This is a genomic window from Patescibacteria group bacterium (assembly GCA_040387855.1).
Lineage (GTDB): Bacteria > Patescibacteriota > Minisyncoccia > Phycocordibacterales > JAKAEA01 > JAZKCY01.
In genome coordinates this window covers 286,066-343,736 of record JAZKCY010000001.1, presented here as the reverse complement: position 1 = coordinate 343,736, position 57,671 = coordinate 286,066, and the positions used below count along the sequence as shown (strand labels likewise).

46 protein-coding genes and 1 pseudogene (2 of these 47 only partly in view) are annotated in these 57,671 nt (G+C 39.9%); 17 read left to right on the top strand and 30 right to left on the bottom strand.

Features of this window, described 5'->3' with window-relative positions; genetic code table 11:
• The 3 genes from V4519_01900 to V4519_01890 form a co-directional block, all read right to left on the bottom strand.
• Nucleotides 1–741 carry the 5' portion of a hypothetical protein gene (locus tag V4519_01900; protein MES2436738.1) on the bottom strand. The gene continues 420 nt to the left of window position 1, outside the view, so the window shows 741 of its 1,161 coding nt (coding positions 1–741); it begins with the start codon at nt 739–741; its stop codon lies beyond the left edge, outside the window.
• A gap of 3 nt (nt 742–744) precedes the next feature.
• On the bottom strand, nt 745–2,229 hold the full coding sequence (locus tag V4519_01895) for a glycogen/starch synthase (GenBank protein ID MES2436737.1): 1,485 nt from the start codon (nt 2,227–2,229) through the stop codon (nt 745–747).
• 121 nt (nt 2,230–2,350) lie between these two features.
• Nucleotides 2,351–3,034, bottom strand: coding sequence for a hypothetical protein (locus tag V4519_01890; protein MES2436736.1), 684 nt, complete (start codon nt 3,032–3,034; stop codon nt 2,351–2,353).
• 373 nt (nt 3,035–3,407) lie between these two features.
• On the opposite strand from V4519_01890, the gene V4519_01885 reads away from it, so the two are divergent.
• The 4 genes from V4519_01885 to V4519_01870 all read left to right on the top strand — a co-directional run bounded on the left by V4519_01885 (nt 3,408) and on the right by V4519_01870 (nt 7,154).
• The gene (locus V4519_01885; GenBank protein MES2436735.1) at nt 3,408–5,267 is read left to right on the top strand and encodes a hypothetical protein; all 1,860 of its coding nucleotides are present in this window, start codon (nt 3,408–3,410) and stop codon (nt 5,265–5,267) included.
• Between the two features lie 32 nt (nt 5,268–5,299).
• On the top strand, nt 5,300–6,067 hold the full coding sequence (locus tag V4519_01880) for a hypothetical protein (GenBank protein MES2436734.1): 768 nt from the start codon (nt 5,300–5,302) through the stop codon (nt 6,065–6,067).
• A 206-nt stretch (nt 6,068–6,273) separates the two neighbouring features.
• Nucleotides 6,274–6,441, top strand: coding sequence for a hypothetical protein (locus V4519_01875; GenBank protein MES2436733.1), 168 nt, complete (start codon nt 6,274–6,276; stop codon nt 6,439–6,441).
• Nucleotides 6,442–6,572: 131 nt separating this feature from the next.
• Nucleotides 6,573–7,154: an ATP-dependent Clp protease proteolytic subunit gene (locus tag V4519_01870; GenBank protein ID MES2436732.1), complete on the top strand. Its 582-nt coding sequence runs from the start codon at nt 6,573–6,575 to the stop codon at nt 7,152–7,154.
• A 31-nt stretch (nt 7,155–7,185) separates the two neighbouring features.
• On the opposite strand, the gene V4519_01865 is transcribed toward V4519_01870, so the two are convergent.
• From V4519_01865 to V4519_01845, 5 genes are all read right to left on the bottom strand, one after another.
• Nucleotides 7,186–8,814, bottom strand: coding sequence for a SulP family inorganic anion transporter (locus tag V4519_01865; protein ID MES2436731.1), 1,629 nt, complete (start codon nt 8,812–8,814; stop codon nt 7,186–7,188).
• 141 nt (nt 8,815–8,955) lie between these two features.
• Nucleotides 8,956–9,573 (bottom strand): hypothetical protein, encoded by a 618-nt coding sequence (locus V4519_01860; protein ID MES2436730.1) that lies wholly within the window; start codon nt 9,571–9,573, stop codon nt 8,956–8,958.
• Between the two features lie 142 nt (nt 9,574–9,715).
• Nucleotides 9,716–11,398, bottom strand: a complete 1,683-nt coding sequence (locus V4519_01855; protein ID MES2436729.1) for a cation:proton antiporter — start codon at nt 11,396–11,398, stop codon at nt 9,716–9,718.
• Nucleotides 11,399–11,469: 71 nt separating this feature from the next.
• On the bottom strand, nt 11,470–11,799 hold the full coding sequence (locus tag V4519_01850; protein ID MES2436728.1) for a hypothetical protein: 330 nt from the start codon (nt 11,797–11,799) through the stop codon (nt 11,470–11,472).
• Nucleotides 11,800–11,845: 46 nt separating this feature from the next.
• A complete protein-coding gene (locus tag V4519_01845) occupies nt 11,846–13,264 on the bottom strand; it encodes an exonuclease domain-containing protein (protein ID MES2436727.1) in 1,419 nt (472 codons plus the stop codon).
• Nucleotides 13,265–13,416: 152 nt separating this feature from the next.
• Between V4519_01845 and V4519_01840 the strand changes: the two genes are divergently transcribed.
• A complete protein-coding gene (locus V4519_01840; GenBank protein ID MES2436726.1) occupies nt 13,417–13,566 on the top strand; it encodes a lmo0937 family membrane protein in 150 nt (49 codons plus the stop codon).
• Nucleotides 13,567–13,645: 79 nt separating this feature from the next.
• Here V4519_01840 and V4519_01835 read toward each other — a convergent pair whose 3' ends face one another.
• Nucleotides 13,646–14,398, bottom strand: a complete 753-nt coding sequence (locus tag V4519_01835) for a hypothetical protein (GenBank protein MES2436725.1) — start codon at nt 14,396–14,398, stop codon at nt 13,646–13,648.
• A gap of 302 nt (nt 14,399–14,700) precedes the next feature.
• On the opposite strand from V4519_01835, the gene typA reads away from it, so the two are divergent.
• Together typA and V4519_01825 are read left to right on the top strand one after the other, a co-directional pair.
• Entirely contained in the window at nt 14,701–16,488 is a 1,788-nt protein-coding gene (gene typA / locus V4519_01830) for a translational GTPase TypA (protein ID MES2436724.1), read from the top strand.
• A gap of 71 nt (nt 16,489–16,559) precedes the next feature.
• Nucleotides 16,560–16,766: a hypothetical protein gene (locus V4519_01825; GenBank protein ID MES2436723.1), complete on the top strand. Its 207-nt coding sequence runs from the start codon at nt 16,560–16,562 to the stop codon at nt 16,764–16,766.
• A 60-nt stretch (nt 16,767–16,826) separates the two neighbouring features.
• On the opposite strand, the gene V4519_01820 is transcribed toward V4519_01825, so the two are convergent.
• Nucleotides 16,827–17,123: an RNA-binding protein gene (locus V4519_01820; GenBank protein ID MES2436722.1), complete on the bottom strand. Its 297-nt coding sequence runs from the start codon at nt 17,121–17,123 to the stop codon at nt 16,827–16,829.
• 120 nt (nt 17,124–17,243) lie between these two features.
• Complete coding sequence (locus V4519_01815; protein MES2436721.1) at nt 17,244–17,966, bottom strand: hypothetical protein; 723 nt, start codon at nt 17,964–17,966, stop codon at nt 17,244–17,246.
• A 17-nt stretch (nt 17,967–17,983) separates the two neighbouring features.
• Here V4519_01815 and hisS point away from each other — a divergent pair, with 17 nt between their 5' ends.
• The 4 genes from hisS (at nt 17,984) to V4519_01795 (ending at nt 21,276) form a co-directional block, all read left to right on the top strand.
• The gene (gene hisS / locus V4519_01810; GenBank protein MES2436720.1) at nt 17,984–19,306 is read left to right on the top strand and encodes a histidine--tRNA ligase; all 1,323 of its coding nucleotides are present in this window, start codon (nt 17,984–17,986) and stop codon (nt 19,304–19,306) included.
• A 3-nt stretch (nt 19,307–19,309) separates the two neighbouring features.
• The gene (locus tag V4519_01805; protein MES2436719.1) at nt 19,310–19,885 is read left to right on the top strand and encodes a ribonuclease H-like domain-containing protein; all 576 of its coding nucleotides are present in this window, start codon (nt 19,310–19,312) and stop codon (nt 19,883–19,885) included.
• A 111-nt stretch (nt 19,886–19,996) separates the two neighbouring features.
• Nucleotides 19,997–20,350: a hypothetical protein gene (locus V4519_01800; protein MES2436718.1), complete on the top strand. Its 354-nt coding sequence runs from the start codon at nt 19,997–19,999 to the stop codon at nt 20,348–20,350.
• Nucleotides 20,351–20,433: 83 nt separating this feature from the next.
• Nucleotides 20,434–21,276, top strand: a complete 843-nt coding sequence (locus V4519_01795; protein MES2436717.1) for a thioredoxin domain-containing protein — start codon at nt 20,434–20,436, stop codon at nt 21,274–21,276.
• Here the strand turns inward: V4519_01795 and V4519_01790 are convergent, their stop codons facing one another.
• On the bottom strand, nt 21,277–24,300 hold the full coding sequence (locus V4519_01790; GenBank protein MES2436716.1) for an ATP-dependent DNA helicase: 3,024 nt from the start codon (nt 24,298–24,300) through the stop codon (nt 21,277–21,279). It abuts the gene before it with no gap.
• 121 nt (nt 24,301–24,421) lie between these two features.
• On the opposite strand from V4519_01790, the gene V4519_01785 reads away from it, so the two are divergent.
• A complete protein-coding gene (locus tag V4519_01785) occupies nt 24,422–24,823 on the top strand; it encodes a hypothetical protein (protein ID MES2436715.1) in 402 nt (133 codons plus the stop codon).
• Nucleotides 24,824–24,978: 155 nt separating this feature from the next.
• On the opposite strand, the gene V4519_01780 is transcribed toward V4519_01785, so the two are convergent.
• The 8 genes from V4519_01780 to rpsP form a co-directional block, all read right to left on the bottom strand.
• The gene (locus V4519_01780; protein MES2436714.1) at nt 24,979–26,241 is read right to left on the bottom strand and encodes a sigma-70 family RNA polymerase sigma factor; all 1,263 of its coding nucleotides are present in this window, start codon (nt 26,239–26,241) and stop codon (nt 24,979–24,981) included.
• Nucleotides 26,242–26,251: 10 nt separating this feature from the next.
• Complete coding sequence (dnaG, locus tag V4519_01775; GenBank protein ID MES2436713.1) at nt 26,252–27,973, bottom strand: DNA primase; 1,722 nt, start codon at nt 27,971–27,973, stop codon at nt 26,252–26,254.
• A gap of 27 nt (nt 27,974–28,000) precedes the next feature.
• Nucleotides 28,001–31,705 carry a DNA-directed RNA polymerase subunit beta' gene (rpoC, locus tag V4519_01770; GenBank protein MES2436712.1) on the bottom strand — a complete coding sequence of 1,235 codons (3,705 nt, stop codon included), beginning with the start codon at nt 31,703–31,705 and terminating at the stop codon, nt 28,001–28,003.
• Nucleotides 31,706–31,728: 23 nt separating this feature from the next.
• A complete protein-coding gene (locus V4519_01765) occupies nt 31,729–34,938 on the bottom strand; it encodes a DNA-directed RNA polymerase subunit beta (protein MES2436711.1) in 3,210 nt (1,069 codons plus the stop codon).
• Nucleotides 34,939–35,409: 471 nt separating this feature from the next.
• Nucleotides 35,410–36,093: a tRNA (guanosine(37)-N1)-methyltransferase TrmD gene (locus tag V4519_01760; protein ID MES2436710.1), complete on the bottom strand. Its 684-nt coding sequence runs from the start codon at nt 36,091–36,093 to the stop codon at nt 35,410–35,412.
• Between the two features lie 44 nt (nt 36,094–36,137).
• Nucleotides 36,138–37,355, bottom strand: coding sequence for a hypothetical protein (locus V4519_01755; GenBank protein MES2436709.1), 1,218 nt, complete (start codon nt 37,353–37,355; stop codon nt 36,138–36,140).
• 75 nt (nt 37,356–37,430) lie between these two features.
• Entirely contained in the window at nt 37,431–37,742 is a 312-nt protein-coding gene (locus V4519_01750) for a KH domain-containing protein (GenBank protein MES2436708.1), read from the bottom strand.
• A gap of 149 nt (nt 37,743–37,891) precedes the next feature.
• Entirely contained in the window at nt 37,892–38,215 is a 324-nt protein-coding gene (rpsP, locus tag V4519_01745; protein ID MES2436707.1) for a 30S ribosomal protein S16, read from the bottom strand.
• 379 nt (nt 38,216–38,594) lie between these two features.
• On the opposite strand from rpsP, the gene rnr reads away from it, so the two are divergent.
• A complete protein-coding gene (gene rnr, locus V4519_01740; protein MES2436706.1) occupies nt 38,595–40,556 on the top strand; it encodes a ribonuclease R in 1,962 nt (653 codons plus the stop codon).
• A gap of 18 nt (nt 40,557–40,574) precedes the next feature.
• Nucleotides 40,575–40,964 carry a low affinity iron permease family protein gene (locus tag V4519_01735; GenBank protein MES2436705.1) on the top strand — a complete coding sequence of 130 codons (390 nt, stop codon included), beginning with the start codon at nt 40,575–40,577 and terminating at the stop codon, nt 40,962–40,964.
• Nucleotides 40,965–40,991: 27 nt separating this feature from the next.
• Here the strand turns inward: V4519_01735 and V4519_01730 are convergent, their stop codons facing one another.
• From V4519_01730 to V4519_01700, 7 genes and pseudogenes are all read right to left on the bottom strand, one after another.
• On the bottom strand, nt 40,992–43,244 hold the full coding sequence (locus V4519_01730) for an AAA family ATPase (GenBank protein ID MES2436704.1): 2,253 nt from the start codon (nt 43,242–43,244) through the stop codon (nt 40,992–40,994).
• 31 nt (nt 43,245–43,275) lie between these two features.
• Nucleotides 43,276–43,968 (bottom strand): ribonuclease III, encoded by a 693-nt coding sequence (rnc, locus tag V4519_01725; GenBank protein ID MES2436703.1) that lies wholly within the window; start codon nt 43,966–43,968, stop codon nt 43,276–43,278.
• Nucleotides 43,968–44,864: a transcription antitermination factor NusB gene (gene nusB / locus V4519_01720; protein MES2436702.1), complete on the bottom strand. Its 897-nt coding sequence runs from the start codon at nt 44,862–44,864 to the stop codon at nt 43,968–43,970. The genes rnc and nusB overlap by 1 nt, the downstream gene beginning before the upstream one ends.
• Nucleotides 44,865–44,962: 98 nt before the next feature.
• A pseudogene (gene rpmF / locus V4519_01715) lies at nt 44,963–45,136 on the bottom strand (50S ribosomal protein L32).
• Nucleotides 45,137–45,183: 47 nt separating this feature from the next.
• Nucleotides 45,184–45,801 (bottom strand): ribonuclease HII, encoded by a 618-nt coding sequence (locus tag V4519_01710; protein ID MES2436701.1) that lies wholly within the window; start codon nt 45,799–45,801, stop codon nt 45,184–45,186.
• 4 nt (nt 45,802–45,805) lie between these two features.
• On the bottom strand, nt 45,806–46,324 hold the full coding sequence (locus V4519_01705) for a type II secretion system protein (GenBank protein ID MES2436700.1): 519 nt from the start codon (nt 46,322–46,324) through the stop codon (nt 45,806–45,808).
• Complete coding sequence (locus V4519_01700) at nt 46,325–46,642, bottom strand: hypothetical protein (protein ID MES2436699.1); 318 nt, start codon at nt 46,640–46,642, stop codon at nt 46,325–46,327.
• A 75-nt stretch (nt 46,643–46,717) separates the two neighbouring features.
• Here V4519_01700 and dnaE point away from each other — a divergent pair, with 75 nt between their 5' ends.
• Entirely contained in the window at nt 46,718–49,972 is a 3,255-nt protein-coding gene (gene dnaE / locus V4519_01695; protein ID MES2436698.1) for a DNA polymerase III subunit alpha, read from the top strand.
• Between the two features lie 56 nt (nt 49,973–50,028).
• Here dnaE and V4519_01690 read toward each other — a convergent pair whose 3' ends face one another.
• Entirely contained in the window at nt 50,029–51,585 is a 1,557-nt protein-coding gene (locus V4519_01690) for a hypothetical protein (GenBank protein MES2436697.1), read from the bottom strand.
• Nucleotides 51,586–51,880: 295 nt separating this feature from the next.
• Between V4519_01690 and thrS the strand changes: the two genes are divergently transcribed.
• Complete coding sequence (thrS, locus tag V4519_01685; GenBank protein MES2436696.1) at nt 51,881–53,629, top strand: threonine--tRNA ligase; 1,749 nt, start codon at nt 51,881–51,883, stop codon at nt 53,627–53,629.
• Between the two features lie 82 nt (nt 53,630–53,711).
• Complete coding sequence (locus tag V4519_01680; GenBank protein MES2436695.1) at nt 53,712–54,014, top strand: hypothetical protein; 303 nt, start codon at nt 53,712–53,714, stop codon at nt 54,012–54,014.
• A gap of 71 nt (nt 54,015–54,085) precedes the next feature.
• Here the strand turns inward: V4519_01680 and V4519_01675 are convergent, their stop codons facing one another.
• Together V4519_01675 and V4519_01670 are read right to left on the bottom strand one after the other, a co-directional pair.
• Complete coding sequence (locus V4519_01675; GenBank protein MES2436694.1) at nt 54,086–57,079, bottom strand: SpaA isopeptide-forming pilin-related protein; 2,994 nt, start codon at nt 57,077–57,079, stop codon at nt 54,086–54,088.
• Nucleotides 57,080–57,243: 164 nt separating this feature from the next.
• Nucleotides 57,244–57,671, bottom strand: the 3' portion of a protein-coding gene (locus V4519_01670) for a sortase (protein MES2436693.1). 352 nt of this gene lie beyond the right edge of the window; the window shows 428 of its 780 coding nt (coding positions 353–780); the start codon falls outside the window, past its right edge; the stop codon is at nt 57,244–57,246.

The following is a 57,671-nucleotide window of genomic DNA, read 5'->3' as shown; positions in this document are numbered from 1 at the left end:
TTTAATAGTATCTGAGATTTGTAATCCTGAAATGTAGTCTGATATTGTCTTAAACTGAATATCAGATTCCTGAAATGCTTTTTGATAGTATCCACGATCATCTTTGTGCCAATGCCCATACAATTCACCATCATGAGCAATAACGATAGCAGAATGCTGTATCTTATCTTTGTTCTCCACAATAAACTCAGGTGGAAATGTTTTTGAAAATTCTCGATCACGAAAAACCACAGAGAGATTGGTTCCTTCAATTGTGTAATGCACTTCAGGGTTTGGAGTTACGCTTGCAGCATGCATCCCATCCAAGATGAGCCATGTAAATCCCATTTTTTCTACAATATCTGCGACTTTTTTACTGTAAGCCATTTCTGGAATGAAAAATCCTTTCGGATTATAGGCATCACCAAAGTATCTCTTTGATATTTCATTATGCAATTCAATCTGGCGCACAATTTCAGACTCTGGCAATAGAGCTAAAAGCGGATGGTACATCGCACTGCCTACAAGTTCTATTCTTTTTTCTTCTGCTAGTTTTTTAAAATCAGCAAGCAAGTTTTGATGGCCATTTTTTTCAAGCAACTCAATAAGAGATCCTGAGATATTAAGTGTAATCTTTAATTTGGGATATGAATTAAGAACCCTCACAATAGTTTCATAACTTTCTCGCACTACTAAATCCACAATCTCTTTTGACTGTGTTGGAGGCTGGTAAATATGAAGAAAATTAATCCAGGTTAGCATATATTATTTTTGTTTATCCTCTCTATCTGAACGACGTTTGAGCTTGATTGTAGTTTCATACAAATCAATATACTTAAATGCAGGAAGCAGCCATGAATTAGCTTCTCGTAGACTAGATATTGTTAATTCTTTCCATGCTCGCTTGTGCTTGAAAGTCTCAAGAGCTCGTACAATGGCGACAAGCAAATTGACTGCGCTATAGCGTTTGAAAGTAAATCCGTTTCCACTCTTTTTAAGTGGATCATAATCGACAATAGTATCTGCAAGTCCCCCAATATGGTGAACCACAGGAATACATCCATAGCGAAGTGCAATCATTTGATTGATTCCACATGGTTCAAATCGAGAAGGTAGTAGAAAGATATCTGAAGCAGCATAATACAGTGTTTCTTTTTCGTGATCGAATGGAACTATAACTAATTGCTTTGGGAATTCTTTTTGAACCTTCTCAAAATAACTCACCATCTCCTTATCTCCATCTCCCATAATAATAATCTGGACTTCAAATCTGAGTATTAGCTTTATGATGTTCATCAAAAGCTTAAAACCTTTTTGTTCTGTAATTCGAGATGTCATGCAGATAAGTGGAATATCTGGATTGACGGTAAGCTTATAGAATTTTTGAAGCCATTTTTTATTTGTACGTTTTCTTTGTACAGACTTATCACTATAGTGCTGAATGAGTCCTGGATCGGTAAGTGGATTAAACTCGTTGTAATCAATCCCGTTTACAATTCCAAACACGCGCTTTTCTCGATTTTTGAGTACGCGATTTAATTCCTGACCAAAGTCCTTGGTCATGATTTCTTCTCTATATGTTTCAGAAACAGCGTTAATTGCATCTGCATATATAATTGCGCGTTTTGCAAAGTTTACTTTTTCAAGTGCTGGATCATCAAATTTTGGTAATGATGATCGGCCGTCATCTCTTTCTTCTGAAGGGATATCCCACCAGTTGTGTCCCAGCTGATAGGTTAGATTGTGAATCGTAAAAAGTGTTGATGTATCTTTCCAAAATTCATCTTTTTTATATCTACCCTTGAGAAAATATGGAACGAGACCCGAATGCCAATCATGACATTGAATAATGTCTGCTTTAAATTCCAGTTTTTTTATGAGATGCAATGCGGCAACGTTAAACAACATAAATCGCGCATTATCATTTTCTGCTCCATACAATATTTTAAGATCACTAAGGTATTTTTGATTTTGAATGAAATATACAGGAACAAGATTATCTATATAGCCTCGGTAGAAACTTACCTTCTCGTATATACCTTCACTCAATTCAATTGTTTCTGCAGCACCAATAAGTTCCAAAGTTTTTGGATCAATGATGTGTTCAAAAAGCGGAGTGATTACAATTACGTCATACCCCAATTCTTTATGAGCTTTTGGAAGCGAACTGAGCACATTGGCCAGGCCACCACTCTTTGAAAATGGCTCCACTTCTGAAGCTATATGAGCTATGTTTAATTTTTTAGACATATGAACAGGAATAATACAGTACCATTTTTTGGAAGATTAGTCTATGGACAGACTCAGCATTATATACAAAGATTAAACCCCACATTTCTGCGAGGTTCATCTTTATACTGAGTGAGATGTCTTAACGTTCTTGTCGGAAACTAGCCAAAAATCGTGCAGCCTCTTCTCTACCTCCAAGACCAAAGGCAAGAGCAAGTGCTAACACAAATCCACCAAAAAGAATCTGAATGAGTTCAGGCACAATGTTGAGTTGAACAAGAGCAGCCATGATTGAAAATACAATGATAGCGTACTTTGCAACTGAACCGAGGGTTTGCTTGTGACGCACTGGAAGTTTTGATGCTTCAAGTCCTCCACGAACAAGGTTGGCAACAAATTCACCAAGGAGTAATCCAACGACAAGTATGATCACTGCAACAATTGCTCGAGGAATATAGAGTGCAATTGCGTTAAAGAACTCAGTTACTTGTGGGAGGTTTAAGGTATTTGCTGCAGCAATAAGTACAACAATTATGATAAACCACTTCACAAATTCACCGATCATTCCAGACAACAATTTATACTTACCACTCACTCGAAGCTTTTGATTAAGTTGTGATCTTTCAACAACTTCATCCAAGCCAGTTGCGCGAACAACTCTTTTTACAAGTCCACCAATAACGCTTGCTACAATCCATCCAATAATGAGGATGAGTAGTGCTCCAATAATCTTTGGGAGATGCTGCAATAGATTAAACCATGCAGTCTGAAGAGACGCAGCAGTTACATCACCCAAATTTGTAAAATAACCAGTTGTTTGATCCATAACGTATAAAGGTTTTTTATGAGTAAATTCTAACTATCATATACCTTACCTATCTAGAGACGATAAAGTCTACTCAAGCTTACGAGTAAGCATCTTAAATACTATTAATATTAGCCATATAACAGACTCTGCTGTATATAAGTATTTGGCGTGTTATACGTCCTTATAGTAGAGCTCAACGAAAGTCGCTTGACAAATTCATAAAAAAGTGCATAATTATGCACAGGCTATTGAAGCCTCTTTTTTATTTCCCGGCCATTGTGGCAGGGAGAAAAGAGGTTTGACAACAGAATAGAAAGTTACGGCTGTGCCTTGTTGGCATAGCTGTGGAACACGAACACGCAACCGCACCCCCTCTTAGAAGGAGCATGCAATGCCCACGAATCTCGTTACCCCGGAGCTCGTCGAAGCCACGCAGCACGGGAACGTTGTGAAGGTCAGCTGGGAACCCGTTCCCGATGCCGACTACTACATCGTCACCCGTACCGGCCAGGCCAGCGACCGCCCCACCCCGCCACTGCCGAACAGGCAGATCACCGGCACCAAGTTCACCGACAAGGTCAACAAGCTCCTGAGCAAGGAGGACCCCGAGGTGACCTACAAGGTGCAGGCCTGGCAGTACGCCGACCCCGCCGCTACCCCGCCGCGACCCGACGACACGATCGTCGGCGGCCCGGCCTCGTCGGACCCGGTCGAACTCCAGACCTGGTGGCAGCGCAACCTGAGGTGGTTCATCATCATCGGTGCGGTGCTCCTGGCCGTCATCCTCTACATGCTGATCACTGCGGGCATCGACTGGTGGAACGCCAAGAAGGCGCCCTCCAACGATACGCCGCCGGTGAACGTGGTCCCCGCCGCACCCGTGCCGACTCAGCCCTCCGAGTGGAAGGAGTACCTCAAGCTCCGCTCGGAGATCGAGATGGAGGGTACGAAGCCAGGCAATCCAATGACTCATAAGGAGTACGTGGATGCTGGAGACAAGAAGGTCGACGACAAGGTCGGCGCGCTTGGCTCCCGAGTCGACAAGGTCGCGGATGATGTGAAGCTCGTGAAGGACAAGATCGGTGGCACGCCCTCCGATCCCGACCCCACGGCGCCTCGCATCAAGAGCGGCCGGCCCACAAGCCGGCCGGCTACCGGACCAGGTTCGGTCCCGCCAGGCTCACCCACCCCGACCGGTACGCCCGATCGTGGTGAGGACAAGCCGAAGCCCAAGGCCAAGACGCCCCCGCTCCTCGCGGTGGCGCCGCCGCCCAAGCCGAGCGAGATGCCGGTCGTGTACCACGAAGGCCTGCCCTACGATCAGTGGCAGATCCTGTTCCGCGAGACCGAGGCAGGAAGGCCGACGCTCATCGACAAGAACCAGTTGAAGGAAGTTCGCATGTCGAACCTTCACCCGGATCATGTCCCGGCCGTCGCGAGTATCTCAGGCTTGCCTGACGGTGCTCACATCGTCCTGCGTGCCGAGCCGCATGTTCGGGGTCTTACGATCCCTTACGGCGGTTCGGCCATGGTTGTCACGCTCACCGACAAGGTGGTCGACGACTTCCAGCGCCGGTCCAGCAAGAAGTGGGTTGCGCTGACCTTCAAGAACGGTTCGCAGCTCACGCCCTTCGAGGCGTCGGTCATGACCTTCGGCAACGCGCCAAAGGAGATGTTCGAAGTAGCACCTCCGACTTCGGGTCCCACGGGTCCCGGAGCTTCTGTTTCCCCCGTTCCCACAACCCCGGCTCCGGCCGACGGCACCACGGTGCCGTCGGCCGAGCCGAGCGTCGCAGCGACCACCAACCCAACCAGGACGGTGACCCCGCCGCCCGCCATGGCCTCCACCCGATCCACGGGATCGGGGGCCGTTTTTATTGGGGAACCCCGCAGGATTGCTCCGGTGACCACAGCTCCCGATGGAAAGAGCATCGACGTAGACGAGAGCAAGTTCGTCAGCGATGTGGTCCACATCGAGCCACGTGGGCAACGAGTGTTCTACAGGAACCGGCTTCACGAATCCGGTGACCATCCTGTGAACTTGCTGGGAGTGGCGATGTTTGATTCGCGATACAATCTCCGTGAACTAGTTCCCATCGTAGACGCACATGGCCAATACCTTGGCCGTAGCACCCGCGGTGAGATCTTCGAGTTTCCGGAGCACACAATGTACCGGGATCCCAATCAGCCACCAGGCAGTGGATGGATCAACGTCCCAGGCAAAGTTCGCGTCATCGAAAACGTGAAGTAACAGACCCTTAACCCAAGACCCAAGGAGGTCACATGAACAGCAAAATCGTGCTGTATGCGCTGCTCGCGAGCATTGCGCTCGCGAGCGGCTGCGCGAAGCTGAAGGTGTACAAGTCGGACCCCATGATCATGGCCGACGGCTCCGTCAAGGAGGTTACCGTCGCCGAGTTCACCAACCCATGGGGCCAAAACGGGATCATCATGGAGTCGCACCAAAGCGTCGTGCGATCCACGGTCCATCAGCCAGCTGTCGCGACAACACAGCCGGCAGATCGCCTCCTGGCTCCTCCGATGGTGATCACGGCAACCGCCGTGTCCACAGATCGAGGAGTCGGGGCAAATGTCCTGCCAGGAGCTGTAACGGGTACAGCCTATGTCCTCGGCAAAGCCGTCGAGGATCCCGCCCGATACAACAACGTCACCAAGGTCAACGGTGGCAATGCAACTGGTGGCACTGGCAACGGTGGTTCCGGTGGATCGGGTACCGGCGGTGCTGGTGGAAACGGTGGAGATGGTGGCACGGGAGGTCAAGGTGGTGCTGGCGGTAGCTCTCGAGCAACCGGTGGCAACGCCAACTCAGCCCCCCAAGTACGTGTGGGAGGGCCTGTGGTGAACAACAACAACCACGCTGTGGCCACCAACCGCAATCATCAAGGCGTCGGCGTGAACAACAACGTCGGTGTCAATGTCAACAACCAGCAGGGTCAAGGCCAAGGTCAGGGACAAGGCCAGAACAATCGTCCCAACCGGTGGTCCGATCCCAGCGACTTCAATCCCGTGCACCACCACCCGGACAGGTGATCGTCGTCGAGTAACTTTCGTTTCGTCCTTTTTGTACAAACCCAGCGCTCAGGCTTCCAAGCTTTGAGCGCTTTTTTTATTTTATTGACAATACTTTTTATACATAGTCTGAAACAATCAGTGGTAAGTATATACGATAGATATGCGTCTTTTATTACATCACAGTCGGTGATACAAAATATTATTGGTTATTTAGTTCATAGAAGATGGCACAACAAAATAATGCTCGTGAAAATAATCTCCAGAACCGACAAAAAATTTCAGAACAAAACAATTCAAATAAAGCATCACACGGAAATACAAAAACAAGGAATGAAGATGAAGAATTAGACAAAAGACTGTTGGAAGACGAATTTGGTATAGAAGAGCGATAAATCGATAATATCTTTACACAGGGCCCTCAAATAGAGGGCCCTGTGTATTATTAATTTGTATAGCAAAGATGGCAAAGGTAAAATATAACTACTAAGATCTTTAGTACGTTAGCAGTTAGAATATTTTACACATGGCCACAAGTCAAAAGATTAGTTATCAAGTTAGTTCTGAAGAAAAATTAGTTTTACCATATCTTCCTGCACGAACTATACAGTGGATTGGTGGTGTAAGTGGTGGAATACTTGCTGACATGATCGAACGAATTCAAAATCTCGTTATCGACAATCCTACTGAGCCAATTAATCTTGTGGTTACATCCCATGGCGGTCCAACTGGTATCGGCATGAGTTTTTATGACAGTATGAGAAGTGTGTACAAGCCAGTTCTCAACACCATTGGATCAGGAGATGTTGATTCAAGTGGAATTATTATTTTTCTCACAGGTAAAAACAGATTCATAACTCCAAACACAACTCTCCTTCTCCATCTTGCCGGACGAACTTTTGATATGCCAAAACGAATGACTACTCCAGAAATGGAATCTATTGTTAAAGAAGATAAACTTAAAGATTTTCAATACGCTTCAGTAATAGCTGATCAATCAAATGGAAAGCTTACCGTGCAAAAAGTTTTAGAACTTATGGCAAACAATACAGTACTCACACCTTCCGATGCTGTAGAACTAGGTATAGCTCACGCAATTCTCGAATAGCAAAAAGCCCTGACTATTCAGGGCTTTTTTGTTATAGATTCTTTAGAGAAATAGTTTTTGATTGAGCAATTGCAGCATCCGTTGTTGTAAGCACTCTATTTTCATGTACAAGCTTTTTAAACCATTCATGATCTTTTACAAACTTCATGATATTTTCGTTTACTCCCGTCACAAATACCGACTGATTTCTTCGGTCTAAATCTTCAATAATTTCATCTAGGGCTTCGATTCCATCTACGTCTATATAAAATAAATTTCTAAAGTTGAGAACTATAGCACTATCTGAACTAATTCTCTGTAATCGTTCTATGTGGCTCTTAGCATTGATATATGTGAGTTCTCCAGCAAATCTATACACGACTTCCTTTCCTTTCACATTTTCATTAAGAACTTCAGTAGCATCTGTCTGACCATCTTCTTCATTAATAGTTACATTACATTGAGCACTCGATAGCTTTCGAGCAAATACAAGCAATGCTAGGAGGGTTCCGACAAGAATACCTGCTGTAGCATCATAAACAACAGTAATTATAGCTACTGCCATAGAAATCCAAAATGCTGATCGATCAAATTTATAGAGCTTCTTAAAATGATGTGTTGCAACCATTCTTATAGATGCATATACAAGAATTGCAGCAATTACAGATAAAGGAATAAACTTAAATCCTGGGAGCAATACCATAGCTAGAATAGCAACAAAAACAGCATTAATAATTTGAGACCAGTTTGATGTTGCTCCACTTTTTACATTGATGGCTGTTCGAGCAAATACTCCACTTGCTGGAATACCTCCGAAGATACCTGCAGCAATGTTTGCAAGTCCCACTCCAAGTACTTCCTTTCGCTGCTTGAATTTTGTCTTAGTCATTCCATCTGCAATCTTTGCTGATATCAATGTTTCAAGAACTACCACGAATGCAACAACTGCAGAATACTGGAAAATCACTTGGTTAAACATATCTCGAGACAATGTCGGAATATTGAACGGTCGAAGGATAAGGTCGCCAAATTTTGTAAACAGAGTATCAATAGTAAGTGGAATTGTTCCAATACTTGTAAGGTATCCAAATAAAATACCTAGAGCAGCAACAATAACAGTATTAGGCCAACGAGGTTTGTATTTAAGAATAGTAAACATTAGTCCAAGACCTACTATAAAAGGAATCACAGACCATGTTTGAGAGAATGCGATATGTTTTAATGATTCTAATATATTTGAAATGAGATGTTCATGTTTTGGAAGATCTTTCAATCCCAATGCAAAATTGAGCTGACCAAAACCAATAGTAAGTGCAACACCGAGCGTAAAACCATGCACCACAGCAGATGGAACGAAAATAAGATATCGGTCCCATTTAAAAAACCAAACAACCAAAATCATAAATCCAGAAACAATAGCAATCAAAGGTAGTACAGCAGCACCATACACAAAAGCAATAGAAGCTAAAATCCCAGCGAGTGCTCCTGCAGGGCCTACAATGTTGAATTTACTTCCTCCGAAAATTCCGGCAAATAACCCGGCCCAAATTGCAGTAATGACTCCGGCGACAGGACCCGCTCCTGAAGCAATACTTAGTGAAAGAGAAAGCGGTACTGATACCAGTGCCACTGAGAGAGCTGAAATCCAGTTCTTCTTTAATTGATCAACTATTCCGTTCATAAAATTATTAAGAAATCATTAAACTCGAAGTAAAGACACAAGAAAAAATTATATACCTCTTAATGCTAAATTACAATACAATCATATTATTTCTGCTTTTCCCAAATAAAAAAGGAATGCGATATCGCACCCCCATTGGAACTACATCTGTTCGAACTCCTTGAGCTGAACGTCTCCTTCACCGTCCATATACAGGAAACACAAACAGATAACCTTTACCTCGGGAAACTTCTTCCGCAGCCACTTACCCGCGGCCCGGAGACGATCCTGGTGGAACGCCCTGTCATCCTCCATCGTGTCGAAATGATGCCCGTGAAGGCAACACAGGCCACACTGCTCATGACCGCAGAGCACGATGCGCTCGACGCCATGCTTGTAGATGGCGACCCGAAGGCTGATGCACATCACGAAGCGCACCATCATCTTCACGCACCAGATCCACACGTGCTTGTGCACCTGCCACCACGGCGCACCTGATGTCGCGGCGAAGCTGTAGGCTCCACCAGCGAAGGTCACGAGGTCGACGAGCTTTTCGACCCCGTACATCGTGCGCAACGCATGACGTGACTTGATGCAGAACCGGAAGTCCATGCACGTCACGTTGACCGTCGAAACGGTAGAGGGCGCAAGTGCCGCCAACCTCCGATCCGTGCACTCATCGCACACAGCCTTCACTTCATCCCCAGAAAGCGTCGCGGGCAACTCTTCACGCATGAGCGCAAGCGCCGCTCCAACATCCATGTTGTCTACAACCGTCATGCAATACCTCCGAGAAAAACAAGAAATCTGAGAACCCGATTGGTACGAAGCCAGATACTAGCTTACTCCTATTAAAAAATTCGTCAATAGCAGACTGAAAATCTGTGGATAAGTCAAGGATGAGCAACTAATGAAGCTACGATTAAGATTGACGCTGCGCGAGGTGCTGAAGATGCTTATTTCGCTCTTCTTCAAACTCAAAAGAATTAAATCCAAAACGAGAAATCATAGATGATGCATAATGAGCACCCAAGTAGTGAGGCATAACCACATAGGTTGCTCCAGCTTTATACAAAGCTTCTGCATGTTCTACATCATGCGAAAGCACCATGATAATTCCCTTCTGGTTATCTTTTCGATACATCTGAACTAAAAGCATATTGGCGTTAAAATCGGGCAATGTTGAGATAATCATCTCAGCATTATTAAGTCCTAAATCTTGAAGAAAATCTACATCTTCTGCATCACCATATTCATACGGAATGTTATTTTCTTTAAGTTTCTGAATAGATCGCGGATTGAAATCTACAACGATATACTGCTTTTTTAATTGCTCAGCGGCATACACAAAATCACTACCTACTCGGTCATACCCAAAGATAATTATTTCGGGATGTTGTTCTTTTGTCATTTGCTGTACACTTCTTTTCTTTCTCAATTCGAAGATTCCCAACAATCTATGTATTTGTGGGTAAATAGTATCGGCAAACAACATAAGATATGTTGATCCACAAATTGTGATAATACATACCAGTGTCACAAGCGAAACTATATATGCAGAAACATGGCCACTCGCAAAGCCAATAGAAATAAGAATTAACGATAGCTCACTTACTTGTGCAACAGTAAAACCAGCCATAATGCTTGTTTTCCGTTTATATCCGAGCACATTCATAATCACGAAAATAATAAGTGGGTTTCCAAGTAATACTATCGTTGAAAGAACAAGTGCTGGTCCTATGAGTGACGGAAGCTCAGTAAGCATAATTTGAGTTCCAAACATTATGAAAAAGAGCAACACAAAAAAGTCACGCAATGGTTTTATTCGTGAACTAATTTCATATGAAAATGGTGATACTGAAAGTAGCACTCCTGCAATAAGCGCTCCCACTTCTATCGAAAACCCGAGCGAATAAAAGAGTGATGCCAATCCCAATCCCCACGCTAACGAAAACAAGAACAACAACTCTTGTGATGAAGCAAAAAACTTACTTATTCGAGGAAGTACTCTTTTACCAATAATGTAAATGAGTGCAGTTATTGCAAAACCTTTTAGAAATAGCAGTGCCACGGCAGCAGAAAGTGATTCTCCTGTCACTCGCGGAATTGTAGAGACGATAAGTAGTACAATAATTGCCGCAACATCTTGAACCAACAAAAATCCAACAGACACTCTACCGTACAGCTTATTTAAATCACCCTTATCAGTAAGTATTTTTAAAACAATAATAGTACTACTAAATGAAATAGCTAATGCAACATAAAGAGATGTGATTGCATCAAATCCCATGAGCTGCATAATTGCATATCCAATTCCCGAGGTAAAAAAGACTTGGCCCAACCCTGTGAGCAATGTTGTTTTTCCTACTTCTCTAAATATGAGAGGGTTAAGGCTAAGCCCCACAATAAACAGAAGAATCGCAATCTTTAATTCTGAAAATATATGAATACTTTCTGTAGAGTGAAAAAAGTTTAACGCAAAAGGCCCCACGAGAATTCCTGTGAGTATATAGCCCACAATAAGTGGCTGTCGTAACACCTTCATTACTGAAGCAATAATAAGAGCAATTACTATGAGAAGACTAAGTTCGATAAAGAGATGCATATAATAAAGCTATGCTCGTCGCATAGCTTTACTATATCACACGTATGATCACTCATTTGTGTGGATTTCTTTTAGAGTTCGAACGGTTTGAAAAGATAATTAACTACTTTATGAATATTCTTTCCAACCTTTTCAGTATGTTTTAAAACATGTTCTGTCTGTTTCAAAACTTTACTTGGCCGTTGATGCCGAGTAGCAATTTCATGAATACGATGATCAATTAATTCTGTCATAAGTGGTTTATCACTAATGTCATGAATATCAATTACTTCTCGTTCTCGGAATTCAGAATATTCACCTTTATTTTTGACAGTGGTCAAAATTGAATCAACTTCAAGCTGAAGCTTTGCGGCAAGCTCTTTATGATCCTTGTGTTTTGCGTGATATACGTGTGTAGTCATAGTATTTATATACTTAACTTAATATGTATATTATATCACTTTTATATCATAAAGTCAATAGATTCTTCATCTCAAATGGAGTGATGATTTTAACCCTTTGTTTATAGGTTTTTAGGTGCTGAACGAGGATTTTATAGGCATCATAATCGAATATATGATTCTGAGGTAAAAACTGTCGCTGGCCGCCTTCATCGTACTGAATACTGCCTACGAGCCGCCATTCATTGATAATATGAGTAATTCCCGTATCTTTATCTTTTGTTTCCGTAATAGTGATAGGACCATTGTATGGCCATGCCTTTAATCTTCTGCTTGAAAAAGCTTCATCAAATCTAAGATTATAGGCAAGTGTATCTTCTTTACTTGCACATGCGCCCTTACATTTTCCTAGCTGGGTATAAAAGCATGCCCCTGTTCCCTTCTCAAGTCCTGACAACCTCGGACACAATGAATGTTCTTTTGCATACGCATCAAGCATTTTCTTTGCTTGCATCATGCTTCTGAAAATGCCAATTATTTTATGAGAGTGCTCAAGCTCTTCTTGATCATACTGTTCTATACGAATAGATTTGTATCCATTATGTGAATCTTCTATCACACAGCACAGCTTTTTCATTTTTCGAGAAAGTTTATTGTAAAGTGGTTGTTCTGTTTTTATTAAATGTGATTCAAGTAAAAGCGCACTAAGCTCTCCGGCTGTCTCCCGAGCTTCTATATCTCTCACCTCTTCCAAAAATCTTAGTGTATTTTTTGTCATACCTCCAAAATGAGATACTACCCGCTGTCGAATATTTACACTTTTACCTATATATAATTTTTCACCATCTTCCCCATAAAAGATATATACCCCAGGTCCTTCAGGAAGAGATTTAATAACAGACTCGTTTAAAAATGTAGGCAATCTTGATCTACCAATTATCTTTTCTGCTGCTTCTGTAAATTTTTCTTTATGCTCTGTATCTGCTAAATACAAGAGATCTACTAATACCTGAGCATCACCTAAAGCTCTATGGCGATCTTCACAAACAAAATTAAAGCGAGAAATAATAGTAGAAAGATCGTGTCTCTGAAATTCAGGATACAAATATTTTGAAAGTCTCACTGTACACAATTGTCGAGCTGAAAAAGAAATATTGAGGCGTGACAACTCTTGTTTTACAAAAGAATAATCAAACCGCACATTGTGAGCAATAAATATAGCTCCTTTTAATAACCTTTCTACATCTTTAGATATGTCATAGAAAGTGGGAGCATCTTTTACATGATCGGTTGTAATACCTGTCAAAGAAAATATTCCGGAAGGAATAGAACACTCCGGATCAACAAGTGTAGAAAAGCGCTCTATTTCTTTGCCCTCTTCAAATCTGATAATCGCAATTTCAATTATCCTGTCATGAGAAGGACTCGCCCCGGTTGTTTCTATATCTACTATTGCCAATGGCTGCAGTAATGATAATGACTTCATATTCATATATATAAGTGTAATTTTATCATTTGTGAAAAAAGCTCAAAGCGCGGCTATTGCTTAGAGCAGGCTCAGCAAATGTAAGAGCTGCAGCAGAGCTTCGTCTACAGTTGAGTAAAGGTCGGTAGTTATTGAAATAATCACATTCGCTTATGCTATCTACAATTGCAATTATCCTTTTGGTACTTTGGCTTGTAGGCTTTATCGGATTTCCAACAGTTGGCGGATTAGTCCACCTTCTTCTTGTAGCTGCCGTTATTGTCTTCGCAGTTCGACTTATCCAGGGCCGACGAGTTATCTAATTTACTTGATACACAAACTAAAAAATGATCACGCTTAAAAATAGTGTGATCATTTTTAGCAATAAAAAAACCCAAGCAGCTACGAGAGCGACTCAGGGATAATGCACAAGACTATGCCCATTGTGTTGATTCCCATCGCGACGACATCTTTGTTAGTCGTCGAGATGTTGACCCCGTCGTCGAAGACCTGGACCGTTGGAATAGTATCTCCTTCGGTAAGGTCTACATGCATGCCATCAGTAAGGCATGTTTCTCGCTGGCTGTGAGTCAGCGTAACGATGGTTTCAACGACTGTAGGAAAGTGAGCCCAGGCGTACACTCTTTTGCGGTTCATCAAATACCGCATCATTTGCTCCCTCCCCGCATCCCTAAGCCGAAGCTTCATGTTGATGAGCATGTAGCACGGAGCATCGTGCTCCGACATCCATTGCGGTCGTTCGTGTTGCTGCCAAATGCTCGAGTGATAAAAATCTTCAGGCCGCTTGGTGTGCATGTCGAGAACTGAAATTCCCAAACAACACACGAGCCGCCATTTATCACCTTTGGCATTTGCTTTTGCACAACGCATAAGTCGCTTCTTGGTAAATGGAATCGGTAGGTCATGAGGCACCTCCATATTCCACACCGATGCCGCTGTAGCAGCATCGATGACATATGGATCACCAAGAATTGATTTTGCTTCTTCGAGTGTAACGAGCGGACGCAACAAGCGTCGAGCAACTTCGCCAAGCCGAGACGTAAACAGACGAATTATCGGCTTCAATGGTGGTAGACGCATGCGGCCTCCTTTCTTGTAATTTGGGTGAGCATGGTTCCATTTCAATCGTACCATGGTTTCAGGTATACTTATCCCGAACCTATGTACAAACGTGAGGTAATATGACTCAAATAGTAACTAAGGGGGTTCAAAAACTAGCTCGTAGTTTGTTGAAGCTTCTGAGCGCTGTGTGCGGCCTTATCGCTATTGCGGCCTTCTTTCTGTGCTCACTGGGCATCTTCGAAAGAAATGCACCTGAACCAAAGAAACCCGATCAGCCAAATGTTTGACACATGAGGCTTTTTTTATTATGATAATAGCCTAATTAGAGCTCGAGCTCTCTTTTTATTTATAGGCATTTTAAGGTTAGAAGACACATGGAAATTCGAAATATTGCAATTATTGCGCACGTGGACCACGGTAAGACAACTCTTACTGATGCTTTGATGCGCCAGACAGGTATGGTGGAAGAAGGTATATCAATGGACTCAAACGCCCTTGAACAGGAACGAGGTATTACTATTTACGCTAAGAACACGTCAGTATTCTATAAGAATACAAAGATCAACATTGTGGACACACCGGGCCACGCCGACTTCGGTTCTGAAGTGGAACGTGTGCTGCGATCTATCGACACCGTGCTTCTTGTAGTGGATGCTCAGGAAGGTCCTATGCCCCAGACACGATTCGTACTTAAGAAATCTCTCGAGCTTGGTCTTAAGCCTATCGTTGTTTTAAATAAAATTGATAAACCTGCTGCAGATGTAAAGCGTGCACATGATCAAGTTCTTGAATTATTCTTCGAACTTGGAGCAAATGACGATCAGCTCGATTTCACAACTATCTATGCTATCGGACGACAAGGAGTTGCAAAGCTAAAGATGGAAGATGAATCAAAAGATCTTACTCCCCTCCTTGATCTTATTTTAGAAAAAGTTCCTGCAGCACAAGCAGATACAGAAGCTCCACTTCGAATGCAGGTGTTCAACCTTGGATACGACAACTTCCTAGGACGACTTGCTGTTGGCCGAGTATACGAAGGTAAGATGAAAATGGGACAAAACATTTTTGCAAAAACACCAGATGGAACTATTCACTCTGGAAAGCTAACTAAACTATTTACATTCAAAGGTGTAACTCGAACAGAAACTGATATTGCCGAAGCTGGAGATATTGTGATGATGGCCGGAATTCCTGATATCTATATTGGAGACACTGTGTGTGAATCACAGGATCAAGAAGCGCTTCCTGCTATTCAGATTGATGAACCTACTATCTCTCTTACATTCTTGGTTAACGATTCTCCATTTGCCGGACAAGAAGGAAAGTTTGTTACAGGACGACAAATTCGAGAACGACTAGAACGAGAACTCGAAATCAACGTTGGACTCAAAGTAGACTTTACAGGTGAAAATTACAAAGTATACGGACGAGGAGAATTGCACATTGCGATCTTGCTTGAAAATATGCGACGAGAAGGTTATGAACTCCAAGTATCACAACCACAAGTTATCATCAAAGAAATTGATGGAGTAAAATCAGAACCTTTTGAAGAAGTAACTATCGACGTTCCTCAAGAATCATCAAGTGCTGTTATTGAAAAGCTCCAGCGACGACGAGGAATCATGATGAACATGACCGAAGAGCGAGGTCAGGTACGATTGGTATTTGAAATCCCAACTCGAGGTTTGCTCGGATACCGAGGACAGTTCGTTGTAGATACTAAGGGAGAAGGAATTATTTCTTCACGATTCCTAGAATTCCGAGCATATGCTGGAACAGTGGAACGACAGACATTCGGATCTATGATCTCAATGATGAAAGGAAAGTGTCTCGCCTTCTCTCTCGACAACCTTCAGCAGCGAGGAACTCTCTATGTAGAACCAAGTTATGAAGTATATGAAGGTCAGGTTGTCGGAAGTGTTACAAAAGGTGATGATCTTTATGTAAACCCAACCAAAGGAAAGCAGCTCACCAACATGCGAGCTTCAGGATCAGACGAAGGTATCTATCTTGCTCCTGCCTACATCCTCTCTATCGAACGAGCCATGGAAATTATGTCAGATGATGAATACATCGAAATTACTCCAAAGTCAGTTCGACTTCGAAAGAAATTCTTAAACAAATCAATGCGAGATAAAGCGCAGCGAGAAGGAAAATTATAATTCCCTACTTCAGTTTTATTTTATCTTGATGTGCTTTACTTGGAGCATTAACAAGAATAAAATAGATCTATATGGAACAAGGATTTCAAAGATTAGAAACTCTTATAAATTCACTTTCAGGCCAAATGTCTGATCGATTTGATAAAGTCGATGCAAGATTTGATCGAATAGAATCAAGATTAGTAACCGTCGAGAAAAACACCTCAAGCCAAGAACGAAGAATCACTAATCTTGAAGATGATAACCGAGTTATAAAGAATAAATTAGGTCTGATTTAAGCAAACAAAAATCCCTCACCTTTCGGTTCGGGATTTTTGTTTTGTAGAAAACCTTAGAATTTAGTAACTCTGTCGGTCTCCCATTGGAGCTCGCTTATACTGGTCCCGTGGAACCATAGGCTTTGCTTCGTTTACAATGAGCTTTCGGCCGTCGAGAGTAGCACCATTCATACCGTTGATTGCTGCTTCTGCATCTGCGTCCTCAATTTCAATGAAACCGAAACCTCGAGATCGTCCTGTCATCTTGTCCATAATGATCTGGGCAGAGACAACTTTTCCGAATTTCTCAAAAGCTTCCTGAAGGCCTTGCTGTGTCGTATTGTATGACACTCCTCCAATGTACAATTTTTTTGACATATCCTTTATACGTTAACTTACATCGTATGCGACCTCTCTTCTACTAATTACTTAGGATCGAACGAGAACCTTACGATTGGCTCTAATATATCAAGAGGCCATAAAAATGCAAGGATGAGCTTAGATTACCCATTCCCCCACTTTCGTACGTTTAATACGATATGCAATTGCACCGCACGATAATTCTTTGCCAAGGTTATGAGCAAAACTCCTCATATACGTACCACTTGAACATGAAACTTTTATTTTTAGCACACTAAAAACACTACTCTCATGTTCTTTTAATGCATTCTTCCAAGAACTAAGAATTTCTTCTTGTCTAAAATCACCAGTAATTAAAGTGCTATCTAATTCTGCATTTTCTATAAGTTCTTTACCTGAAATAACATTCTTAGATAGAATTTCACATGAAAATATTTCAACTTTTTTCGTAGGAATTTCTATTTCATCTAATTTACCTTCTCTCGCCCATTCAAACATGGGCTTTCCGTTTACAGGCTTTGATGAATATGGTGGATATTCTTGAACAAACTTACCTATATATTTATCCAGATTTAGTATTTCTATTTCAGTATTTTTAATCTCAGATATCTTCCCCAATCCATCATACGTATCAGTTTCAATCCCAAACAAAATATCTACTACATAATCTTTATCAAGATTCAAATACTTTTCACGTTCTTTATTTTCTTCCCCTACGAGCACAAGCATAAGTCCCTCGGCCATAGGATCAAGTCGCCCCGCATAACTTAAAGCTGTATCTTTGTAGTCTAGTTTTTGACCCCGTAGTTCATCGAGTGCTTGGAGTGGCGTTTGACCTCTTCTTTTGTAGACTAGTTCCATATGGTAGAATCTACCTCATGAACGACGAAAACACAAAGAAATCTCTTGGAACGGAGCCATATAAAGGTGTTCGGGACTTTTATCCTGAAGATATGTTTATCCAAAACCATATTTTCTCTACTATGCGTAAAGCAGTTGAAAGCTTTGGTTATGAAGAATATGCAGCATCTATTTTAGAACCAACCGAGCTGTATAAAGCAAAGTCTGGAGAAGAAATTGTTAATGAACAAACATACTCTTTCAAAGATAGAGGCGACAGAGATGTAACACTACGTCCAGAAATGACACCTACAGTAACTCGTATGGTTGCAGCAAAACGAAAAGAGCTTTCATTCCCTCTTCGATGGTATTCTATTCCCAATCTTTTTAGATATGAAAAACCACAGCGTGGACGTCTGCGAGAACACTACCAACTCAATGTAGATCTCTTTGGAATTAGTGGTATTAATGCAGAAGTAGAAATTATTTCTACAGCTCATGCAGTTATGAAACATTTTGGTGCAGAAGAAAGAGATTTCAAAATAAGCATCAACAACAGAAAAATTCTCAACTTTATATTACATGATGCATTTAATCTCAAAGAAGAAGATGCATACAGAATTACAAAACTCATAGATAAGAAAAAGAAGATCTCAGCAGATGAGTTCAAAAATCAAATACAAGAAATCTTGAATGATCAGACAGATAATTTTGTACTAGCTCTCAATGCGCAGAATATTGATGAACTTCAAAAACGTTTAGCTGACAAAACATCACAAGAAATCAACGGTTTTGCAGAAACGAAAGAGCTCCTTGAAAAGCTCTCATCAGCTGGAATCACAAATGCTGTTTTTGATCCAACCCTTGCTCGTGGTTTTGATTACTATACAGGAATAGTATTTGAAGTTAATGATACAGATCCCGCAAATGTACGATCACTTTTTGGAGGTGGAAGATTTGATGAATTACTTGCTGTATTTGATGTAGAAAAGGTTCCTGCAGTAGGATTTGGTATGGGTGATGTTACTATTCGAGATTTTCTTGAGACTCACAATTTACTTCCCCAGTTTAGTTCTAAAACCCAAATCGCACTTTGTCCATTTGATGAATCTTCACTTGCATATACATCAAACCTAGCTCAAACACTTCGCAGCAAAGGTATAAATGCTGTAGTAGATATCACTGGTAGAAAAGTTGGAGATCAAATCAAATGGGCAGATAAGCATGCAATACCGTTTATTATGGTTATTGGCGAAAATGAGATTAAAGATAAAAAGTTTACTGTAAAAGAATTGGCAACTAAAACAGAAGCTTCTTTCGCAAACGAACAAGAAATTATTGATTACCTAAAACGAACATAACGTATGCGTAAAATTATTTTCGATATTGAAACCCGAAATATGTTTTCAGATGTCGGTAAAAATGATCCAACCCTTCTTGATCTTTCCCTCGTAGGTGTATGGGATTCTGAAACAAATAAGTATACAAGTTACCTTCAAGAAGAGTTAAACCAATTGTGGCCGATTATAGAAAAAGCAGATATTTTGATTGGATATAATTCTGATCATTTTGATATTCCTCTGCTCAATAAATACTATCCTGGAGATCTTACTAAAATAAAAAGTTTGGATTTACTTAAAGAAATTAAGAATGCTACAGGACGCAGATTTAAATTAGATAGTATTGCTGAAGGAACTTTAAATATTAATAAATCTGGGCACGGTTTACAGGCTATCACCTGGTGGAAGCAAGGTGAAATTGAGAAAATTCGCCAGTACTGTTTGGATGACGTGAAAATTACAAAAAAGGTGTATGACTACGCACTTAAAAACAGCAAACTTAAATATAAAGATGCTGGCAAAATAATTACTATTCCACTTGATACAAATAATTGGGATGATATTGATGAAAGTTCACTCACCCATACCCTTCCTTTCTAATTGTAAGCTGGACCGAACTCATCCGTCTTTATATACTAGTGGTAGTGACTCATAAACGACGTCCCTGTCCCTAGCACACGGAGGTGTGACGTGCTTACGAATCAAGTAGTTATGGATCTGGCGGCAATGCTCGGCAGGTCCCACGACTGGAGGAGGTTCCTCATCGACGACTTCCTTCCCCAATGCATGGACGTACTCAGGCAAAGCAGCAAGCAGATCTACGATCAGAAGCTAGTTGCCAAGACCCCGCCCTGGGAAATGGACGCCACCGTGTGGCCCCATCTGTGCACGTGCGACAAGACCCTTTGCTATTCGCTGGTCTTGAGATGGGACTGCTACCAGTCCCTGCCGAATGCGTGCCTCATGCTTGCTCGCTACCAGATCAACAAGTTGCTGGCAGGTCAGCCTGCGGACAAACACATAGATCTGGTTATGCTTCAACATGAAGTCGTCGAAGCCGCATAAGCCCTGCCCATCTGGACAGAGCTTTTTTATTTTCTTGAAATGTCATCCATGGTAGAATATATCCATACTAATTGTCATTTACTATGGATCAAAATCATTACCAAGATCACCAGCCTCAACCGGCGAAGACAAATGTCTTACTGCCATTTTCAATTATTATTGCAGGTATTATTATTGCTGGAGCTATCTTTCTTGTTAAAAAAGATAGTCCAGTTGCAAAACAAGCAACCCAGTCACTCAGTATCACCGTAAATCCAGTAACTCCAGCAGATCATGTCTTAGGTAATCCAAATGCCAAGGTTTCTATGATTGAGTTCTCAGATACAGATTGTCCATTTTGTCAGCGATTTCATCCTGAGTTACAAAAACTTGTAGACAAATATGGTAAAGATGGCAAACTCGCATGGGCATATCGACATTTTGCTTTTCATGAACGCGCACCAAAAGAAGCTGAAGCTACAGAATGTGCGGCAGAAATTGGTGGCAACGATAAATTCTGGGAGTACCTCAACAAAGTATTTGCTGCAAAACATTTCCAAACAAGTGCTACCGATAAATACGTAGGTATTGAAGTATCACAGCTTCCAGTTCTTGCTGAAAGTATTGGAATCGACAAAGCAAAGTTCTCAACATGTCTCACAAGTGGAAAGTATGCAACAAAAGTTAAGCAGCAATATGATGAGGCAGTAAGCGCTGGTGCCGTTGGAACTCCTCATACAGTAATCATTTCAGAAGCACCTCTCAATAGAGCAACTATCGATTTCATTGAACAAACCAACCTACAAATTCTCACTCGCCAAGGCACAGGAGGTATGGCACCATTCTCAGTATCAAATGATGGAACTAAATTAATCGTAAGTGGTGCAATGCAAGCTACTGTTATGGATCAGATTATTCAGCTCATCATTCAAGCCAACTACAAATAATTAGCTTTTTTGTTCCATTAGTTTTCTCAATCTACAAAATTCACAATCTTTCTTAGAACAAACAGACTGCCAAAAAGAAAAATCATAAATTTCTTTGGCAGTTTTTTTGATGAGTATTTCTAATTCATCTACTTCTTCCTGGCTAATAGTGAATGCTTCTTTCTTAAATCGCCCTTCTGTATCAGATTCAAGAAAATCAATAATTCCCGTAGTCATTGTATATTTATTTTCTTCAAATCTATCTAAGAGCAGCTTATAGAATACCAACTGGCGTTTGTATCCCCCATCAGAATTTTTAGTCTTACCTTCGATCTCATTACGAGTCATTGGCTTTTTTGTTTTATAGTCTATAACCGTTACATAGGGCGCGTTATCCAATTCTATTTTATCGAGCTGTCCTCTAAGGTTCAAAATGTGCTGTGTAGCATCAGAACCTTCAAAACTAATAGGAATACCAGATATAGTAAATTCAGTAAGTAGAGCTCGTGGCCAATTGTTTTTATACAAATCAAAATATAAACTAAGTGCTTCTCTTCCCTTTTTAAGTGAGTCTTCGTAATCTCTTAATTCAAAAGGCTTTTTACGAAGGTTATCTTCTAGTACTTCTAATAACCTGTCTTTAGTCAGATCTTCTTCTATTCTGTATTTATCAAAAAAGAATTTGAGCGTTTCATGTACTGCAGTTCCATACAATTGATGTTTACTCTGTGGCTGAGGAATTCGCACCAAATTTTGAAAAAACCATTTCCATGGGCAGTCTAAATAATTGTTAAGAGCAGTCACTGCCATACCTTGATCTAAGAATAACTTTTTTAAGAATTCTTTATCCTTAAGATCAATGCCAAAATTCAATTGTGGAGCAAATGAAAAACTAGGTACGGCTAATTCATGCTTAGGGATAGTCTCAACATCAATCTGCTCTTTATGATCTTCAGCAATTTCTTCTAAAAACTGGGATGGTAACTGATCTATCTTTCCTTCTAGACTCTGACTACACCATGTAATAGTTAATCCTTTTCGAGCACGTGTGAGTGCCACATAAAACAATCTTCGCTCATCATCAATAGCGTCATATTCTTCTTTATGTCCAGGTAGTGGAACTTTAAAATACTTCACATCCCGCTTATTTCCCCAATGACCATCACATGCTCCAATTATATACACATGATCAAATTCCAATCCTTTTGATCGATGAGCTGTCATAAGTCGAACCCCCTGACGAGATTCGCTCGTATTTTGGGAAGAAATTAAAATCTTGTGAGATTTAAGCAAATCTAAATACGTAATAAAATCACGCAACTTATATTCTTTATGATTCTGAGCGACTCTTTTAACTTCACCAAAAAAAGCTTCAAGCTTATGCAATTTATCCAATGATCCATTATGAGAAAGTATATACTCAAGAAATCCCGACTCTCGTACAATATGCTCAAAAAAGTCTACAATGTTTTTATTCTTAGCAAGTGATGCCCAGTCTGAAAGCTTTTCATTTAAAGCTACAAATTTCTCAACATTATGGACTCCGGCCTCATTCAAATAACTTTCATCTCTGAGACAATCATAGATAGAAATTCGTTGTGACTTTGCATATGTGGAAATTCTAAATACATCGATATGACTGAGCTTGAGGAAATCAATAAACATAACATCCATGAGTAATGCATTATTTCCAAGTTCATTTATGGCACGGAGAATGAGCAATAATTTATAAATATCATCGTCAGACAATACATCTTGTCCAGATTCCACAGAAAAAGGCACAGCCGTTTTTTCAAATGTTTTTACTAATGGAAAAACATCTTTATTATTTCTAAATAAAATAGCTATTTCAGAGGGAGAAATTCCAGATCTAATTTTATCTTCTATATCTTTTAGTAAAAATAGATACTCATCCTCTACTTTTAAAAAGTTAGCAATTCGAATTTTTTCAGGTACGAGCTTGCTTTGAGACTGTAGTTGTACACGTAAGCTTGCATCTTCTACTTTATTTTTTTCAATAACACTATGGGATCCATCGAGAATAGTCTGATGAGATCTATAGTTTGAAACTAAACTAATTAAAGAGGCTTGTGGGTAGATACGCTTGAAATACAGAAAGTTTTCAAGTGATGCACCTTGAAATCGAAAGATTGCTTGCTTTTCATCTCCCACAATAAAAAGATTGGGGTTATCATGAAAGCTTGAAAGCTGCTCCAAAATACTGTTTTGTGCTTGATTTGCATCCTGATGTTCATCGGCAAGCACATATTGATATTTTTCTTGCAATCGCAAACGCAAATCTTCATTGCGTTTCATTGCCCGCACCACCTCCATAATCATATCTTCAAAATCAAACAGGCGTTCTTTAGTAAGGGCTACCTCATAACCTCTATATGCAAGAATTAATTCTTTGTTTTTTTCAATCTGCTTTTCAAGATCTTTGTATGCGCCTTTCATTTTGCCTTTATAGGCTCCTTTTTCATAGTATAAATCAGGAATTACATCAAAATCTTTTTGTTGCTTGGCAACTATCTTTTCTAGTTCATCAGGATCTATGTTTTCACGTTTAAGATGCTTTATCTCTTGCAAAATGGGTCGCACATAATACAAAGGATCGCCGTATGGTTTTAGCCGTTCAAGGCTCAGCGACTGAAGCACACCTTCCATTAATCTAATCTGATCGATATCAGTAGCATTATTTGCACCAATAATTCGTGGAAACTCTTCAGGGAAATTTTTAATCACATCATTGGCAAAACCATGAAATGTAGTAATCATGACTTTGTACGCAGCACTGCCAATAATATCTACCAATCGCTTTCGCATAGCATGCACTCCCGACTCGGTAAATGTAAGAGCTAAAATAGAGTCAGGTCCCGCATCAGTTTCTTTCAAAATATTTGCAATACGCAAAGTAAGAATCTGAGTTTTTCCAGTACCAGGTCCAGCAATAACCATAACAGGGCCATCAATCGTATCTACTGCCTTTTTCTGCTCGGGATTTAGTCGAGTATAAAGCTCTTGGAAACGTTGATTTGTAGCCATAATATACCTATTATAACACACCAAAATCACAGCCCAACAGACACTTGACTCATGTGCTTAAATATGATACTATAATAGATGGAGTTGAGATATGTTGGGGATTGTCCCTGCGTGAGGTTTTATGCATCCGCTTCTACTTCCTACCGGTACTTACGGACCAAGGAAGGTCATCCTAAGAGAAACCCCAAACCCTCTCGAAGAGCCAGCTTGCCTGCCCTCAAGGCAAAAAGCTGAACTCGATGCTCGACTGGAGAAGCAAAAGAAGGACACTGGTCGCTTCGTCAAATCCGCACCGAATATGGCTAGACAAATAGTGGAGATTCTAGCGGATCCTTCAATCACCGATCAACATGATGTTGAATCGGCGAAGGAGGTACTTCTCAAAGAAGTTAAAGACGATTACGAGCTCAGAATCAATAAAGACATGAGCGGCGACGATTTCGTTCTGAAGATCCTACGCGTAATGAAAGGTGCAAATCGATTTAAGGTTGTGCACCTCATGAACCCCTGCACCTGTTCTTAGCAAACTCAGCAACTTCGCTGATATGCAAATTCACCCTTACCCCCTAGAAAGGAGGTACCTAATGAAACATTCCCTTCGTAAAGATTGGACTCGTCATTAGGCTTTTTTTTTGCAAAAAAACAACCCCGCCATAAGCGGGATCATTTCTTTTAAATTTAATAGTTTCGAAGCCGGTTTACTTTCTCGTGCTGACGAATCTTTTCATGAGCTTTCGCTTCAATCTGTCGAATTCGTTCTCGAGTCACACCAAATTTTTTACCTACTTCTTCAAGTGTGTGCTGCACGCCATCAATGAGTCCGTGTCGCAATTCAAGAATCTTTCGTTCTTTTTCTGGAAGATCATTGAGAATCTCACGAACTTGATCACCAATAATTCGTCGTGATGAATCTTGATCTGGAGAAAGAATTTTATCATCTGCAATGAAATCCTGAAGTTCTGATTCTTTATCTCCCCCATCATCTCCTACGGGACTCTGAAGTGAAACAGTACTCTGGTCAATCTTTTCGATATTGTAAATCTTATCTACATCCATTCCCATTTCTGTAGCGATTTCTTCAGGCAATGGATCTCGTCCCAAATCTTGAGCAAGTCGTCGTACAACCTGCTTATACTTAGCAATTGTTTCCACCATGTGCACTGGAACACGAATAGTTCGTGATTGGTCGGCTAGAGCACGTGTAATAGCCTGTCGGATCCACCAGGTTGCATAGGTTGAGAATTTATAGCCTTTGGTCCAATCAAACTTGTCTACAGCCTTAAAGAGGCCCAGGTTCCCTTCCTGGATGAGATCCAAAAGGGTAAGGTCTGGACTTCGGCCTACATACTTCTTGGCAATAGAAACCACAAGTCGGAGGTTGGCTCGTGCCAAAAGATTCTTAGCTTCTTGTTCTCCCTTTTCAATTCGCTTTGCAAGATCTTTTTCCTGTGACGCGTTTAATAGTGGATACTGACCAATTTCTTTCAAATAGATTTGAATAGAATCATATGATGAATCACTTCCCGCTCCGTAATAGCTTTTCTTTGGAGCCAAATCATCTGCTGATACATCAAGAAGTCCTCCTCCTTCAAGAACATCAATTCCTGATGAAGAAAACTTTTCATACAATTCTTCTAGGAAGATAATATCATCTTCAATTGTTGGAAATTCTTTCAGAATTTCATCATAGGTAACGAAGCCTCGTTCTTTTCCTTTTGCAACAAGCTTATCTGACTTTTTTTCGTTATCTTCTTTCTTTGATCCAGGTTTAGAAGCTACTTTTACTTTCTCTTTTGTATCTTTAGACTTACTGTTTTTTTCAGACTTAGTATGTGCAACTGGCTTTGAAGCTTTTGGTGCAGATTTCTTCACAGGTGCTGCCTTTGGCTTAGCACCTTTTTTTACAGTCGTATTCTTTTTTTCTTTGTTATTTTTTTTCATTAGAGTGGTGTTATGCTCGTTCTCGTAAGAGCTTGCTTAACTGACTCGATATTTCCTGACACTTTTGTAAGAGTTCGACTGCTTTATCTGCATTCCTTTCTCTTTCTGCTTCTTCCAATTCTTTGACGGTTTTCCCAAAAAGTTCTCGAAGGTATTCTTCATGGAGACTTTTTACCAACTCGTCTGTATATGTATTTAAATTTTTGCTGTCTTGATAGGAGACTTCAGCTTCAAATATGAGCTCGTCTTGATGTTTGCGCATTTCTGTCTCAATGTCGCTCATCTGTTCCTTACCAATAATATTACTTAATTTTGTCTTAATGTCTAGACTATCTAAGACGGATGAACTCTGTTTTTCTTGCCAGAATAGAATTCCAAACAAAGTTCGTTCTATTGAACCCTTTCGAGCGGGCATAGCCTTATTCTGAGGCTTATTTACATCAGGCACAGCAGCTGTATAAAGATTCTTCTCTCTTTTTCGTATTTCTTGCCAGATTACATCTTCCTTAATCTTAGCTTCATGTGCAATCTTACTGATAAAGTGCCCCTTTTCTATTTCGCTCTTCAGTTCTGCAACATAGGGTAAAACATTTTTTTCAACCTCTAGAGCTCGCTCGCGACTATCAGAAAAAGTCTGAAGGATTCTATCCAATTCAACATCGATAATATGACGGGCATTTTTTACAATAGTTTCAAATGCCTGTGGATCTTCCAAAATAAGATCTGCTGGATCTTTACCTTTGGGCATTACAGCAATCTTTACATCCATTCCAAGCTTTAGAGCAATCTGCCATCCGCGAGCTGCAGCTGCGAGTCCTGCACTATCACCGTCATACGCAATAACTACTTTATTTGATAGTCGACGTACGATTTCAAGCTGATCCTGAGTAAGCGCTGTACCTGAAGATGCTATAGCATTAGAAACTCCGGCTTGATGACTCATGAGCAAATCCATCTGTCCTTCTACAAGTAGTGAATAGTCTCGTTTTCGTATTTCTAGTTTTGCTTTATCAAAACCATACAATACTCGAGATTTTTCAAACAAAACTGTTTCAGGACTATTGATATATTTTGCTTCAGTACCATCGTGTTCAAATTGTCTACCAGAAAAAGCGATTACTCTTCCTGAAGAATCAAATAATGGGAACATGATACGTCCGCGAAATCGATCATAGTGGTCTCCTTCTCGTTTGTCAGACTTTTTTGCCAAGCCTACTTTTTCTATTTCTTCTATCTTGAAACCTTTTGTTAACAAGTAGGTAGATACTGCTTTCCAATCAAGGGGCGCATATCCAACACGCCATTCACGCACCGTTTTTTCTACAAGACCTCGTTTCTTCAGATACTCTTTAGCATCTGTTTTATGCATGAGTTCACGTTGAAAGAAAAGTGTAGCATGCTCCATTGCTAAGTACAGTTTTTCTCGTTCTGTACGTATCGTTGGATTTTCTTTTTCAAGTGTGACACCTGCACGCTGCGCAAGCACCCGAAGGGCTCCCATAAAATCGAGCCCCTCGAATTCTTGAACAAACGACAGAATGTCACCCTTATGACCACATCCAAAACAATAGTACGTATTCCTATCTGGAGAGATAAAGAATGATGGCGACTTTTCGTTGTGGAATGGACATTTTGCTTTGTAGTTGGTACCAGCTTTTTCAAGCTGAATATACGATCCAACAACATCAACAATGCTCAATTTTTCTTTTATTTTTTCTACGTGAGAGGACATGTATAAAACTTCACGTACTAACCGACTCTACTCCTCAAATCGTGGTGCTGGAGCTGAAGCTTTTTGCATTGCTTCAATCATCTTTGCCTTTGGACTTCCCTTAAATCCTGTACCTGCTGGAATCAATCGTCCTAAGATAACGTTTTCCATAAGACCACTTAGGTTGTCTTCAGTACCTCGGATAGCGGCATTGATAAGAACTCGAGTTGTATGTTGGAATGAAGCTGCTGAAAGGAAACTCTTTCGTGAAAGAGAAACTTCAGTAATACCCATAACTACATATTCACCCTTAGCCTCTTCTCCTCCCTTCTCTCGTACTCGTGCATTTTCATGAACAAAGAGATGGTTTTCTACGAGATCGCCAACTGAGAATGCAGCGTCACCTGGAGTTTTGATGATTCGTCGTGAGAACATTTGTCGTACAATAACTTCAATGTGCTTTCGAGAAACAGATTCTCCTTGAAGTTCGTAGAGCTTTGATACTTCAGAAATGATGTAATCCTGAGTAACTTCTCGGCCTCCATATTTGAAGAGTTCGTCGATATCTGCAGAACCGTCGGTAACAATTTGACCCTTCTTTACCTTATCTCCTGCTTTTACAAGAATAACTCGGTTATAACTCACACTGTATTCATTATCATTCTTCTTCTTTGTCTTTGTAGTTTTTGCCTTTGGCTTCTCTCCTTCATCAGGAAGAATAGTAATGATTTTTTCTTTTCCAGTATCTTTAATTTCTGCAACAAGTCCATCTGCATGAATAACTACAGCAGGATTCTTTGGAGATCGTTTTTCAAAGACTTCTTCAACTCGAGGAAGACCTTGTGTAATGTCTCCTCCAATCTGTGCAGTACCTCCAGAGTGGAAGGTTCGCATAGTAAGCTGTGTACCTGGTTCTCCGATAGCCTGACCAGCAACAGTTCCTACAGCTTCTCCAATTTCGATAAGCTTGTTCTTTCCAAGATCGTTTCCGTAACAATGAGCACAAATTCCTGATGCACTTTCACAGGTCATTGGTGATCGTACGCATACTTCTTGAATACCAGCTTCTTCTATTTTCATTGACTCATCTTTTGTGAGTAGATGTCCTCGCTTGAAGAGTACTTCGCCAGATGCAGTAACAGCATCAAGTGCAAGTGTTCGTCCTCGGATGATCTTTGATACAGGAACTTCAAGTCCACTTCCACTATCCTTTCGAACATTGATTCCTTTCTTAGTTCCACAATCCTCTTCTGAGATCATTGTGTCCTGGGCTACAACGAAGAGCTTACGAGTAAGGTAACCTGCCTTTGCAGTGTTAAGCGCGGTGTCGGTAAGACCCTTTCGTGATCCGTGAGTAGTAATGAAGTATTCAATAGGTGTTAGACCTTCCTTTGAGTTTGAGATAATTGGGAATTCGATTGTTTCTCCAGCAGTATTTGTAATCAATCCTTTCATTCCGGCCATCTGCACAATCTGAGCAAGAGAACCTCGGGCTCCTGACATAACCATGTCTGAAACAGAACCATTTGGATCCAAACTTTCAGGAATAAGCTTTTCGATTTGACCCTTAGCATCTTGCCAAATTTCAATCATCATTCGAGCTCGTTCTTCCTGTGAAAGAAGACCGTCATTGTATTGTGACAACACAACATCTGCTCGAGCACGTGCAGCTTCGATAACCTTTGGCTTACCCTTTGGAATCACAACGTCATCAATTCCCCATGTTGTACCAGAGTGTGTTGCATACTTGAATCCGAATTCCTTAACTCGGTCGAGGATTGCAGGAACATTTTCGATACCGTAAATATCAATAAGATCAGTTACGATTGCCTGCATCTTCTTTCGGTTGATTTCTTGATTGATGAATGGATAGTCTTTTGGAAGAACAGCATTGAACAAAAGTCTTCCTACAGAAGTTTCAAATGGCTTACCATCAAATCCTGCATACTTCTGAGTATTCTTTGGAAGTACTTTGATTTTTGCTCGGAGTGAAAGTTCACCGAAGTCGTGAGCAGTAATTGCACTGTTTGCTCCAGGGAAAATTTTATCTTCTCCCTTTTCACCAGCAACAATCTTTGTCATCCAGTAACATCCAAGAACGATATCAAGCATTTTTGCTGATACTGTTGGTTCTCCAGATCCAGGCTTCAAGATGTTCTTCACAGATGCCATAATTTCCTTTGCTTCAAGCTGCGCTTCTTTTGAAAGCGGAACGTGAACGGCCATTTGGTCTCCGTCGAAGTCGGCGTTGAACGCTGTACATACGAGAGGGTGAACTTGGATAGCAGATCCTTCAATAAGGATAGGCTTGAACGCCTGCATACCTAATCGGTGAAGAGTAGGAGCTCGGTTCAAAAGCACATACTTGTCTTTGATTACATCTTCGAGAATTGCCCATACTTCTGGTAGACCTTCATCGATAAGTCGTCCTGCACCTCGAATGTTGAATGCGTGTTCTTTCTTAAGAAGTTCTGAAATAACAAATGGTCGGAAGAGTTCGAGTGCCATAAACTTTGGAAGACCACACTGGTGCAATCCAAGGTGTGGACCCACCACGATAACTGATCGTCCTGAGTAGTCTACTCGCTTTCCAAGAAGGTTTGCTCGGAAGAGACCTCGCTTACCCTTAAGATTGTCTGAGAGTGACTTAAGTGCTCGTCGCTGTGACTGATTTACCGCAGACTGTGACGCATTTCCGTGTCGGATAGAGTTGTCGATAAGTGAATCAACTGCTTCTTGCAAGATTCGCTTTTCGTTTCGGAGAATAACATCAGGAGCCATGATTTCCTTAAGCTTCTTGAGTCGGTTGTTTCGATTGATAACTCGTCGGTAAAGATCGTTTACGTCTGATGTTGCATATCGTCCTCCGTCTAGAGGAACCATTGGTCGAATACCTGGTGGAATAACTGGAATTCGTGAAAGGAACATCCATTCAGGTCGGATTCCTGAGCTAATCATCGCTCGGAGAAGTGACAATCGCTTGTTGATTTTATCAACTTCTGCTGATCCCGCTTTTTCAAGATCTACTTCAAGCTTCCCTGCCAATTTCTTAAGATCAAGATTTTTGAAAATATTGTAGATAGCTTCTGCTCCAATTCCTGCTTCAAAGAGTGTACCGTACTTCATTGAGTAGTTGTGGTACTGCACTTCATCAAGAACCTGACCTGCCTGAATATTTTCAATATCCTTCTTAGCAGTTGTCATCATCTCTTTCATAGCCTCCTTTGACTTTTCGTCTTGGAGATTCTTCATCTTTGACTTAAATTCTGAATCCAAGTCTTTCAAGATCTGCTGTCGTTCTTCTTCGTTTACACTGTTTACAATGTATCCTGCGAAGTAGATAACTTTCTCAAGATCAGGAGTATTCAATCCGAGGATCATACCAATTCGTGATGGCATTGATCGCAAGAACCAAATGTGAGATACGGGTGTAGCTAAATCAATGTGGCCCATTCGCTCTCGTCGAACAATTGATCGAGTGATTTCAACTCCACACTTTTCACAGACAATTCCCTTGTATCGAATTCCACGATACTTTCCACAGTAACATTCATAATCCTTATCTGGACCGAATATTTTTTCATCGAAGAGACCACTCTTTTCAGATCGCTGAGTACGATAGTTAATAGTTTCTGGCTTTGTTACTTCGCCATATGACCATTCCTTAATTTTTTCAGGAGAAGCCACTCGTAAAACGATTGCGTCGAAATCGAGATTTTCAGCTCCTTTAATTTTGTTGTTGGGGGTTTTCATAAGTTTAGATAATTAATGATGAATTATTTTTCGTCATTAGTTACATCTTCGTACTCGACCTTTTTCTTTTTCAAATCAACATCAAGTGCAAGTCCCTTTAGGTTTGCCATGAGCACATTGAATGATGCTGGAATATTTGGTGCCTGAATGTCGTTACCCTTAACGATTGCATCGAATGCTGCTGATCGTCCCTGGATATCGTCAGACTTAATAGTGAGAACTTCTCGCAAGTTGTATGCTGCGCCGTGTCCGAGAAGAGCCCACACTTCCATTTCTCCAAATCGTTGACCTCCTTGCTGAGCCTTTCCTCCAAGTGGCTGCTGAGTAATGAGAGAGTAAGGTCCAATTGATCGCATGTGGATCTTATCTTCCACCATGTGGTGAAGTTTCAAGATATACATGTAACCTACTGCAATTTCTTGCTGGAATGCTTCTCCTGTTCGTCCATCAAAGAGTTTCATTTTTCCGTTTTCTTTGTAACCAGCCTTTACCAATTCTTGCTTAATTTCAACATCGGTAGCTCCCGTAAATGGAGGGACGATAGCTTGATAATTAAGAGTTTTTGCAGCTAAACCTAAGTGAAGTTCAAGAATCTGTCCGAGGTTCATACGTGATGGCACTCCAAGCGGTGTCAAAATCATATCTACAGGAGTTCCGTCTGTCATGTATGGCATATCTTCAATAGGAAGAATCTTTGAGATAACTCCCTTGTTTCCGTGTCGTCCCGCAAGCTTGTCTCCTACAGATACATTTCGAAGCTGCGCAATTTCAATGTGAATTCGCTTGATGATTCCAGATTCAAGTTTGTCTCCCTTTTCTCGTCCGAATACTTTTACTGAGATAACTCGTCCTCGCTTTCCGTTCTCCAATCGCTTTGATGTATCTTTTACATCTCGTGATTTTTCACCGAAGAGTGATCGTAGAAGTCGTTCTTCTGGAGTAAGCTGAGTTTCTCCCTTTGGAGTAATTTTTCCAACAAGGATATCTCCTGGCCGTACTTCTGCTCCTATTCGAATGATACCTTCTTCGTCGAGGTTCTTAAGTTTTCCTTCTCCAACGTTTGGAATGTCGTGAGTTGTAACTTCAGGTCCGAGCTTTGTGTCTCGTACGTTCACCACAAATTCTTCTAAGTGGATTGAAGTAAACTTACTTTCTTTAACAAGTTTTTCTGAAAGAATAATAGCGTCTTCGTAGTTGTTTCCAGACCATGACATAAATGCAATAAGCATGTTTTGTCCGAGGGCCATTTGTCCTCCATCAGATGATGAAGTATCAGCGAGCAATTCTCCCTTCTCAACTTTCTGATTTAGGTTTACAACTGGTCGCTGGTGGAATGCAGTAAATCCGTTTGTTCGTGAGTAGTTCACCAACTTGTGAGTAATTTCTTTACCTTTATTTGTTTTGAGAGTGATCTGTCGTGCATCTACAGCTGAAATAACTCCATCTTCATCTGCAAGAATAAGTCGTCCTGTGTCTCGAGCTGCTTTCTCTTCAATTCCAGTAGCAACCAATGGTGCTTCAGGAATAATACATGGAGTAGCTTGCTTCTGCATGTTTGAACCCATGAGCGCTCGTGATGCGTCGTCGTGGTTTAGAAACGGAATCATAGAAGTTGCAATAGAGAATGCCTGGTTTGTTGCTACGTCGATGTAGTGCACATCGTTTCGAGCAACTACAATAGGATTTCCATTTGATCGCACTTCTGTTTCTTCTTCAGTTAGATTTCCATCTTTATCATACTGAGTTGCAGCATGAGCAATATTGAATGATTCTTCTTCAAGAGCATTCAAGTACTGAATTTCACCAGTGATCTTTCCATTCTTTACCTTTGCATACGGAGTTTCAATCATGCCGAATTCATTCAAACGTGCATAGGTGCAGAGTCGAAGAATAAGACCGATGTTTGGTCCTTCAGGTGTGTGGATTGGACACAATCGTCCGTAGTGAGATGGGTGCACGTCTCGCACTTCAAAGCCCGCTCGTAGTCGATCGAGACCTCCAGGTCCGAGAGCTGAGAGGGTTCGAAGATGTTCCAATTCAGACAAGATGTTTTCTTGCTGCATGAACTGAGACAACTGGTTTGTTGTAAAAAATTCTTTAATTCGAGCCTGTAGTGGCTTTGGTGAGATGAACTGCACAGGCATAGTAACGTCTGACTCAATAGTAGACATTCGATCCTGAATATTTCGCTTCATCTGTGAAAGACCAACTCGAATTTTCTGCTGCAATAATTCCCCAACATAACGAACTCTTCGAGATCCAAGGTGATCGATATCATCTTCTCGTGAATCAGGTGTGTTATTAAGGGAAATAACATGCTTCACAATAGTTGCAACGTCATCAAGATCAATAGTTCGTCGTTCAAGAGATTCTTCTTGCATGCTCTTTTCGAATCGCTTATTGAATCGGAATCGTCCTACTCGTGAGATATCATATCGCTCTTTATCAAAAATAGTCTTGATAAATTCTCGTGCGTTATCTGCAGTAGCTAGATCTCCGTCTCGTAGTCGCTTGTGGATTTCAATATATGATTCTTCAACTGTCTTTGCATGATCCTTTGCAAGAGAATTTTCAATTGAAGCCTTTGCTTCTGGATTTCCTGCAAAAAGAGCATGAATATCTGCATCAGTTGTAGCTCCAAGAATTCGGAGGAGTGATGTTACTGGAAACTTTCGCTTTCGATCAATTCGAACGTAGAGGGATCCGTCCGATTCTGATTCGATTTCAATCCATGCACCTCGTGATGGAATGATTTTTGCTCCGAAGTATGTTTTTCCTTTGATTTCACCAGATGTGAAAAACACGCCGAATGATCGAGCCAATTGAGGGACAATTACTCGTTCAATACCAGCGATGATAAACGTACCGTGAGGAGTCATGAGCGGAAAGTCCGCCATGAAAATTTCTTGTTCTTTAGTACCACCGATAGTCTTATTCTTAAGACGTACGATTACTTTAAGAGGCGCTTCATATGAAAGCTTATTGTCTTTAGCATAAAACTCATCGTACTGAGGAGCTCCAAGCTTAAAGCCTGCGAAATCAAGCTCAAACTTCTTACCTGAATAATCCTTAATTGATGAAAACTCACGAAATACTTCTTCAAGGCCCGATTCGAGAAGGAGCTTGTATGAATTAAGCTGCGCTTCTACGAGGTTTGGCATCTCGGTAAGGGGTGCTTTGAACTTACCGAAGATCTTTTGTTCTCTCTTTGCTGGGGTATTTTTTGTCGACATATACAAAAATATACTAATTAATAAATTCCCTCTTTATTACTAGTAACCTTTTCACACACCCATAAACGCAAAAAACGGCCCTGGTGAGGCGTTTTATGCGCTTTGAATTTGTTTATAGGTTGAGTAGCAAGATACTGGGCAAACTTCCCTTATAATTTCCCATCATTCAGCCGTAACACAATCTTGCAATGGTAGATCGATACTGTATCAAATTCTAATGATTTGTCAAATACGACTATATTTAGTATAAAAATTCCCCTAAGCAAGCTTAAGGGTTAACGTATGCACGGCCTAGTGAGAAGACCATGCTGACAGCCCCTAGCAACATCAGGCTAAGCATGATCCATGCGACGAAGCGTCGCAGGGGCTTATTGTGATAATCGCTGTGGTCTATCCCGCTGGATTGGGGTTGGGACATATTACCTCCAGGGTTCCTTCTTTTTTTATACACCTCAAAGCAGGATCTGTCAACTATTGCTGTGCTCGCCATTTCTCTACCTCCCCATGATTACCCGAAAGGAGAACCTTTGGCACACTATATTTCTTCTTTTTATATTCAAAGACCTCAGGACGTGTGTATACATCTGCTGAAGCAGCACGTGATTCCTCAAGAGAATTTATATCTCCCAATACTCCTTCTATTTGCCGTGCGACACAATCCATAATAATCATTGCAGGTAGTTCCCCTCCTGTAAGCACAAATGGTCCTACAGAAATATCTTCACATTTAAAAATTTTCTTAACCCGCGCATCTATACCCTCATATCTACCTGAAATCATAACTATATCTGTATATTTCTTTGCAGCTACTTTTGCATATTCAGTAGTAAATTGAGTACCAGATGGACTGAAGAAAAGAATCTTAATTTTTGGCTTTTTACCCAGTAGTTTTTTAGTTTTAAATCTCTTCTCTATTTTTTTATGAGCATCTTCAAGAGCAAGTACAACAGGTAAAGCTTGAATAACCATACCAGGCCCTCCGCCATAGGGCTTTCTATCAATGCGTGCTTCAAGGCCATTCTTCTTTTCGCCATAATCTCGAGGATTATAAAGATGAACTTGAATCTTTTTATCTTCAATTGCCCGCTTTAAAATAGACTCACCGAGGTATGAGTCAAAAGAGTTGGGAAATAATGTAATAACGTGAAAATGCATATTATTGACATAGTATGCATTAAGTGTTGTTTTAAATCAAGCTCTTATTCTAGCTCTATTAGAAGCATATTCAACCTAAATTTCCCAGATGCACTAACTGAACAATGAGCATACTCTGAGGTAAATGAGGCAATATCTGCATATGGGTCATTTGAAATACCCCAGTTTTTTAGGTTGCTGCGAGTTGAAGTTGCAATAAAATACGGTTCACCTATTTTGGGACCTATTTGAGTTTCCTGAAAATCTGAACAATAGATTCTCATATAATTTTCTGTCTCAACCCCATATCCTTTATTTTCTCCATCAATAAAAAAGGTACTAGTAACAGCAACTCGTGTGTTTGGGTCAGAATCAGAATACATTTTTACAGAAGTACCATTAATGAATTTTGGGTAGTTCACTTTAAATCCATACTCAGAATAGAAGATATTTTGTCCTGAAGCGAACCCGGGTTTTGGACGACTCTGTCGGGCCTGAGTATCATAATCAATCGTATCTTTATTTGATTGATTTACATAAATAGTCATATTAGGAATTTTCTTAAATGTAGTTATAGCATTTACATCCTTCCCACTTGCTTCAGATAGATTCATAGCAGTTAATCCTCCGGACTTTGTATATTCTAATGTCATTGAACCGATATTCAAAAACTTCTTTGAGAAAATTGCCTCTTCATTATTTTGAGTTTGTAGATATTCTGCCTCAGTTGGTGAATATTTACTTTCATCTGATTTTTGCATTGCTACTATAAAAGAAAGATCTTTCTCAAAAGGTACAAATCCAGAAATACTTCTTGATTTATGTAGTGTTTTCCAATTTACTTCTTCGAGAGGATAAAACTGAGATTCAATATCATTTGCATGATATAAAATACCATCAGCAATTATTACTGGTGGTTTATAGGTTTCTCCCACCCCATTTCCATAGTAATTGATTTGTTCGCCAACAATAAGTGTGTGGCCATTATAAGTAGTTTGATATAGATTATTGAGTTCAACTTTATGAAATGGGCTATTTTGAACGAGAGCAAGTTGTTCTTGTACTTGCCCTAAGTTTTTTATTTCAATAGATGATGATGCAACATTTGTTGATCCCAGAGGTTGTGCAGCTGGGATCTCTTTATCAACAAGCGATTGTACATACTGATTGAATCCAAATAAAAGTGCTACAACAGCAATTGTAATGATGCATATAAAACCGATGATTAAACCAACACTTACGTTACTTCGATGATTGGGATTATGATCAATAAAAAATTTCATGGAATATAAGAATATAAAAAGAAAACCTGTTGTACATATAGTACAACAGGTTCCCTTTATCGTATAGATGAGTTATTAGAGCTTTAAGTCTTCCATTGCTTCATCAACCGTTTTCATTACTGAATCCTTCTTGATCCCACCCTCTGGTTCGTTGATCTTAAGGTTGACGCGTGCATTGTTCTTCATCCCTACCACTCGAAGGAGGGTTCGGATAGCCTTTGCGGTGTTACCCTGTCGGCCAATAATCTTACCCATGTCCTGAGGATTTACACTCAAGGTCATAAGTACTCCCATTTCATCCACTGTTCGTGAAATTTTCACGTCATTTGGATTCTCAACAAGAGCTTTTACTACGTACTCAAGAAATTGTGTATCGCTTTCTGTCATAAATAATTCTGTTCGTTTCTTGCAGTAGGTCGACGTTATATTACTGCTTTATTTAATTTTAGCAGGGGTAGATCTAGAGTCAATCAATAAAATACTAAACATGGGGACAAACAAAAACCGCCCTGAGTATTCTCGAAGGGCGATTTTGTTTATGCTGCTGGAGTTGCGGCTGGCGCTTCTGCTGCAGGTTCTTCTTTCTTTTCTACTGTTTTCTTTGGAAGTACGTTGATTTTCTTTCCTTCGATAATCTTCTTTGAAACGAGCATATTATGCATCGTGTCTGAAAGCTGGGCACCCTTTGAAAGGTGGTGCTTAATGCGGTCAGCATCAAGCTGGGTCTTCTCTTTATGACGTGGGTCATGTGAGCCAAGGATCTCAAGCATTCGGCCGCTCTTTGTGCTATTTCGAGAGTCGGTCAAAACGACACGGAATGTCGGTTCGTGCTTGCGTCCTACTCGTTGTAGTCGAATCATTAACATGAGCGCTATAGTAGCAGATCTAGATAAATTGGTCAAATAAAAAAGCCTTCCCCTACTCAGATTTGAGGGGAGGCTGTGTCGGCCCCATGTAGAGGCAGAATAGGTACAGCAGGTTGGCAGCAACGCCCAGACCTGCAAGAATGAGGAACCCAGCTGCTGGCACAACACAGGCAAGTGCCACCAAGGCCGTATTAAGTAGAGCTGGAACCGGCCAGGAATCTCGGATCTGCCAGAGGTACGACTGTGGGTCGCGCGACCTCTGGAGAATCCTATTGATACGTGATCGCATAAGCACCTCCAGTCCACATTACAGCACAGATTGCTTAATTTTGCAATGTTGATAATTATTGGTATAGTTCGTCTATATACATATATGAAACACCACGGACTAATAAAAACAACGGGAAAAGGTATGGGTTTTGTGACAGTAGACGGTATGGAACAAGAAGTAGTTATTACTCCTGAATTTCTCAATCACGCTCTCAATGGTGATACTGTTGAAATCATTCTCACCGGTACCTATGTAGATACCAAACGTGCAAAGCTCCGCACAGGCACTGACTCTGAATTCAAAGCTCCTCAACAAGCAGGTCAGGTTGTAAAAATTATCGAACGACACAAAGATGAATATGTGGGTACTCTCCTCACCCAAGAAGGTAAATATCAGGTTGTGCCCGATGATCGACGAATGTATGTAAATATTGCTATTCCTGCAGATAAAATTAATGGTGCTACACCAAATCAAAAGGTTTTAGCGCAAATCACAGGTTGGGAAAATGGACAAACAAACCCTCAAGGTGAAATTGTGCAGGTTATTGGAGATAAAGGTACTCACGAGACTGAAATGCAATCTATTATTCTTGATCGAGGTATTGATACCAACTTTCCAGATGATGTTGATGCCGAAGCTCATGCTTTAGAAAAATCAGAAAAGCCTATAAAACCAGAAGAAATTGCACGCCGTAAAGATTTCAGAGGGACATTTACTACAACAATCGATCCATTTGACGCAAAAGATTTTGATGATGCCCTTTCTATTAAAGATCTAGGTGATGGAAAATTTGAGATTGGCGTACACATTGCCGATGTATCTCATTATGTTCGCCCAGGTACAGCTCTTGATCGTGAAGCAAAAAACCGAGGTACATCTGTCTATCTAGTAGATCGAACTATTCCTATGCTTCCAGAAGTACTTTCAAACGACCTTTGTAGTTTGAATCCTCATGAAGATAAATGTGCATTCTCAGCTGTATTTGTGATGGACATGGAAGGAAAAGTGCATGAGCGATGGTTTGGAAAGACAGTTATCAACTCCGACAAACGATTTAGTTATGAAGAGGCACAAGAATCTCTTAACACTCAGGGATTACATTTCAAAGAATTAAATACTTTAAATCAAATTGCGTATAAGCTTAGAGCTGAAAAATATAAAGCTGGAGCAATTGATTTTGAAACAGAAGAAGTAAAATTTAAGCTTGATAAAGATGGCAAGCCTATTGAAGTAGTAAAGAAACAAAGACTCGATACCCACAAGCTCGTAGAAGAATACATGCTTTTAGCAAACCGAGAAGTAGCTAAATTTATCTATGACAAACAAAAAGGCAATTTAGATACGGCATCTATTTATCGAATCCACGATCTTCCCGATCCAGATCGAATGGCAGATCTCTCATTATTCTTACAAGCAATGGGACATTCACTTCCACTAAAGCAAGGTAAGGTAAACTCTCAAGATATAAATAAACTTTTAAAGTCTATTGTAGGTACTCCAGAAGAATCTCTCATAAAGACTGCTACTATTCGTTCAATGGCAAAAGCTATTTATTCAACCAAAAATATTGGACACTTCGGTCTTGCATTTACCTACTATACTCACTTTACATCCCCTATCCGTCGTTATCCTGATCTTATAGTGCAGCGAATTCTGTACTACATTCTCAATCAAGATAAAAAGCATCTTAAGGATGAATGGAAGTCATATGAAAAGATTGCTAATCATTCTACAGAAAAAGAAATTGCAGCAGCAGAAGCTGAACGTGCATCTATTAAATACAAGCAAGTAGAATACATGAGTGCTCATATTGGTGAAGAATTTAATGGCAAAATTTCTGGCGTTACAGAATGGGGGCTTTATGTAGAAGAAGAAAATACAAAGTGTGAAGGTATGATTCCACTTCGAGAGTTAGGAAACGATTTTTTCACTTTAAATAGAAAGACCTATACGGTTATTGGTGAAAAAACTAAGAAAAAATTCAGACTCGGAGATGCTGTACGCTTCCGCGTGGTAAATGCTGATCTTGATGCTAAAACTCTTGATTACAAACTTGTAGCCTAATGCTATACTTAGCTCATCATGAATAATATTTTCAGAAAAATCGCTCACAAAACTGCATATATTATTGGAACACCCTGGGCATTTATGCTTTCAGTATTTGCATGTATTGTATGGGCAATTGCAGGTCCCTACTATAATTATTCAGATACATGGCAATTAGTAATTAATACAGGAACTACCGTACTCACATTCTTGATGCTCTTTCTTGTGCAAAACACTCAGAACCGAGATGCAAAAGCCCTTCAGCTCAAGCTTGATGAACTCCTTCGCGGATCAAAAGGTTCTCGAAATAGTTTCTTAGATATTGAGGAATTAAATGATGAGGAATTGCGAGCCCTTGAAGTTGAATTCCAGCAAATTCGCGAAAAGTATATGAAGCGAATTGAACACAGAAAAATTGATCTCTAAATAAAAACCCCCATTCGGGGGTTTTTATTACTTTGCTACTGCGACTGCTTCATCAAACTGAATAGATAAAAGTTTTGAAGAACCTTCACTGCTCATTGTTACTCCATACAAAATCCCTGCTCGAGACATTGTTTCTCGATTGTGAGTAATCAAGATTAGCTGAGAATACTGGGCAAGATTACTAATCATTTCTCCATATTTACGTGAGTTTGCTTCATCAAGTGCAGCATCCGTTTCATCAAGAATAATAAATGGTGGTGGATTCACTTGTGAAATTGCAAACAAAAGCGCAATAGATGTAAGCGCTCGTTCTCCTCCTGAAAGCATCATAAGGGCTTTAACTCGTTTCTGCGGTAGATTAACACTAATCTCAATTCCCTCTTCACCTTCTTCTTCAACAAACTCTTCATCACTTTCATCAGACATGAGTTCGGTTTCTGATTTCCGACGACGCTTTTGTTCTCGAATAACTTGAAGACTTGCAGTTCCGCCACCAAACATAAGAGCAAAAAACTCTTGAAACTGTTTATTAATTTTTTCTACTCCTGCCTTAAACTCTAAAGTTAATTTTTCTTCGAGATCTTTAATTAACACTCTCAAAGTTTCTGCTGATTTCTCTAGATCTTCTATCTCTTTTGCAAGAAACGCATCACGATCCTGTGTCTCCTGAAATTCTCGGAGAACATCTTCTCCTCCTGCAGCTCCCGAGTCTTCAAGTCGAATTTTAATTCGTTCTATATTTTTTCGCTTCTCATCACGTACTTCATGATAGTTTTGAACTAATTCTTCCAATTCATGTTGTTCAAAATCTAATACCACACGTCCCACAAGCACAGCTGCTTCCTGTAATTCTCGTTGAAAATCAGCATCAATAGTTTGTATTCGATCTTCTTCTGCTTGGATACTTCGTAAATGCGAATGCACTTCATTCTGTTCAGCCATGATCTTAAAGACCATTTTTTCAGCCTCTCTGTTGGTATCTTTCTCCCGCTCTATTTCTAATTGAAGCGCAGCATACTGAGTATTTAGTTGTGTTTCAGCATCTCGGATTCCAGAAAGTCGTCCTGAATACGTTTCTCGTTCTTCTTTGAGTTTACTAATTTCTTGTTCAGATTCTTGAATTGCACTTGTATCTGTATGAGTTCTATTCTTTGAAATAAATTCTGAAAGAAGTGATTTAATACCCCGCAAAATTTCTTTAAGTGCTCCTACATCTTCTTTGGCTTCAGCATCTTGAATTTGTTGGTACGCAGTTTGAGCTACAGACTCAACATCTTTCAAGAGAACAGTCTTTGTATCATTAGAGCTTGCGAGCTCCTGCTGTTTGCGCAAAATTCGCTCCTCAGAAGCTATCTGACCTTCAACTCGACCAATCTCTCGTGTAAGCGTATCTCGCTCACTACGAGTCTCCTGGAGCTTTGATTCAAGTGAAAGTAATTCATCACTTTTAATATCTTTATTGTCTGCTTCTGAAAGAATCTGACGTGCTCGGGCAAGCTCTTCTTCAAGCTGCTTTTTTCGTGCTTCAGGTCCCTGTTTTTCGGTACTCAAACGGGCAGTTTCATTTCTAATATACAAACTTTCACGCTTAAAATAGTCTTTGTACATTCCTTCTAGCTGTACTCGCATTTCCCTAGCTTTCTCAACCTTCTCAACCTGCTTTTCCAAGAACCTCAAATGAGGTGCAATTTCTTTGCGTAATGAATAGACCTGCTTTAAGTTTTCAACAGTTTTATCCAGCTTTCGTTCACTTTCCTCGCGCTTGAAGTGATACACCTTGAGACCGAGCGCTTCTTCGATCATTTCACGACGTTCTTTCAAATTAGCATTCAGAATTCTATCAGCTTCTCCTTGAGAAATAATATGGTGTCCTGATGCTCCAATATGAGCACCAGCTAAAAGCTCGTGAATATCTTTAAGACGCACTCCACTACCATTTATAAAATATTCGTTTGCAGAATCACGATGAACAACACGTTCAAGTGTTACTTCATCAAAATCAATATTTAAAACTCTATCTTTGTTATCAAAAGTGACTTTTACTGATGCTCGGTTTTGTCGAGTCGCAGACTTGCCACCATTATAAATAAGATCTTCACCTCGTTTTCCTCGAAGTGACTTAATAGATTGTTCTCCCAAAACAAATCTGAATGCTTCAGCAACATTTGATTTTCCAGATCCATTGGGACCGACAATTGCCGTAATCGGACAATTAAATTCAAGCGTTACCTTTTTAGCAAAAGATTTAAATCCTGCAATTTCAAGAGATTTGAGATTCATGTAGTATAAATATACCACAACTACTGCTCACTTATATCCACTTTTTTTCGAGAAGTCCTTTTCGAGCAGCGCTTTGTTCAGCTTCTTGTTTTGATGCTCCTTCCCCCGTTGCAGCTAATTCATTGTTGAGATATACGCCAACAGTAAAATTCTTATCATGATCAGGTCCTGCTTCTTTTACTGTACGATATGAAGGAGTAACACCAAGCTTTTCTTGTGCCATCTCTTGAAATTTTGACTTTGCATCCATCCATAAGCCATTATCTACTATGTCATCAATAAGTGGGAAAATAGTTTTAGCTATAAAATCACGAGTATTTTCATATCCTTGATCTAAATATATAGCACCTAAAAGTGCCTCGTACGTATTTGCCAAAATGTAGGTTCGAGCACGGCCAGTATCTTTTGCTTCGCCATGTGAAAGTAATAAATACTCATTCACTCCAAGCTTTCCAGCTGCGTTTGCAAGTGTTGTTGAGTTTACCAAAGCAGATCGAAATGATGTTAATTCTCCTTCAGGTCTTCCTGGATATTTATGATACAACTGATCTGTAATTACCAATTCTAATACAGCATCACCTAAAAATTCCAAGCGCTCATTGTGCTCGATTTTAAGATTTCTATTTTCGTTTAAATACGATCGATGAGTAAACGCCTGTCGTAATAAATTTTTGTCTTTGAACGTAATACCGGCTTGTTGTTCAAACTTTGAAAAATCAACCATTATTTCTGAGATAGAATGCTATTAATTGCTTTTGTAACTATTGGGAGAATATCGTTGTAGAAGTTGAGTTCAAGAATATCTTTAAGCTTAAACCATTTTCCATCATCAAGACCTCCTTTTTGTTCTAGTTTAATATCGGTAAATCCAGATTCAGTGAGATAGTACGTTACATGCTTTTTCTTCTTTCCAGTTTCTGGATTGAAAGCCACATAGGTATTTTCATCAAGTTTTTCTACGATTTTAATATCAAGTCCCAATTCATCCTTCACATTTCGGATAGTTCCTTGTTCTAGATCTTCTCCAGGCTGAAGTTTTCCTTTTGTAAGTGTCCAGTGACCAAAAATATCGTGAATGAGGGCAAGATACACATCTTCACCATCACGAGCAAATACAACTGCACCAGAAAGCTCTTCTATAGGTAAATCCTTATCAGGAATATCCTTAGTCTTTCGCTTTGAGGTTTCATTTTTGCCAGGTTCTCCAATTTCTTTGTACACCGCACCAAGCACTCCGTTTACGAATCTACTTGATGTATCACTTCCATAATTTTTTGCGAGTTCAATAGCCTCGTTGATAGCTACTTTGGCAGGAACTTCTTTTCGATCTGAAAACAACAGTTCATATAAACCAACTCGAAGAATATTTCGATCGATAGCTGAAATCTTATCAATTGGCCAGTCTGGAGCTGCTTTTTCAATAATCTGATCGAGTTCCGGTTGTTTACCGAGCACTCCTCGTAGCAATTTATCCATAAAGGCAAAATCGCTCATTCCAGGAGCGAATTCTTCTGCGTTGCGCTTGAAAACATCAAGCGCCTCGTCTTGGCTCTTGTGACCGAAGTCCCATTCATATAAGGACTGGAGAACGATCGATCTTGAAAGATGCCTATTTGCCATATTTTAAACGAGGATTATTTCTTTTCCTCTGACTTCTCAGACGTACCACCAGCCTCACTATTTCGTTGCTTTAGTTTAGCCTGTTTCTTAACGAGTGCTTTTTCAACATCAACTATCACACTGCCCTTATATTTTCCACAATTAAGGCACATTCGGTGATTCATCTTTGGAGCTCCACAACTTTCACACTGTGAAAACTGTCGGGCCTTTAAAGCGTGGTGAGATCGTCTGTTAGCGGTATGAGCCCGCGTATGTCGCATGTGATTTACCATAACTCCGATACTATACCGTATAATCAAAAAAAGTGCAATATAGCTCTCTATTTCACAATATTTTTTAGAAAGCTCAGCCTATGCAGCGAACTAGGGCCATATTTCACAATAAGCTCTCTATGTACCTTTGTACCATATCCCTTGTGAATTTCGAGCTTGTAGGGCTTATAAAGTGCATTTTTACCTTGTCGAATCATATACGTATCACGACTAACTTTTGCTGCAATTGAAGCCAACCCAATAATCCACTCTTTTTCATCCCCTTTAATAATAGTTTTTTGAGAAATAAATTCCTGAGGTGCTTTTAATGATCCATCTAATTTTACAAAACTTCGAGTATGATCAGCTTTAACTTTTCTTAAGCACATTTTCATTCCAAAACGTATAGCATGAGCAATTCCCTTCTCATCTATATGCTGAACAGGAACTAATGCAACATGAAAATCCAAAATTCCCTGTTTCTTAAAAGCTTTTATTTTTTCAAACCATTCTTCTCTTTTTGCCGGAGAAAGCTTTTTTGAATCTCTTCCTTTAATATCTTTTACTAATTTCTTAAGAGTAGCTTCATGACCTTTATGTACTTTCACAACACCAATAGCAACAGGACCAGCAAGTGGTCCCCGTCCTGCTTCATCTATACCTAGTGTAAACAGTATATTTTTCATGACCCTACCAACTTACAGCACCAGGAGTCCAATACCCAAATGCCCAACAGCCATTGTTCCCTCCTCGGGTTGGATCTCGTAGTGGAAGATTGCGTCTTGTTTCACCCATACAATTTTCTGGATTGTGAGCTATCAATTTGTAATCAACAGTATTAGAACTATAGATATACTGAGCGTCACAGTTAATATGATTGCGTGGATCACGAGGTAACTTGTAGATATACCTTGGGACTAACTGAGAAATCCACCCATTAGCATTACTATCTGTTGATGCGTATCCCCAACAAGAATAAATACCATTCCAACCGCTTGAGGGTGGATATGATTGATGTTCATCATAATAGAGTTCTAGTGCAACATGAATTTGACCCAGATCTGCTAATCGCTGTGCTGATCGAGCATTAAAACGTGCTGTTGAAGTAGTCGTTAGAACAAATGAACTTAATAATCCGATAATAGCAAAAACAACGATGAGCTCTATTACAGTAAAACCTTTTTCTGAACGTAGATTAATTCTTTTCATTTATCTTGGTAAGGGTTGATTTATTTTTCGAAGTGATTCTTCCATGATTTTATTTTTCACATCACTTGAAACTGTTTTTTTTGGAATAAGAGGAATAATCAGTGTAATTAATGAAAAAAGCATACATGCAATAACGATACCAATAAGAATATAATGTGCAGCCTTAGTAGTTTTTACAAACCGAGACTTCATTAGCAGACGAGTCATATAAGGAGTTTGAATTTGATATCGTGCAAAAATATTTCGAGATCCATAAGGATCTATATCAATAGATTTTGCCTCATCAATAAATTCGATATCATCATCAATAGCGAGCATATATATTATTCTACCACGCGATAAACTGAGCGTCTTCTTTATTGCTATCCACATACACGTTATAATCATGTAGCAATGGCAGATCCAACACCTACCCCAAAGGAACCTGTACCTTACAAGTTCACGCATCTTCACGTTCATACTCACTACAGTTTATTGAATGCTCTCCCTCAAATTCCTGACCTCGTTAAAAAAGCAAAGAAACTGGGAATGCCTGCACTTGCAATTACCGACAACGGTAATATGTACGGCACCATTGAGTTCTACAAAGCTTGCAAAAAAAATGAAATCAAACCAATTATTGGTGTTGATTTTTATGTTGCCCTTCGAACTCGACATGACAAAACATCCGGTATCGATAACAAGCGATCACGATTGGTGCTTTTAGCCAAAAATCAAAATGGCTATAAGCAATTAATTGCATTGGTGACCGAATCACATTTATCGGGATTTTATTACAAACCACGATTAGATAAAGAATTAATTTCTCAGTATAAAGATGATGTAGTATGTATCGCTCCATCATTCTCTAGTGCTATTAGTTTGGCATTGAAGCAACATGATAAAGAAAAAGCATTAGAATGGCTTGAGTTTTACAAATCTGTCTATGGACAAGAAAACTTCTTCTTAGAAATCACACATCATCCTGAAATTTCAAATCATCAGGAACTTATGAAAGAGTTGCGAGATTTGGCAAAAGAAACAAACACTCAGATCATGGCAGCACATGATGTGTATTATCTTGATCCTGAAGATCGGGCAGCACGTAATACCCTCATGTCTATTCAATCTGGTGGAGACATGAGTGAACGAAGTTTTGACGATTCAGAAGAAGATTTTTCATTTATTTCACCTGACCAAGCAGACGAGTATTTTGCTAATATGCCTGAGGCTCTCGAAAATACAAAAAAAATTACTGAAATGTGTAATGTGGATATTCACATGAGCACATGGTACTTCCCTGATATTGAAGAAGTTCCTGGTAAAACTCATGATGACGTACTTCGAGATCTTGCCTATGAAGGAATTGAAAAACGAGGCATGGAACGATCTCCAGAACTTATTAAAAGATTGGACTACGAATTAGAAGTTATCAAAAACAAAGGATATGCAAAATATTTCCGAGTAGTATCTGACCTACTGCATTTTGCTCATGATAATAAAATTCTCACAACCATTCGAGGATCTGTTGCGGGATCTCTTGTAACCTATCTTACAAAGATTACAAACGTAGATCCTCTTAGCTACAAACTTCCGTTCGAACGATTCTTAAACCCCGAACGACCATCTGCTCCCGATATCGATATGGACTATGCCGATAACCGTCGTGACGAAGTTATTGCCTATGCACGTAGAAAGTATGGGGCTGAAAAAGTAGCTCAGATTGGAACGTTTGGAACGATGGCAGCCAAAGGTGCTGTGCGCGACGTTGCTCGAGCGATGGGCTATCCTGTGGCCACAGGAGATCGAATTTCAAAACTCATTCCAATGGGTTCTCAAGGTTTTGCTATGACTATTGATCGAGCACTTGAAGAAGAACCTGAACTTAAAAAGATTTATGATGCAGAGCCCGAAGTACGTGACATCATTGAAATGGCCAAAAAGATTGAAGGATGTGCACGTCACATTTCAGTTCACGCGGCCGGTGTGGTGATTGCTCCAGATGCACTTACAAATCATGTACCTATTCAGTTTGATCCTAAAGGAGAAGGAAAACTCATTACCCAGTACGACATGCACGGCGTGGGAGAAGACGGCGTGGGACTTTTGAAATTCGACTTTCTTGGAATTCGAAACCTTTCTATTCTTGCCGATGCTGTGATAAAAGTAAAAGAAATTGAAAATATAGATGTAGATATCGAAAATGTCCCTATTGCTGATGAGAAGACATTCCAAATGCTTGCTCGTGGAGAAACAGTGGGGCTTTTCCAATTAAACGGAACAGGTATGACGAAGTTCCTAAAAGAACTTAAGCCTTCAACAATTCACGACATCAATGCGATGGTGGCACTCTACCGACCAGGTCCTATGGAAATGATCCCAACCTACATTGAACGAAAACACAATCCTCAAAAAATAGAATTTTTGGATAAACGAATGAAAGAGTATTTGGATATGTCATTCGGACTGCTTGTGTACCAAGACGACGTGATGCTTACCGCTATTCACCTTGCCGGCTATTCATGGCTTGAAGCGGATAAACTCCGAAAAGCTATGGGTAAGAAAATTCCTGAAGTTATGCAAGCTGAAAAAGGAAAGCTCATGGATGGTCTTATTAAAAATGGACTTCCTGAAGCAAAAGCAGAAGAACTTTGGAAACTTATCGAACCATTTGCTGCCTACGGATTCAATAAAGCTCACGCAGCGTCATACGGACGAGTGGCCTATCAAACCTCATACATGAAGGCCAACTTCCCTGCTATTTATATGAGTGCCGTACTCACTGCCGAATCAGGAGACACCGAAAAAGTTGCCGAAATCATTACAGAATGTAAACGAATGCGTATTGCCGTACTTCCCCCTGATATCAATGAAAGTGATACGCATTTTACTGTAATAAAAAACCACTCTGAAATTACCAGTGCAAAAACTGGTAATAAGAAGATGATCGATGCTATACGATTTGGACTTACTACTATCAAAAACTTCGGTGAAGGTATTGGTGACATAATTATTGCAGAACGAAAACGTGGAGGTCCTTTTCCTACTCTTGTAGATTTTTTAAACAGAATTAAAGACCGAGCTCTAAACAGAAAGTCGCTTGAAGCACTCATTAAGTGTGGAGCTATGGATAAACTTGGAGAACGAGGTCATATGCTTGCAAATATTGATGATCTTTTGAAATACAATAAAGAATCAACTGCTACTCACGATCAAGATTCACTCTTTGGACTTATGGCAGATACGACAACTGTTCCATCACTCCGCATGAAAGATGCTCCAGCAGCTACAGGACCTGAAATGCTTGTCTGGGAAAAAGAATTGCTAGGATTGTATATTTCTGGCCACCCACTCGATCAGCATCAGGCAAAGATGACTCGAGTTGAAATGAATATTAAGAAAACAAAAGAAGTATTGAAAGACGGTATGATGGCTGTGGTCTATGGATTACTTGAAGAAGTAAAACCAATCAACACTAAGAAGGGTGATAAAATGGCATTCTTAAAGCTCTCTGATTATTCAAGCTCGATTGAAGCTGTTGCCTTCCCTCGAACACTAAAAGAATTTGAATCAATGTTGCAACAAGACAACTGTATTGCTATCAAAGGTAAATTCTCATTACGAAATGGGACACCTAGTATTCTTGTAGAAAAAGTAAAAGTTTTGTAATAAAAGAGCGCTTCATATGAAGCGCTCTTTTGTTTTCTTATTTTTGTATCACTTGTTTAGTATCTCTTAAACCCAAAGAAAGACCTTACTTTATTCTTGATATTAGACCATCCAAGCTTTGGTTGAGGTCCAAACTTTTCCACAATTTTTTGTTTGAAAGGTTGGATTGGAGTACTAGCTGGAAAAACCTTTTGTGCTTGTTTCTCTACTAAATGTTTGTAGTACATCGCAAATTTTTCACAATCAGCTCTGAACTGAGGAATCGCTTTTGGATTTTCGTTTGGATCAAATAGCGATATTCTGCTTGCTTGTTCATGAAGTGTGTCTTTTTCTTTTTCAGACAAACCATTTTTTTGAGATTTTGCTAAATCAATAATGACATTATACAAAATCTTTCGTCTTCCATAAGTAAGTTCTGGATCAGCGTTTAGAACTATATCTCTAAAATGAAGAATATAATCAGCACGTTTATTCATTACGCTAATTCTTTGTGGAACCTCTTTAATCATTTTCTCTCGATTCTTTGCGAGGATTGCGGCTTGTTCTGCTTTCGTAAGTTGTGGTCGTTGCTCTGGTACAACTCTATCTAATACTTTTCCAAGCTCCTCATTCTTTGGCTTTTGCTTTAAACTACTTCGAACTTTTTCAATGTGAGCTTGTCGTCTTGATTCCTCAACATTGATATATGCTCCAGCAACAGTCTGAGCTATTGGATCTACACTTGGATCCCCCTCAAAAGCCAGCTCACCTTTGTTTACAGGCTTTCCATCAACCCATGTCGCCTCCATAGGATTTGCATCTCCTTCAAATGCCAACTTCCCTTTTTTATTCGGCGCATATGTTGTGTCATTTGGATTAGCCTTACGACTTTCTGCGACACCTGGCTTATTCACTTTACTTGAACGTATACGGCCGTTTTCATCGAAATCTTTGTCATCGTAAGCTAGATTGGGTTCTCCTTTAGAAGTGAACTGAGGAATGTTTTTTCCTAAGGCTTCTGGCACAGGAGTAGTATCTTTCATTGTACTAGAAGTAGACCCATCAGGTTTTCTGGTAACTATCATTGGACCTGCAGAACGAGGTTCATCTCCTGGTTTTAATGATTTATTTTCTACAACAAAAGTAACTGATCCATCAGGATTGTAAATTGTTTCAGCATCTAATCCAGGAAACTTAGAATCACTATTTACCCCACCAACAGCAAAAGCAGGATCATTATTCAAAGTAGTATCAAGCGTTGGTGTACGTAATTGATCTTTAGCTTGGTCACCTCTTGGTAAAGGCTCCTGAGAATGATCCATGAGAAGACTACCTGTAGGTGCAGGAGGCAGCGGTAATCCATCATCCAGATCAGATCGTTCTGCCAAAGGACGTACAAGGTCCTCATCAAATGGTCCTCCAGCTAATATAGCTTCAGCTTCTTCTCTCGACTGAGCAGCTAATCTTTCACACGCCTCGGCATCAATAATTTTTCCTTCGTCTCGATCTTTAATACCAGCTTCGTCAAAATATCTCGCAACGTCCATTTTTAATTTAGCAGCTAATGCTCGCAGAGCTTGTTGTTCAGAGGATTCAACTTGTTTTATTCCAGATTGTTCAATACCTTTGCTCATAAATATTTAGTTACATGATTATAGAGATAGTATAGCAAAGCTCGCTTATATTGACATCCACAGGGAAACTCCATACTATAGAGAAGCTTTATAGAGATTGCTGGAGCTACCAACTCCAGTCTGAGCAATCAGAGTTAATCCTAATCTGTAAACAACCTTGAGTGCCTGGATTATTCTGGGAAACTAGGTGGAACCACGAGGCAATCAAATTACATTTGAATTCCCCGCCCTAGTAAATACGCAAACTTTTGTTTGTATATTTACTAGGGCGTTTTTATTTACTAATTATTATCATATGAATCCTGAAAAGAATCTAGAATACAAACGACATACTCTCGCCCACCTCATGGCAGCAGCGGTATTAGAATTTTGGCCAGATGCTAAAAACACTATTGGTCCTGCGGTGGACAATGGTTTCTATTACGACTTTGAATTTGCCGAACCTATAACTGAAAAAGATTTAGGCAAAGTTGAACAGAAAATGAAAGAGCTTGTTAAGGGATGGAAAGAATTTACTCACAAAGAGGTATCTCCTGAAGAAGCTCGTGAGCATTTCAAAGGTAATCCTTATAAACTAGAACTCATAGATGAAATCATAGCTAAAGGAGAAAAGATTACTCTGTACACTTCTGGAAATTTCACAGATCTTTGCCGAGGAGGCCATGTTGCTAATCCTAAAGAAGATATAGCTTCAGGATCATATAAATTGGAACGAGTTGCAGGTGCCTACTGGCGCGGAGATGAAAAGAATAAGATGCTTACACGTGTATACGGATTAGCATTTGATACAAAAGAAGAACTTGCAGCCTACATTGCACAGCGGGAAGAAGCATTAAAGCGAGATCACAAAAAGCTTGGTAAAGAAATGGGGCTCTTTGTATTTTCCCCACTGGTTGGACCAGGACTTCCTCTTTGGACGCCTAAAGGAAGTATGGTTAGAGATTTATTGGATAAATACATTTGGGAACTTCGAGTTGCTAAAGGATATGAAAAAGTAACTATTCCTCATATTACAAAGAAGGATTTATACGAAACATCTGGACACTGGCAAAAGTATTCTGAAGACCTCTTCAAGATTCAAACTCGTGAAGGAAAAACATATGTTGTTAAACCTATGAACTGTCCTCATCATACTCAGATCTTTGATTCTGCTCCACGAAGTTATCGAGAAATGCCGCAGCGATACGCAGAAACAACAATGGTGTATCGAGACGAGCAATCTGGAGAACTTTCAGGACTTTCACGAGTGCTTTCAATTACTCAAGATGACGCCCATGTATTCTGTAGAGAAAACCAAATTGAACAAGAAGTATTTTCCATCTGGGATATTGTAGATAAATTTTACGGAACATTTGGATTCTCAGATATTAAAGTACGATTCTCTCGGCATGACCCAGAAAAGTTTGAGAAGTATATGGGTACAAAAGAAACATGGGAAAAATCTGAAAGTGCCATGGTAAACCTTATGAAAGCTCGAGGTATTGAATGGATAGATGGAGTTGGTGAAGCTGCTTTCTACGGACCAAAGCTCGACTTCATTGCTAAAGATGCTATCGGACGAGTACTCCAAGTTGCTACAATTCAGCTCGATTTCCTTCAGCCAAAAAACTTTGGACTTACATTTACAAATGAAGAAGGGCTGAAAGAAGATGTGGTTATGATTCATGCAGCTATCATGGGTTCTATCGAACGATTCATGGCGACACTTATCGAACACACTGCGGGTAACTTTCCAACATGGCTTTCACCTACTCAAGTTAAAGTTATTCCTGTACGAGAAGAACACAATGACTATGCAGCAACTGTATCAGCAGCTCTAAAAAAAGCAGGTGTACGTGTAGAATTTGATGACAGCAAAGACGGCATGGGAAAGAAAGTGCGAGGTGCGAAGGTAGATAAGATCCCATATTGGGTTGTTATTGGTGATAACGAAATAGAAGCTAAAGTGGTAACTCTTGAACATCGAGAGCAAGGTCAGTTGGGACAAATGAGTGTTGAAGATCTTGTAGCAAAACTCACACAAGAAATTCAGGAAAAGAAATAATAAGCGGACACAGCGTTATCCACATAAAAAGAGCATTAATTAATAGTTAATGCTCTTTTTAATCGTATAATGGGTGTACACTATGCCAAACTCAGTAGACATAATTGCAAAAAAGCCACGCAGTAGATCGCCAAAAGCTACTATGGGCGGAGTGGTGACTAAAAAAACAATACGTCGAGTAGCTCCTGTTCCAAAGAGGCAGATTCATGAACCAGTTCTAGAATCTCTTCCTGAGGTAAAAACAAAACAAGAACAAATCGTATCAGTAGCAGCCGAAGTAAAAGTTGAGTTTGTTGCAGAGATTTCTAAGACTACAAGAAAACAAAAGCCAAAAGGATTTTTTAGAAGAATTATTGAGAATCTTATAAACAGCAATTTACAATAAGCAACACAAAACCCGCCATTACAGCGGGTTTTGTTTAGTCGTGGCCGACTCACAATACATTTGTTTATTGTTTATGCCTGAACGTGTGAAATAACTTTTGTTACTTTATCCATACCAAGAGTTATCCAATCACTACTATCAGCAAGATCTGTTCGATACATAACTGCTAGTTCTTCAATTAATGCATGTGCGTGTTCTGTATTTCGTCCTGTATACACTGCAAGTACTCGGAAGGCATCTGCTGAGATGATCATATTCATTGATCGAGCTTTTTGTTCAAGATCAAAGAGGAATTCATCTGATACAAGTGTCTGAGTTGGTGAAGGGATTGCAACTGGTTCAGCAACTACTGGTTCTGCTACGTAGGTAGCTGCAATAGGTGCAGATACTCCAGAAGCAAACGCATAGGTAGATCGTGATCCGTTGATAAGTTCAGCAACTGTTAGACCTTGCTTTCGTGCTTTTCGTGCAATGAGGAAGTATGATACTGCTCCACTCCATGCGATAAGTCCGAATACGAAGAGTCCCAACTTGAAGTTGTCTCCAGTTCCTGTGTAAGGAATCTGACTTAGATACACACCACTTCCCTGATTTGGAGTTTCTGTTGAAACTACAACAGTTCCAGGTCGTTCATTGATGTAGATAGTACATGTCTGACTTACCTGCTGACCGTTTGAGTAAATAGTTACTGTAGCGGTTTTCTGTCCAGGAGTTCCGTATGATCGTGATACGTTCTGGTTGTTTGATGAGAGTCCATCAGTTCCAGTCCATGAGTATGAGTAGTTTCCGTTTCCTCCAGTTGCTGATGATGACCAATTAATAGTCTCATTAACATATGCTGAAGTTGGGTTTGCAGTACAGTACCCATAGAAATTCTGAACCTGTGGCTGAATTACTTCCATGTAACATGTCTTTGTAATTGAATCGTTACCTGAAGTAATAACTACTGTTCCAGATTTCTGTCCTGCATATGAGTATTGTTTCTGTACTGAACTTCCGTATCCTGAGAGACCATCCCATCCACTCCATGAGTAGGTGTATGATCCGTTTCCTCCAGATGCTGATGCTGACCATGTAACTGTCTGGTTGATCTGAGCAGTTGAAGGATTTACCCAACATACTCCTGAAAGATTTGGTGTTTGAACTGGTGGATTCTGTTTATTCTTGAATACAACACCAGCACAATTTGTACCATGTGATACTTGTACGTTTCCATTAGCTGGAGTTACGAGGAAGTTGGTCCATCCGTTGATACCTTCTTCAGTCACTGTGTGTGATCCAACTGAAACATCATAGAAGTACGCATTACCCTGAGCATCGTTTACTGTTGTTCGTCCACCATCCAATCGGAAGGTAAACTGAGCAACGGTGTTCATAAGATTACCATTCGTATCGAATGCTTCTTTCTTAATTACGATACATCCTTTCTGTGGAGGCACTTCAACGAGTTTGTTCTTGAAGGTAATCTGTTCACAGTTTTGACTGTTTACATTTACATCGTGAGTCCGATCTGAAGGTGACATCACAACGTATCCACTTCGTGATAGCTCTTCTACAACATAGTTGCCGTAGTTAAGGTTACTAAATGTAACTGTTCCGTTTGAGTTTGTTGTCATCTGTGCACCTGTCTGAACAAGCTTGAAGGTAAAACCAGAAGCATCGTTGATTCGAGTTGAACCATTTGACTGGTACAATTCTTTTGTAACTACGATACATCCCTTTGGAGTTACAACTTCATTCTTCTTATTCTTGAAGGTAATGTTTGCACAGCCTTCTGATGTAGCTTTATTAACGGTTACATCATATGTTCCATCAGTTGGGAACATTACGGTGTATCCATTTCGTGCAAGTTCTTCTACAACATAGTTTCCAAATGCAATGTTACTAAAGGTAACTGATCCATTTGAGTTTGTTGTGAGCTGAGCTCCAGTCTGTACGAGCTTGAAAGTAAATCCTGATTCATCTGAAACTCGTGTAGTTCCATTTGATTCATAGACTTCTTTGTTTACTACGATACATCCTTTCTGAGCAACTACTGGGTTCTGCTTGTTTTTGAATACAACACCAACACAGTCTGAACCAGCTTCTACATTTACTACTCCGTTTGCAGGAGTTACGAGAATGTTTGTCCATCCAGTAGGTACGATTTCAGAAACAGTGTGAGATCCAACTGACACATTATCAAATCGTGCATTACCATTTGCATCGTTTTGTACGGTCTGACTATTGTCGAGTTTGAATGTGAACTGTGCAACAGGTGTAAGGATATTTCCTACAGTGTTGTAAGTTTCTTTTTTAATTACGATACATCCTTTAGGAGTTTGAGTTACTACTTTTTTGTTTTTGAATTTGAACTGTGCACAGCCTTCACTTGTTGGCTTGTTAACTGTGATATCTGCTGTTCCATCTGTTGGGAACATTACGGTATATCCATTTCGTGCAAGTTCTTCTACAACATAGTTTCCTTGTGCAACGTTACTAAATGTAACAGTTCCATCAGTACCAGTTGTCATCTGTGCACCAGTCTGTACGAGCTTGAAAGTAAATCCTGATTCATCTAAAACTCGTGTAGTTCCATTTGATTCATAGACTTCCTTTGAAATTGTAATACATCCCTTTGGTGGAACATTAGTACAATAGTTTACGAAATGATCAACATAATCGAGCAATCGAGTTCGATACATGTTTTCATTTGATAAGTTAGTGATCACATCTCCATAAAATGCATCTAATTGATATGCACATGAAGGAAGGTCAACTGTTAATGTAATAGTTGCCTTTGGTGCGATTGTTGCACTTGCTGAATCAAATAATTTTTGATCACTAAAAGTACTTGAGAATACTTTATATGAAGCAAGACCAACCTTATAGCTACATGTAGCTGATTTGTTGGTAATTGTTACTTTATTTCCTTGAATAGTACCGGTTAGGTCGGCTTCAGGATTTGATGTACAACCTGTAGCATCAGCAATCATTAGATTGTTTCCTGAAACGACTGAATACCCAACAAAGGCGAGGCCTGAGAGGATAACGATAGCTCCAAGTATGAGGGATATTTTTTTCATCATACGATTTAATACTATTTATAAATTCAAACAAAAAAGCAGATAACTCTGCCATATTTGTAAAATTAAACAAATATGGCCTAATGTCAATCTACTGTGTTGTATTATATCACCTAACTTTACAAAAGTCAATAGGTATTACATAGTATTTACGAAACGGGTAATTACTGGAATTTCACGAAGGTCGCCTCAACGAGAAATCGCTCTTCTTTTTCTCCAAAAACATTACATGTTACGAGGGTAAGCATGTGAGTATTAGTCTTTAAATTAACAAAGCCTTCATCACTATCAACAAGAGATACTGAACTAACAGCATATACCGCTGTTTTACCGCCTGAAGTTACTACAATAGAGTCACCAAAAGAAAGGTTTTTTAAGCCGTTAAATGCTTTATATGCCTTATTATTCACAACTTTAAGACCAGAACTATGGCCCATAATAAACATATTCCCCTGCTCTAGTGTTCCAGATCCTGGGTATCGAACAGCACCTTTTAGAAGGTTTTGGTTTAATACATCGTTGTTAGTTGAAGTTGGATTCACTACTGCAGTGCTTACACCAATTTTACTAATAGAAATATAAGTCGGTAAAG

Excerpts from the sequence above, each read along its gene's own strand:
- rnc (MES2436703.1), bottom strand. The coding sequence starts at position 43,968 with ATGGTTGATTTTTCAAAGTTTGAACAACAAGCCGGTATTACGTTCAAA.
- V4519_01850 (MES2436728.1), bottom strand. The coding sequence starts at position 11,799 with ATGACTACACACGTATATCACGCAAAACACAAGGATCATAAAGAGCTT.
- V4519_01760 (MES2436710.1), bottom strand. The coding sequence starts at position 36,093 with ATGCATTTTCACGTTATTACATTATTTCCCAACTCTTTTGACTCATAC.
- V4519_01690 (MES2436697.1), bottom strand. The coding sequence starts at position 51,585 with ATGAGCAAAGGTATTGAACAATCTGGAATAAAACAAGTTGAATCCTCT.
- V4519_01755 (MES2436709.1), bottom strand. The coding sequence starts at position 37,355 with ATGAAATTTTTTATTGATCATAATCCCAATCATCGAAGTAACGTAAGT.
- typA (MES2436724.1), top strand. The coding sequence starts at position 14,701 with ATGGAAATTCGAAATATTGCAATTATTGCGCACGTGGACCACGGTAAG.
- V4519_01825 (MES2436723.1), top strand. The coding sequence starts at position 16,560 with ATGGAACAAGGATTTCAAAGATTAGAAACTCTTATAAATTCACTTTCA.
- V4519_01750 (MES2436708.1), bottom strand. The coding sequence starts at position 37,742 with ATGACAGAAAGCGATACACAATTTCTTGAGTACGTAGTAAAAGCTCTT.
- V4519_01815 (MES2436721.1), bottom strand. The coding sequence starts at position 17,966 with ATGGAACTAGTCTACAAAAGAAGAGGTCAAACGCCACTCCAAGCACTC.
- V4519_01780 (MES2436714.1), bottom strand. The coding sequence starts at position 26,241 with ATGAAAAAAAATAACAAAGAAAAAAAGAATACGACTGTAAAAAAAGGT.
- V4519_01735 (MES2436705.1), top strand. The coding sequence starts at position 40,575 with ATGAATAATATTTTCAGAAAAATCGCTCACAAAACTGCATATATTATT.
- rpoC (MES2436712.1), bottom strand. The coding sequence starts at position 31,705 with ATGAAAACCCCCAACAACAAAATTAAAGGAGCTGAAAATCTCGATTTC.
- rnr (MES2436706.1), top strand. The coding sequence starts at position 38,595 with ATGAAACACCACGGACTAATAAAAACAACGGGAAAAGGTATGGGTTTT.
- V4519_01700 (MES2436699.1), bottom strand. The coding sequence starts at position 46,642 with ATGCTCGCTATTGATGATGATATCGAATTTATTGATGAGGCAAAATCT.
- dnaG (MES2436713.1), bottom strand. The coding sequence starts at position 27,973 with ATGTCCTCTCACGTAGAAAAAATAAAAGAAAAATTGAGCATTGTTGAT.
- V4519_01785 (MES2436715.1), top strand. The coding sequence starts at position 24,422 with ATGCATCCGCTTCTACTTCCTACCGGTACTTACGGACCAAGGAAGGTC.
- V4519_01710 (MES2436701.1), bottom strand. The coding sequence starts at position 45,801 with ATGAAAAATATACTGTTTACACTAGGTATAGATGAAGCAGGACGGGGA.
- V4519_01840 (MES2436726.1), top strand. The coding sequence starts at position 13,417 with ATGCTATCTACAATTGCAATTATCCTTTTGGTACTTTGGCTTGTAGGC.
- hisS (MES2436720.1), top strand. The coding sequence starts at position 17,984 with ATGAACGACGAAAACACAAAGAAATCTCTTGGAACGGAGCCATATAAA.
- V4519_01890 (MES2436736.1), bottom strand. The coding sequence starts at position 3,034 with ATGGATCAAACAACTGGTTATTTTACAAATTTGGGTGATGTAACTGCT.
- V4519_01885 (MES2436735.1), top strand. The coding sequence starts at position 3,408 with ATGCCCACGAATCTCGTTACCCCGGAGCTCGTCGAAGCCACGCAGCAC.
- V4519_01765 (MES2436711.1), bottom strand. The coding sequence starts at position 34,938 with ATGTCGACAAAAAATACCCCAGCAAAGAGAGAACAAAAGATCTTCGGT.
- V4519_01795 (MES2436717.1), top strand. The coding sequence starts at position 20,434 with ATGGATCAAAATCATTACCAAGATCACCAGCCTCAACCGGCGAAGACA.
- V4519_01855 (MES2436729.1), bottom strand. The coding sequence starts at position 11,398 with ATGCATCTCTTTATCGAACTTAGTCTTCTCATAGTAATTGCTCTTATT.
- V4519_01805 (MES2436719.1), top strand. The coding sequence starts at position 19,310 with ATGCGTAAAATTATTTTCGATATTGAAACCCGAAATATGTTTTCAGAT.
- V4519_01880 (MES2436734.1), top strand. The coding sequence starts at position 5,300 with ATGAACAGCAAAATCGTGCTGTATGCGCTGCTCGCGAGCATTGCGCTC.
- V4519_01895 (MES2436737.1), bottom strand. The coding sequence starts at position 2,229 with ATGTCTAAAAAATTAAACATAGCTCATATAGCTTCAGAAGTGGAGCCA.
- V4519_01790 (MES2436716.1), bottom strand. The coding sequence starts at position 24,300 with ATGGCTACAAATCAACGTTTCCAAGAGCTTTATACTCGACTAAATCCC.
- V4519_01800 (MES2436718.1), top strand. The coding sequence starts at position 19,997 with ATGGATCTGGCGGCAATGCTCGGCAGGTCCCACGACTGGAGGAGGTTC.
- dnaE (MES2436698.1), top strand. The coding sequence starts at position 46,718 with ATGGCAGATCCAACACCTACCCCAAAGGAACCTGTACCTTACAAGTTC.
- V4519_01730 (MES2436704.1), bottom strand. The coding sequence starts at position 43,244 with ATGAATCTCAAATCTCTTGAAATTGCAGGATTTAAATCTTTTGCTAAA.
- thrS (MES2436696.1), top strand. The coding sequence starts at position 51,881 with ATGAATCCTGAAAAGAATCTAGAATACAAACGACATACTCTCGCCCAC.
- V4519_01820 (MES2436722.1), bottom strand. The coding sequence starts at position 17,123 with ATGTCAAAAAAATTGTACATTGGAGGAGTGTCATACAATACGACACAG.
- V4519_01680 (MES2436695.1), top strand. The coding sequence starts at position 53,712 with ATGCCAAACTCAGTAGACATAATTGCAAAAAAGCCACGCAGTAGATCG.
- V4519_01675 (MES2436694.1), bottom strand. The coding sequence starts at position 57,079 with ATGAAAAAAATATCCCTCATACTTGGAGCTATCGTTATCCTCTCAGGC.
- V4519_01835 (MES2436725.1), bottom strand. The coding sequence starts at position 14,398 with ATGGTACGATTGAAATGGAACCATGCTCACCCAAATTACAAGAAAGGA.
- V4519_01870 (MES2436732.1), top strand. The coding sequence starts at position 6,573 with ATGGCCACAAGTCAAAAGATTAGTTATCAAGTTAGTTCTGAAGAAAAA.
- V4519_01860 (MES2436730.1), bottom strand. The coding sequence starts at position 9,573 with ATGACGGTTGTAGACAACATGGATGTTGGAGCGGCGCTTGCGCTCATG.
- rpsP (MES2436707.1), bottom strand. The coding sequence starts at position 38,215 with ATGATTCGACTACAACGAGTAGGACGCAAGCACGAACCGACATTCCGT.
- nusB (MES2436702.1), bottom strand. The coding sequence starts at position 44,864 with ATGGCAAATAGGCATCTTTCAAGATCGATCGTTCTCCAGTCCTTATAT.
- V4519_01865 (MES2436731.1), bottom strand. The coding sequence starts at position 8,814 with ATGAACGGAATAGTTGATCAATTAAAGAAGAACTGGATTTCAGCTCTC.
- V4519_01845 (MES2436727.1), bottom strand. The coding sequence starts at position 13,264 with ATGAAGTCATTATCATTACTGCAGCCATTGGCAATAGTAGATATAGAA.
- V4519_01875 (MES2436733.1), top strand. The coding sequence starts at position 6,274 with ATGGCACAACAAAATAATGCTCGTGAAAATAATCTCCAGAACCGACAA.
- V4519_01705 (MES2436700.1), bottom strand. The coding sequence starts at position 46,324 with ATGAAAAGAATTAATCTACGTTCAGAAAAAGGTTTTACTGTAATAGAG.